Source organism: Aquimarina megaterium XH134 (assembly GCF_000520975.1).
Classification (GTDB): domain Bacteria; phylum Bacteroidota; class Bacteroidia; order Flavobacteriales; family Flavobacteriaceae; genus Aquimarina; species Aquimarina megaterium.
In genome coordinates, this window is the sequence record NZ_JACB01000037.1 from 57,672 (window position 1) to 115,342 (window position 57,671).

At 33.0% G+C, this 57,671-nt stretch carries 57 protein-coding genes (1 of these 57 only partly in view); 28 read left to right on the forward strand and 29 right to left on the reverse strand.

Annotated features, from left to right (window positions below):
* The 3 genes in view from Z053_RS0119730 to Z053_RS0119740 are tightly spaced (at most 47 nt apart) and all read right to left on the reverse strand, a layout consistent with a single transcriptional unit that may run on beyond the window.
* Positions 1–1,045: the 5' portion of a glycosyltransferase gene (locus Z053_RS0119730; protein WP_316930200.1), read on the reverse strand. Its footprint begins 209 nt before the window's first position; the window shows 1,045 of its 1,254 coding nt (coding positions 1–1,045); its start codon is at positions 1,043–1,045; its stop codon lies beyond the left edge, outside the window.
* Between the two features lie 47 nt (positions 1,046–1,092).
* Positions 1,093–1,869 (reverse strand): zinc ribbon domain-containing protein, encoded by a 777-nt coding sequence (locus tag Z053_RS0119735; protein ID WP_025666698.1) that lies wholly within the window; start codon positions 1,867–1,869, stop codon positions 1,093–1,095.
* Positions 1,870–1,872: 3 nt separating this feature from the next.
* On the reverse strand, positions 1,873–2,967 hold the full coding sequence (locus tag Z053_RS0119740; protein WP_025666699.1) for a Nif3-like dinuclear metal center hexameric protein: 1,095 nt from the start codon (positions 2,965–2,967) through the stop codon (positions 1,873–1,875).
* A gap of 105 nt (positions 2,968–3,072) precedes the next feature.
* Here Z053_RS0119740 and lpxK point away from each other — a divergent pair, with 105 nt between their 5' ends.
* Positions 3,073–4,083, forward strand: a complete 1,011-nt coding sequence (gene lpxK / locus Z053_RS0119745; protein WP_025666700.1) for a tetraacyldisaccharide 4'-kinase — start codon at positions 3,073–3,075, stop codon at positions 4,081–4,083.
* Positions 4,084–4,182: 99 nt separating this feature from the next.
* On the opposite strand, the gene Z053_RS28980 is transcribed toward lpxK, so the two are convergent.
* Genes Z053_RS28980 through lipA form a run of 3 tightly spaced genes read right to left on the reverse strand, consistent with a single transcriptional unit; the run spans position 4,183 to position 8,336 of the window.
* Positions 4,183–6,405: a tetratricopeptide repeat-containing hybrid sensor histidine kinase/response regulator gene (locus tag Z053_RS28980; protein ID WP_025666701.1), complete on the reverse strand. Its 2,223-nt coding sequence runs from the start codon at positions 6,403–6,405 to the stop codon at positions 4,183–4,185.
* A gap of 29 nt (positions 6,406–6,434) precedes the next feature.
* Positions 6,435–7,439, reverse strand: coding sequence for a type I glyceraldehyde-3-phosphate dehydrogenase (gene gap / locus Z053_RS0119755; RefSeq protein ID WP_025666702.1), 1,005 nt, complete (start codon positions 7,437–7,439; stop codon positions 6,435–6,437).
* Between the two features lie 24 nt (positions 7,440–7,463).
* The gene (lipA, locus tag Z053_RS0119760; RefSeq protein ID WP_025666703.1) at positions 7,464–8,336 is read right to left on the reverse strand and encodes a lipoyl synthase; all 873 of its coding nucleotides are present in this window, start codon (positions 8,334–8,336) and stop codon (positions 7,464–7,466) included.
* Positions 8,337–8,613: 277 nt separating this feature from the next.
* On the opposite strand from lipA, the gene Z053_RS0119765 reads away from it, so the two are divergent.
* On the forward strand, positions 8,614–8,844 hold the full coding sequence (locus Z053_RS0119765; protein WP_025666704.1) for a hypothetical protein: 231 nt from the start codon (positions 8,614–8,616) through the stop codon (positions 8,842–8,844).
* A 16-nt stretch (positions 8,845–8,860) separates the two neighbouring features.
* On the opposite strand, the gene Z053_RS0119770 is transcribed toward Z053_RS0119765, so the two are convergent.
* The 4 genes from Z053_RS0119770 to Z053_RS0119785 all read right to left on the reverse strand — a co-directional run bounded on the left by Z053_RS0119770 (position 8,861) and on the right by Z053_RS0119785 (position 12,170).
* A complete protein-coding gene (locus tag Z053_RS0119770) occupies positions 8,861–9,433 on the reverse strand; it encodes an RNA polymerase sigma factor (RefSeq protein ID WP_025666705.1) in 573 nt (190 codons plus the stop codon).
* A 38-nt stretch (positions 9,434–9,471) separates the two neighbouring features.
* Complete coding sequence (locus tag Z053_RS0119775; protein ID WP_025666706.1) at positions 9,472–9,678, reverse strand: hypothetical protein; 207 nt, start codon at positions 9,676–9,678, stop codon at positions 9,472–9,474.
* A 149-nt stretch (positions 9,679–9,827) separates the two neighbouring features.
* Positions 9,828–10,841, reverse strand: coding sequence for a UDP-N-acetylmuramate dehydrogenase (gene murB, locus Z053_RS0119780; RefSeq protein WP_025666707.1), 1,014 nt, complete (start codon positions 10,839–10,841; stop codon positions 9,828–9,830).
* Between the two features lie 135 nt (positions 10,842–10,976).
* Entirely contained in the window at positions 10,977–12,170 is a 1,194-nt protein-coding gene (locus Z053_RS0119785; RefSeq protein WP_025666708.1) for a pyridoxal phosphate-dependent aminotransferase, read from the reverse strand.
* Positions 12,171–12,324: 154 nt separating this feature from the next.
* Between Z053_RS0119785 and Z053_RS0119790 the strand changes: the two genes are divergently transcribed.
* Together Z053_RS0119790 and Z053_RS0119795 are read left to right on the forward strand one after the other, a co-directional pair.
* Positions 12,325–13,653 (forward strand): aspartyl protease family protein, encoded by a 1,329-nt coding sequence (locus tag Z053_RS0119790; RefSeq protein WP_025666709.1) that lies wholly within the window; start codon positions 12,325–12,327, stop codon positions 13,651–13,653.
* Between the two features lie 79 nt (positions 13,654–13,732).
* Complete coding sequence (locus tag Z053_RS0119795) at positions 13,733–15,082, forward strand: aspartyl protease family protein (RefSeq protein WP_025666710.1); 1,350 nt, start codon at positions 13,733–13,735, stop codon at positions 15,080–15,082.
* Between the two features lie 56 nt (positions 15,083–15,138).
* Here Z053_RS0119795 and Z053_RS0119800 read toward each other — a convergent pair whose 3' ends face one another.
* Entirely contained in the window at positions 15,139–15,543 is a 405-nt protein-coding gene (locus Z053_RS0119800; protein ID WP_025666711.1) for a DUF1573 domain-containing protein, read from the reverse strand.
* Positions 15,544–15,800: 257 nt separating this feature from the next.
* Between Z053_RS0119800 and Z053_RS0119805 the strand changes: the two genes are divergently transcribed.
* Complete coding sequence (locus tag Z053_RS0119805) at positions 15,801–18,434, forward strand: valine--tRNA ligase (RefSeq protein WP_025666712.1); 2,634 nt, start codon at positions 15,801–15,803, stop codon at positions 18,432–18,434.
* Positions 18,435–18,486: 52 nt separating this feature from the next.
* Here the strand turns inward: Z053_RS0119805 and Z053_RS0119810 are convergent, their stop codons facing one another.
* The 6 genes from Z053_RS0119810 to rsfS all read right to left on the reverse strand — a co-directional run bounded on the left by Z053_RS0119810 (position 18,487) and on the right by rsfS (position 23,269).
* The gene (locus tag Z053_RS0119810; RefSeq protein ID WP_025666713.1) at positions 18,487–18,753 is read right to left on the reverse strand and encodes an acyl-CoA-binding protein; all 267 of its coding nucleotides are present in this window, start codon (positions 18,751–18,753) and stop codon (positions 18,487–18,489) included.
* 2 nt (positions 18,754–18,755) lie between these two features.
* On the reverse strand, positions 18,756–19,403 hold the full coding sequence (locus Z053_RS0119815; RefSeq protein WP_025666714.1) for a phosphatidylserine decarboxylase family protein: 648 nt from the start codon (positions 19,401–19,403) through the stop codon (positions 18,756–18,758).
* Positions 19,393–20,253 (reverse strand): phosphatidate cytidylyltransferase, encoded by an 861-nt coding sequence (locus Z053_RS0119820; protein ID WP_316930201.1) that lies wholly within the window; start codon positions 20,251–20,253, stop codon positions 19,393–19,395. Before Z053_RS0119820 ends, Z053_RS0119815 begins: the two co-directional genes overlap by 11 nt.
* The gene (locus Z053_RS0119825) at positions 20,204–20,815 is read right to left on the reverse strand and encodes an LUD domain-containing protein (protein ID WP_025666716.1); all 612 of its coding nucleotides are present in this window, start codon (positions 20,813–20,815) and stop codon (positions 20,204–20,206) included. Before Z053_RS0119825 ends, Z053_RS0119820 begins: the two co-directional genes overlap by 50 nt.
* 116 nt (positions 20,816–20,931) lie before the next feature.
* Positions 20,932–22,884, reverse strand: coding sequence for an ATP-dependent zinc metalloprotease FtsH (gene ftsH, locus Z053_RS0119830; RefSeq protein WP_025666717.1), 1,953 nt, complete (start codon positions 22,882–22,884; stop codon positions 20,932–20,934).
* Between the two features lie 13 nt (positions 22,885–22,897).
* Positions 22,898–23,269 (reverse strand): ribosome silencing factor, encoded by a 372-nt coding sequence (gene rsfS / locus Z053_RS0119835; protein WP_024770761.1) that lies wholly within the window; start codon positions 23,267–23,269, stop codon positions 22,898–22,900.
* Positions 23,270–23,358: 89 nt separating this feature from the next.
* On the opposite strand from rsfS, the gene Z053_RS0119840 reads away from it, so the two are divergent.
* Complete coding sequence (locus Z053_RS0119840) at positions 23,359–24,090, forward strand: biotin--[acetyl-CoA-carboxylase] ligase (protein ID WP_025666718.1); 732 nt, start codon at positions 23,359–23,361, stop codon at positions 24,088–24,090.
* Here the strand turns inward: Z053_RS0119840 and Z053_RS0119845 are convergent, their stop codons facing one another.
* Positions 24,091–24,483 carry an orotate phosphoribosyltransferase gene (locus Z053_RS0119845; RefSeq protein WP_025666719.1) on the reverse strand — a complete coding sequence of 131 codons (393 nt, stop codon included), beginning with the start codon at positions 24,481–24,483 and terminating at the stop codon, positions 24,091–24,093.
* 15 nt (positions 24,484–24,498) lie between these two features.
* A complete protein-coding gene (pyrE, locus tag Z053_RS0119850) occupies positions 24,499–25,140 on the reverse strand; it encodes an orotate phosphoribosyltransferase (RefSeq protein ID WP_025666720.1) in 642 nt (213 codons plus the stop codon).
* A gap of 8 nt (positions 25,141–25,148) precedes the next feature.
* Here pyrE and Z053_RS0119855 point away from each other — a divergent pair, with 8 nt between their 5' ends.
* The 3 genes from Z053_RS0119855 (at position 25,149) to Z053_RS0119865 (ending at position 27,624) form a co-directional block, all read left to right on the forward strand.
* Positions 25,149–25,757 carry an NUDIX hydrolase gene (locus tag Z053_RS0119855; protein ID WP_025666721.1) on the forward strand — a complete coding sequence of 203 codons (609 nt, stop codon included), beginning with the start codon at positions 25,149–25,151 and terminating at the stop codon, positions 25,755–25,757.
* Between the two features lie 67 nt (positions 25,758–25,824).
* Positions 25,825–26,286, forward strand: coding sequence for a peptidoglycan-binding protein LysM (gene lysM / locus Z053_RS0119860; RefSeq protein WP_025666722.1), 462 nt, complete (start codon positions 25,825–25,827; stop codon positions 26,284–26,286).
* 105 nt (positions 26,287–26,391) lie between these two features.
* On the forward strand, positions 26,392–27,624 hold the full coding sequence (locus Z053_RS0119865; RefSeq protein WP_025666723.1) for a glycosyl hydrolase family 18 protein: 1,233 nt from the start codon (positions 26,392–26,394) through the stop codon (positions 27,622–27,624).
* A gap of 28 nt (positions 27,625–27,652) precedes the next feature.
* Here Z053_RS0119865 and Z053_RS0119870 read toward each other — a convergent pair whose 3' ends face one another.
* A complete protein-coding gene (locus Z053_RS0119870) occupies positions 27,653–29,398 on the reverse strand; it encodes a M14 family metallopeptidase (protein ID WP_025666724.1) in 1,746 nt (581 codons plus the stop codon).
* Between the two features lie 160 nt (positions 29,399–29,558).
* On the opposite strand from Z053_RS0119870, the gene Z053_RS0119875 reads away from it, so the two are divergent.
* Positions 29,559–31,400 carry a SulP family inorganic anion transporter gene (locus Z053_RS0119875; protein WP_025666725.1) on the forward strand — a complete coding sequence of 614 codons (1,842 nt, stop codon included), beginning with the start codon at positions 29,559–29,561 and terminating at the stop codon, positions 31,398–31,400.
* Between the two features lie 120 nt (positions 31,401–31,520).
* Here the strand turns inward: Z053_RS0119875 and Z053_RS0119880 are convergent, their stop codons facing one another.
* Entirely contained in the window at positions 31,521–32,654 is a 1,134-nt protein-coding gene (locus Z053_RS0119880; RefSeq protein ID WP_025666726.1) for a hypothetical protein, read from the reverse strand.
* A gap of 312 nt (positions 32,655–32,966) precedes the next feature.
* On the opposite strand from Z053_RS0119880, the gene Z053_RS0119885 reads away from it, so the two are divergent.
* The 4 genes from Z053_RS0119885 to Z053_RS0119900 are packed head-to-tail and all read left to right on the forward strand — an operon-like array spanning position 32,967 to position 35,822.
* The gene (locus tag Z053_RS0119885) at positions 32,967–33,704 is read left to right on the forward strand and encodes a prolipoprotein diacylglyceryl transferase family protein (RefSeq protein WP_025666727.1); all 738 of its coding nucleotides are present in this window, start codon (positions 32,967–32,969) and stop codon (positions 33,702–33,704) included.
* Entirely contained in the window at positions 33,701–34,156 is a 456-nt protein-coding gene (locus Z053_RS28985; protein ID WP_051476101.1) for a lysozyme inhibitor LprI family protein, read from the forward strand. Before Z053_RS0119885 ends, Z053_RS28985 begins: the two co-directional genes overlap by 4 nt.
* A 56-nt stretch (positions 34,157–34,212) precedes the next feature.
* The gene (locus tag Z053_RS0119895; protein ID WP_025666729.1) at positions 34,213–35,607 is read left to right on the forward strand and encodes a radical SAM protein; all 1,395 of its coding nucleotides are present in this window, start codon (positions 34,213–34,215) and stop codon (positions 35,605–35,607) included.
* Positions 35,604–35,822 carry a hypothetical protein gene (locus tag Z053_RS0119900; RefSeq protein WP_025666730.1) on the forward strand — a complete coding sequence of 73 codons (219 nt, stop codon included), beginning with the start codon at positions 35,604–35,606 and terminating at the stop codon, positions 35,820–35,822. Before Z053_RS0119895 ends, Z053_RS0119900 begins: the two co-directional genes overlap by 4 nt.
* 220 nt (positions 35,823–36,042) lie before the next feature.
* Here the strand turns inward: Z053_RS0119900 and Z053_RS0119905 are convergent, their stop codons facing one another.
* The gene (locus tag Z053_RS0119905; protein ID WP_025666731.1) at positions 36,043–36,336 is read right to left on the reverse strand and encodes a hypothetical protein; all 294 of its coding nucleotides are present in this window, start codon (positions 36,334–36,336) and stop codon (positions 36,043–36,045) included.
* Between the two features lie 199 nt (positions 36,337–36,535).
* Between Z053_RS0119905 and Z053_RS0119910 the strand changes: the two genes are divergently transcribed.
* Positions 36,536–36,853 (forward strand): roadblock/LC7 domain-containing protein, encoded by a 318-nt coding sequence (locus Z053_RS0119910; protein ID WP_025666732.1) that lies wholly within the window; start codon positions 36,536–36,538, stop codon positions 36,851–36,853.
* A 41-nt stretch (positions 36,854–36,894) separates the two neighbouring features.
* A complete protein-coding gene (locus Z053_RS0119915; RefSeq protein ID WP_025666733.1) occupies positions 36,895–37,269 on the forward strand; it encodes a hypothetical protein in 375 nt (124 codons plus the stop codon).
* 79 nt (positions 37,270–37,348) lie between these two features.
* Here the strand turns inward: Z053_RS0119915 and Z053_RS0119920 are convergent, their stop codons facing one another.
* The 4 genes from Z053_RS0119920 to Z053_RS0119935 form a co-directional block, all read right to left on the reverse strand.
* Positions 37,349–37,807, reverse strand: coding sequence for a GyrI-like domain-containing protein (locus Z053_RS0119920; protein WP_025666734.1), 459 nt, complete (start codon positions 37,805–37,807; stop codon positions 37,349–37,351).
* Between the two features lie 86 nt (positions 37,808–37,893).
* On the reverse strand, positions 37,894–38,283 hold the full coding sequence (locus Z053_RS0119925; RefSeq protein ID WP_025666735.1) for a VOC family protein: 390 nt from the start codon (positions 38,281–38,283) through the stop codon (positions 37,894–37,896).
* Positions 38,284–38,292: 9 nt separating this feature from the next.
* On the reverse strand, positions 38,293–38,748 hold the full coding sequence (coaD, locus tag Z053_RS0119930) for a pantetheine-phosphate adenylyltransferase (RefSeq protein WP_025666736.1): 456 nt from the start codon (positions 38,746–38,748) through the stop codon (positions 38,293–38,295).
* Between the two features lie 48 nt (positions 38,749–38,796).
* Positions 38,797–39,795: a D-alanine--D-alanine ligase gene (locus Z053_RS0119935; protein WP_025666737.1), complete on the reverse strand. Its 999-nt coding sequence runs from the start codon at positions 39,793–39,795 to the stop codon at positions 38,797–38,799.
* Positions 39,796–39,993: 198 nt separating this feature from the next.
* Here Z053_RS0119935 and Z053_RS0119940 point away from each other — a divergent pair, with 198 nt between their 5' ends.
* The 5 genes from Z053_RS0119940 (at position 39,994) to Z053_RS0119960 (ending at position 44,578) form a co-directional block, all read left to right on the forward strand.
* Positions 39,994–40,590, forward strand: a complete 597-nt coding sequence (locus Z053_RS0119940) for a PASTA domain-containing protein (protein ID WP_025666738.1) — start codon at positions 39,994–39,996, stop codon at positions 40,588–40,590.
* Positions 40,591–40,592: 2 nt separating this feature from the next.
* Positions 40,593–41,642 carry an RluA family pseudouridine synthase gene (locus tag Z053_RS0119945; RefSeq protein ID WP_152538350.1) on the forward strand — a complete coding sequence of 350 codons (1,050 nt, stop codon included), beginning with the start codon at positions 40,593–40,595 and terminating at the stop codon, positions 41,640–41,642.
* Between the two features lie 61 nt (positions 41,643–41,703).
* Complete coding sequence (locus tag Z053_RS0119950; protein WP_025666740.1) at positions 41,704–42,795, forward strand: helix-turn-helix domain-containing protein; 1,092 nt, start codon at positions 41,704–41,706, stop codon at positions 42,793–42,795.
* 88 nt (positions 42,796–42,883) lie between these two features.
* A complete protein-coding gene (locus Z053_RS0119955) occupies positions 42,884–44,227 on the forward strand; it encodes an amidohydrolase family protein (RefSeq protein ID WP_241459844.1) in 1,344 nt (447 codons plus the stop codon).
* A gap of 159 nt (positions 44,228–44,386) precedes the next feature.
* Positions 44,387–44,578 carry a cold-shock protein gene (locus Z053_RS0119960; RefSeq protein ID WP_024770737.1) on the forward strand — a complete coding sequence of 64 codons (192 nt, stop codon included), beginning with the start codon at positions 44,387–44,389 and terminating at the stop codon, positions 44,576–44,578.
* A gap of 73 nt (positions 44,579–44,651) precedes the next feature.
* Here Z053_RS0119960 and Z053_RS28990 read toward each other — a convergent pair whose 3' ends face one another.
* Entirely contained in the window at positions 44,652–46,028 is a 1,377-nt protein-coding gene (locus Z053_RS28990) for a glycoside hydrolase family 71/99-like protein (RefSeq protein ID WP_025666742.1), read from the reverse strand.
* A gap of 404 nt (positions 46,029–46,432) precedes the next feature.
* On the opposite strand from Z053_RS28990, the gene Z053_RS0119970 reads away from it, so the two are divergent.
* From Z053_RS0119970 to Z053_RS0119990, 5 genes are all read left to right on the forward strand, one after another.
* Positions 46,433–46,834: a VOC family protein gene (locus Z053_RS0119970; protein ID WP_025666743.1), complete on the forward strand. Its 402-nt coding sequence runs from the start codon at positions 46,433–46,435 to the stop codon at positions 46,832–46,834.
* Positions 46,835–46,927: 93 nt separating this feature from the next.
* Positions 46,928–47,689, forward strand: coding sequence for a peroxide stress protein YaaA (gene yaaA, locus Z053_RS0119975; RefSeq protein ID WP_025666744.1), 762 nt, complete (start codon positions 46,928–46,930; stop codon positions 47,687–47,689).
* 295 nt (positions 47,690–47,984) lie between these two features.
* On the forward strand, positions 47,985–48,485 hold the full coding sequence (locus tag Z053_RS0119980) for a TRAP transporter small permease subunit (protein WP_025666745.1): 501 nt from the start codon (positions 47,985–47,987) through the stop codon (positions 48,483–48,485).
* 2 nt (positions 48,486–48,487) lie between these two features.
* Positions 48,488–49,834, forward strand: a complete 1,347-nt coding sequence (locus Z053_RS0119985; RefSeq protein ID WP_025666746.1) for a TRAP transporter large permease — start codon at positions 48,488–48,490, stop codon at positions 49,832–49,834.
* Between the two features lie 85 nt (positions 49,835–49,919).
* Positions 49,920–51,050 (forward strand): TRAP transporter substrate-binding protein, encoded by a 1,131-nt coding sequence (locus Z053_RS0119990; protein ID WP_025666747.1) that lies wholly within the window; start codon positions 49,920–49,922, stop codon positions 51,048–51,050.
* Positions 51,051–51,114: 64 nt separating this feature from the next.
* Here Z053_RS0119990 and Z053_RS0119995 read toward each other — a convergent pair whose 3' ends face one another.
* Positions 51,115–51,939 (reverse strand): hypothetical protein, encoded by an 825-nt coding sequence (locus Z053_RS0119995; RefSeq protein ID WP_025666748.1) that lies wholly within the window; start codon positions 51,937–51,939, stop codon positions 51,115–51,117.
* Between the two features lie 191 nt (positions 51,940–52,130).
* On the reverse strand, positions 52,131–52,970 hold the full coding sequence (locus tag Z053_RS0120000; RefSeq protein WP_025666749.1) for a hypothetical protein: 840 nt from the start codon (positions 52,968–52,970) through the stop codon (positions 52,131–52,133).
* 281 nt (positions 52,971–53,251) lie between these two features.
* Here Z053_RS0120000 and Z053_RS0120005 point away from each other — a divergent pair, with 281 nt between their 5' ends.
* Both Z053_RS0120005 and Z053_RS0120010 read left to right on the forward strand, forming a co-directional pair.
* Complete coding sequence (locus Z053_RS0120005) at positions 53,252–56,704, forward strand: pyruvate carboxylase (RefSeq protein WP_025666750.1); 3,453 nt, start codon at positions 53,252–53,254, stop codon at positions 56,702–56,704.
* Between the two features lie 299 nt (positions 56,705–57,003).
* Positions 57,004–57,648 (forward strand): matrixin family metalloprotease, encoded by a 645-nt coding sequence (locus Z053_RS0120010; RefSeq protein ID WP_025666751.1) that lies wholly within the window; start codon positions 57,004–57,006, stop codon positions 57,646–57,648.
* The last annotated feature ends 23 nt before the right edge of the window (positions 57,649–57,671 follow it).

Below are 57,671 nucleotides of genomic sequence, written 5' to 3' on the forward strand. Positions count from 1 at the left end.
GCCAGAGGCTTTCGTTATTATATAATCTTATGGCTGCTTTGGCAAATTTTGAAGGGTCATCGATAACAAAACCGTTCCAATCGGCTTCTTCATCGAGCATTCCTTCTGCCCCTATAGAGGTGGTTACGCTTGGTGTGCCACAAAGCATGGCCTCTGCGAGTTTTCCTTTAATTCCTGCTCCAAATCGCAAAGGGGCAAGGCAAACGCGGGCTTGCGACATTATTTCTGTTGCACTTTTTGCCCATCCTTTAATATGAAACCCTTCTTCTGGATTGTGTAGTTGTGTTGCTTTAGGAGGAGGGTATGATCCATAGATATGCAGTTCTGTTTCTGGAAGCTCTTTTCTGATTAATGGCCAAATAACTTCTTTAAGGTATAACACACTATTCCAATTTGGTTCATGGCGAAAATTTCCTATAGTAACAAAGTGTTTTCTGTTTTTATACTCAGGCCATATTTTTTTTATCTCTGTAGTGATGGGGTCAAACAGAAAAGGTAAATAGAATAATAAGTCTTCATTTATTTTAAAGATCTCTTTAAGAAGTTTTATTTCAAAATCAGAAATAATTAGGGATAGATCGCATCGATATATGCTTGCAATCTCTCGTTTTGTAATGTCACTAGATAAAAGAGCGTCGTTGTTAAAAGTTGCATTGCTTTTAAATAATTCTTGCCGGGTTTTTCTAAGACTATGTAGGTCTTCTGTGTTTAATATTTTTAATGCATTAGGGCAATATTTTGTGACTCTCCATCCGAACTGTTCTTCAGTCATAAATCGATCAAACATCACTATGTCTGGTTGTTGTTTTTTGATAAAATCATCAAAACTAGAATTGTTAAGCTCTATTGTTGCTTTAGTGATGTTTGTGTTTTCGAGATTTACCATGCGCTCTGTTTCTGCTGCGGGGCTGGCAAAGGTGATTTTCCAGTTTTGAGCTTCGAATAGTGCTATAAGCTGCATCATTCTGCTTCCTGCTGCCGAAGAATTGGGTTCTGGCCAAACAAAGCCTATGATGAGGATATGATTCATTGTTTGTGCAATCAAAAAAGCCTCAGTTTTACTGAGGCTATATGTTGTTAAACTAGTATTTATTATAGTTTTGCAAAAAGTGCATTCATTTTTTCTTTTTCTTCTTTTGCAAGTTCTTGGTCAACTAAAATTCGACCACTGTGTTCATCTGTGATGATTTTCTTGCGAGAAGCAATTTCCATCTGTACTTGCGGCGGAATGGTAAAGAACGACCCTCCAGAAGCACCACGTTCAATTGGCACAACAGCAAGTCCGTTTTTTACATTACTACGTATTCTTTTGTAAGCATTGATTAAACGTTCTTCGATCTCTTTTTGGTAATCTTCAGACTTAGAGATTAAAGCTTGTTCTTCTTTTTCAGTTTCAGCTAAAATAGCATCAAGCTCTCCTTTTTTGTGAGAAAGATGAGAGTTACGTTCTCCAAGCTTTGTTTTGGTCTGATCGATGATCTCATTTTTTTGAACAATCTGAGCTTTGTGTTCCTTGATATGCTTTTCTGCTAATTGAATTTCTAATTCCTGGAATTCAATTTCTTTACTAAGTGAATTGTACTCGCGATTATTGCGAACATTTTTTTGTTGCTCTCCGTATTTTTTGATTAATGCTTTAGCTTCTTCAATTAGATTTTTCTTGTTACTAATACCTTCGGCGATAGTTTCAAGATCATTGTTTAGCTTTTCTAATCTTTTGTTTAATCCGGCTACTTCATCTTCAAGATCTTCAACCTCTAAAGGTAATTCTCCGCGTACGTTTCTGATCTCATCAACTCTAGAGTCTATTAATTGCAAGTCATATAGTGCTCTTAATTTTTGCTCAACAGTAACTTCTTTCTTTGCCATATTTTATATGTATTGAATAGGATTGGTGTTTTTATCCGATAAAATGATTGCAAAATTACTGATTTTTTTTCTAAGATAACTAACAATTAGGTTTTTTGTGTATTGTTCGCTCTCATAGTGGCCAATATCGGCTAATATTAGCCTTCCTTCGGCTTCATAAAATTGATGATATTTTAGATCTGAAGTGATAAAAATATCTGCACCTGCTCGATGTGCATTGGCAATAGCAAAACTACCGCTACCGCCAAGAACAGCTACTTTTTTGATAGGCTTGTTTAGTAATGCTGAGTGTCGTACACATCCGGTTTTAAAAATATTTTTGATGTGTTTTAAAAAATCGAGCTCTTCTACCGGGTTTGGAAGCTCCCCAATCATACCCATCCCAATATTTTGATTTTTATTTTCAAGAGTGGTAATTTCATAGGCTACTTCTTCATAAGAATGATTTTCAAAAAGAGTTTTAAGAATTTTACCTTCACAATGTTTGGGGTATGTAATTTGAATCTGAGTTTCTTTTTCGCGATGTGTTTTTCCGATTTCACCAATTGATGGGTTTGCAGTATCAGAAGCTCTAAATGTTCCTGTTCCTTCAGAAGAAAAACTACAATTATCGTAATTACCAATGCTTCCTGCTCCGGCTTCAAATAGCTTGTTGCGTAATGCTTCGGCTTCAGTAGTAGGAGCAAAGGTGACTAATTTCTTTATATTTCCGCTTTGCGGGATAAGAATTTTGCGATTTAGAAGTCCTAATTGCTCGCATATCATATTATTTACTCCGTGTATCGCATTGTCTAGTGCTGTATGAATAGCAAAAATGGCAATGTCATTTTTAATAGCTTTCATTACTACTCGCTCTACATAGTTACTGCCATTAAATTTTTTGAGTCCTTTAAATACGATAGGGTGAAAACTTATAATGAGATTACAGTCGTTTTCTATTGCTTCATCTACTATGTTTTCGAGAGTATCCAGGGTTACCAGCACCCCCGTTACTACAGTTTCACGACTACCAACCAATAAACCAACATTATCAAAATCCTCTGCGTATGTGATTGGAGCTAAAGTTTCAAGATGCTGTATAACCTCTTTTATTTGCATTATAATATGTTTTTGAATAAAAATTGAATGTAAAAAAACTTTTATCAATAATCAAAGTTTCGTTTTATACTTTTGTTGCACTGATATATTGAAAATTTTAAACGTGTGAATTTACTGCGAAAAATACTTTTACCTTTTGTTCCTTTTTATTATTTGATTACCTGGTTGAGAAATAAATTGTATGATCTGGGGATTAAAAAATCTAAGACATATACCTTTCCGATAATAGCAGTAGGGAATCTTAGTGTAGGAGGAACAGGTAAATCACCGATGGTAGAATATTTAATTACTTTGCTTAAAGATAAGGTGTCATTAGCAACACTTAGTCGGGGATATAAAAGAGAAACCAAAGGATTTAAGCTGGTTGCTACTTCTTCTACGGCAAAACAAGTAGGAGATGAGCCACTTCAGTTTAAAAGAAAATTTACAGATGTTGTTGTAGCGGTAGATGCAGATCGGCGTAGTGGAATTTCTAATTTAAGATCATTAACACCCGAACCGGAAGTAATTTTATTAGATGATGCTTATCAACATCGTAAGGTAAAAGCAGGATTCTATATTTTGCTTACTGCATATTATGATCTTTACTGTAATGATATTGTTTTGCCTACAGGAAATTTAAGGGAACCAAAAAAAGGGGCTGATCGAGCTGATATTGTTGTAGTTACAAAATGTCCTAATCCATTGTCTTTTGAAGAAAGAAAAAGAATTACAGATAAACTTGCGATAAAACCCAATCAAGATTTGTTTTTTACTACTATCGATTATGGAAATGATATCGTAAATATTTCTGGAACAAAACCAATCGGTTCCTTACAAACTATTCATTTTACTTTGGTGACAGGTATAGCTAATCCTACTCCTTTATTAGATTATTATACTTCTTTAGGGTTAACATTTGATCATATTAGTTTTCCTGATCATCATAATTTTACCGATACTGAATTAGATAAATTAAATGGTCTTGAATTTATTATTGCGACAGAAAAAGATTATGTGAGATTAGCTTCGGATATTTCTGAAGAGAAATTATGGTACCAGCCGATAGGAGTAAGGTTTGTAGAAGGAGCTTCTTCTTTTGATGATAAAATATTGAAGTTTATTGAAAAAAAATAAGATCCTATAGTAGGATCTTGTTTTTTAATTCTGGCTAACTCAAATAAGTTTATTTATAAACTCGGTTAACCTTTGTTTCTCAAAAGCCATGCCAAATCACTAAGCAGTGGCTTGTTTTTTTACCAATGCTTTGTGGAGTTTTGTGAAAAACTCTTCAGTTTTATATGGTTTTGGTATGATGTCATTAAATCCATTATCGTAGAACTCATCCAGATTATCATCTAGGGTAACGGCTGTTAATGCTATAATTGGAATTTCTTTATTGAATTTTCTAATTTGTTTGGTGGCTTCAATTCCACTGATTCCTGGCATATGGATATCCATAAGAATAAGATCAAAAGCGTTTTCTTTTGTTTTATTTACTGCAATATCACCATTATCGGCAACATCACATTTTATCTCATTCTTTTCTAAGATTTTTCTCGTAATTAGTTGATTGATTTTATTGTCTTCGACCACCAGTATATGTTTGTCGATCATTATGCTGTAATCAATTTTCTTAGCTTCTTCAGTATAGTTGGTGCTTTTGTCTTCAAAAACTTCGAATTTAAGATCAAATAAAAATTTTGATCCCTTGCCTAATTCACTTTCTAGTTTGATCTCACTATCCATTAAGGATAATAAATTCTTTACTATTGATAGTCCTAAGCCCGTACCACCAAATTTTCTATTAATTTGTACAGAACCTTGAGTAAAGTTTTCAAAAATACTAAGTTGCTTTTTTTCTGATATTCCTACTCCGTTATCTTCGATTTCAAAACTAAGCGAGACTTTATTATCGGTTCGATTAATTGGTTTTACTCGTATCCAAATATCTCCGTTTTGTGTAAACTTTATAGAGTTTCCGATAAGGTTAATTAAGACTTGAGAAACTTTAAGTGGGTCTCCTTTAAGTTTAGCTGGGATAGACTCATCAAATTCGTAATGTAAATTATTATTTCTGTCTTTAGCAGATTTGCCCAGCGCTATTAATACATCGTTTATTCGTTTTTTTAAATTGAATGATGTGTTTTCTAGTTCTACTTTGTTAGCTTCAAGTTTATTGAGATCCAGAATATTATTAATTAGTGACAAAAGATATTCTCCAGAGAATTTGAGAGAATTAAGGTGCTCTTTTTGATTAGGTGTAGGGCTTTCTTCGAGTAACAAATGCGTTAATCCTGTAACAGCATATAATGGTGTTCTTAACTCGTGTGTTATTGTAGAAAGGAATTGAACTTTGGCTTCACTAGCTCTTTCTGCATTCTCTTTTGCCAGTATAAGTTCTGTATTTTTATTTTGTAATAATTCATTTGCTCTGGCTCTTAGGTTATTATTTTTATAAAGAGAAAGCGTTAAAAGAGATAATATTGTTATTAAAGCAATACTTAGTATGGTAGTAAGTCGTCCTAATTTTAATGACCTTTGTTGTTGTATGTTTTCTTCTGTTAACTCTTCTATTAGAACATTGTTTTCATTTAGATTTAGTTTTGCACCTGCTTCCTGAGCTATAATTTCTTTATTGGTGTTAAAAAGAGCATCTTTTATTTTTTCGTGCGCTCTAAGATTCTTAAGAGAAGCAGGATAATCTTCTTTTCGTTCATATATCTGGCTATACAGTTCGAAACATTCTGACTGTATTTCTGCATATCCCATATCTTCACCAATTTGCATAGCCAAATCATTGGTTTTCATGGCTTCATCAGGTTGGTTCATTGATAACTGTGCTCTAGCTTTATTTGTATAGAGTTTTGCTTTGAAATAATACTGATCAAATGAATTGATGATAGGAAGCCCGCTGTTAAAGTGTTGTATAGCCAATTTGGGTTTTTCTTGAGCGAGAGCTAAAAGTCCAAGATTTAATTTTATAGGTCCTTCCTGATTTTTGTAATCATTTTTTTTGGCTATTGCTAACGCGTTTTGAAGGGATTTTAATGCTGTTTTAAATTTTCCAAGCTTTGTGGCAATTGATCCATATATACTATATGAGGAAACAAGCATAAATTCGTCATTGGTTTCATTCTGAAAAGCAATAGCATCTAGGATTTGCTCTTCAGCTTTTTTTAGATCCCCCAATTCGCGGTATAGCTTAGCAAGCACCATATTGGTCTTTGCTATATAGGTTTTATTTTGTTGTTGTAAAGCAAGTTCTTTTGCGTTGATAATATTAGAAAGTGCAGTTTCTAATCTAGTTTGATCAATAGATTGTGAAGCATTCATCAAATAGCTCTCAATAGAGTCTTTCATTTGATTGTTTTCTGAAAGCTCAGTCGTTTGTGCAGAACCAAAAAAACAACAAATAAGTAAAAATTGCGCTATAAAATATTTGATTTGGGTTGGCATTTTCCTCTGAAATATCTCAACTAAGATAGTTATTTCTTACAAATGTTAATAATTAAATCAATTATTCTATTACTATATCCTATTTCATTGTCATACCAACCTATGATTTTTACCATTTTTCCTATCACAGAAGTCATTAAAGAATCAAACGTACAAGAGTACGGATTGCCAAGTATATCAACAGATACGATTGGATCTTCTGTGTATGACAAGATGCCTTTTAAGCTGGTTTGAGAGGCTTTTTTAAATTCGTTATTAATTTCTTCAATAGAAGTTTGTCTTTTAACATTAAAGGTAATATCTGTGAGTGATCCATTTGGGACAGGGACTCTTATACCACATCCTCCTATTACATCACTTAGTTCGGGAAAAATTTTTGTTAGTGCTTTTGCTGCGCCAGTTGTTGTAGGTACTATAGATTGACTTGCGGCTCGTGCCCGTCTTAAATCCCTATGTGGTTGGTCATGTAAACTTTGATCAGTAGTATAACTATGTACTGTGGTGATATAAGCTTGTTCAATTCCGCATAAATCATTAATTACCTTGATCATTGGTGCTGCATTGTTTGTGGTGCAAGAAGCATTAGATAAGATAGTCTCTGACCCATCAAGTATATGATCATTTACACCTATGACGATAGTTTTTATACTATCTTCTATAGAAGGAGCAGATAAGATAACTCTTTTTGCTCCGGCCTTGAGGTGTTTTTCTGCATCAGGTCTGGTTTTAAATTTTCCCGTTGATTCGATAACAATGTCTACATCATATTTTTTCCAGTTGCAATGTTCGGGATCTTTTTCATTAAGTAATGGTATTGATACATCTTGTACTATAATATGATCTTTGGTATGTGATACCTCATAAGATAAAATACCATGTATACTATCATATTTAAGAAGGTGACTTAAAGTTTTTGAGTCGGCGAGATCGTTTATTGCTACAACTTGTATACTAGGATGATTAATTAATAATCTAAACAAGTTACGGCCTATTCTTCCAAAACCGTTGATGGCAATTCTAATAGGTGTATTCATTAAATCCTTACTACTGTTTTTGGATTAAGTTAAATGCTTTTGAGCTTTATATGAAGATCTTACCAAGGCACTACTTTCTACATGCCTAAATCCCATTTCTAAACCTATTTCTTCATATTTTTTAAACTGATCCGGAGTTATAAATTGTTTTACAGGAAGATGTTTTTTACTTGGTTGCAGATATTGTCCTATTGTAACGATATCTAAACCTACTGTTCTAAGGTCGCTTAGTGTTTGTATCACTTCTTCTTCTTTTTCACCAAGTCCTAACATGATTCCACTTTTTGTACGTTCAATACCATTTTCTTTAAGGTATTTTAATACTTGTAAGCTTTGCTCATATTTGGCCTGGATGCGAACCTCCCGAGTTAGTCTTTTTACAGTTTCCATATTATGAGAAACAACCTCTGGTTTTACTGTAATGATTCTATCTATATTTTTTGTTTTTCCTTGAAAATCCGGAATTAGTGTTTCTAGTGTAGTTTCTGGACTCATTCTGCGAATAGCTTGAATAGTTTCTGCCCAGATAATTGACCCACCATCTAACAAATCATCTCTATCTACAGATGTAATAACAGCATGTTTTATCTTCATCAATTTTATAGATCGAGCTACCTTTTCGGGTTCTTCCCAATCTACAGTTTCTGGTCTTCCGGTTTTAACGCCACAAAAACCACAGGAACGGGTGCATATATTACCTAATATCATAAAGGTAGCAGTTCCTTCACTCCAGCATTCCCCCATATTAGGACAGCTTCCTGAGGTGCAAATAGTATGTAAGTTATATTTATCTACTAATCCCCGAAGCTCTGTATATTTCTTTCCCGTGGGAAGTTTAACACGTAACCATTTTGGTTTTCCTTTAGGAGGTGCTACACTAGCAACATTGTTATTCATACAAGCAACATTTTTAGCAAAAATACAAAGAAAGCTTAGATTAGGATGAAGTTTTGAATAAAGTTAATACATCGTTTTAAGAGGCATCTTGATTTTGAAAAAGAAGTACATTGTTAAACTGCTTGATATTAAAGGAGAACAAGAGCTATAGTTTCTGTAGATTTCTCCTTACAGTAAAACCATATCTATACAAAGTCTTAACATCAGGTTAAAATTAAGTTAACGTAAAATTTTTTTTGAATTTGACAGTTATCTCATGTGATAAAGAGAAAAAATCATGCCTGAAGAATTGATAAGTCTTAAAAAAACAAAAAACAATCGAAAGCGTGTAGAAAAATGGTTGCTTAATAACCAGAAGTATATTAATATCACTGCTATAGAAAAAGAGATTTCTGCGCCAAAAGGATTGATACAAAAGTTTGTGAAATACGATAAAAAGATCAACGACAAATGGATTGATCCATTATATAGTGTTATCAAAAGGTTTACTTCTTTTACCTTGCGATAGTTTTTTTGTTTATAAATTAGTGTTTTGCATTGGTAATTATTTCAGAAAGTAGTTTTCTGGCCCTCAATAACTTTACTTTAACATTGTTTATAGGTTCATTGAGATGATCAGCAATTTCTTTATAACTCAATTCCTGAAAATATCTTAGATTAATTACTTTTTGGTAATTAGGTTTTAATTGTTTAATGTAGAGTAGTAATTGAGCTAAATTTTGCTCGGTAATTAGCTTATCTTCTGGGGTTGGGTTATGGTCGATAATTTTATATACGGCATCATCTACTTGTGTTGTGGTTTTGGACTGTATTGAAGCATTTTTTTTTCGCAATAGATCTATATGTATGTTTTTTGAGATCTGAATCAGCCATGTTTTAAAGTTGTATTCTTCTTTAAACGTGTTAATTTTATCAAATGCTCGAGAAAAACTTTGTATAGTAATGTCCTCAGCTTCGTACTCATCCTGAGTTTTTTTTAACTGAAAATTGTAAACATCATTCCAAAAAGTATCAAGAAGATAATTAAAAGATATTTGTTTCCCTTCTTTAGCTTTTTTAATATGATCTTCTAAAAGGATAGAGTCTTCTTTTTTCAATACATTATTTTTGAGTGAAATAGATAATCGATAAGAAACTATTTAGTGTGTTTTTCTTCGTTACAACTTGAGTATTGATCCGGAGTCTTACCACAAAGAGAACATGATTCACCATCTTTATTTAAAAACGGGCTTTGACTTGCACATGTACCAGCAAATTTACCATCTTTTTTCGCCCATAGTTTAATTGCGATACCACCAAATGCTAATAGTAATAAAACAATTGTAAGTAATAAAAGCTTCATAATAATATAAAAAATCAAAATTGATTACAAAGATACAAAGAATGTGTGGCTAAGAAGCTATTAAACAAAAAATTAAGAATAATGTGTCAATTCTTGATTAATATTAGCTTTTTTTGATTAGATATCTTTATTAATATCTCAATATTGTATTATATAATATTGACTTCAGTTTCCAGAAGAATATCAAATTTTTCTTTTATGCTGGTTAAAATTCTTTTAGATACATTCAAAATTTCATTTCCAGAGGCATTATCGTAGTTTACTAAAACCAAAGCTTGTTTTTTATGCACTCCTGCATCACCCCAACGTTTTCCTTTAAAACCAGATTGTTCGATCAGCCAGCCTGCCGGAATTTTAATATGTTCTTCATCTATTTTATAAAAAGGGATGTTAGGATATGTCTTTTGAAGCCTGGTAAAATGTTTAATATCAACAACAGGATTCTTAAAAAAACTACCACTGTTTCCTATTTGTGAGGGATCCGGAAGTTTGCTTTTTCGTATAGCAATCACTGCTTCAGAAACGTCTTTAATTGTGGGTTGGGTAATTCCCCCATTTATCAAGGCATTTTCTATAGCACCATAACTTGTATTAAGAGTATGTTCTTTTTTTGTTAATCTAAAAGTGACTTTGGTGATTATATATTCACCTTTTACATCGTTTTTAAAAATAGAATTACGATATCCAAATTTGCAATCTTTATTTGAAAAGATATGTTTCTTTCTGGTATTGATATTGATTGCTTCACAACTTGTCATTGTATCTTTAAGTTCTACACCATAAGCACCAATATTTTGAATAGGAGCACTACCAACATACCCGGGAATTAGAGATAAATTTTCTAAGCCTCCATAATTATTTTTGATACAGTATTGTACAAAATCATGCCAGTTTTCTCCTGCATTTACAGATACAGATACATACTTGTCTGATTCTTCTATAACTGTAATTCCTTTTATGGCAATATGCAACACTAACATATCTAGATTTTTTGTCAATAGCATATTGCTCCCGCCGCTCAAAATAAAAAGTGGATTTTTATTGTTTTTTAAGAGCATTGTATCAAGTTCGGCTTCTGATGTAATAGCTGCAAATTCTGCTGCAACGACATCAATCCCGAAAGTATTGTATTTTTTTAAGGATTTATTATATTCAATTTTCACACATTTAAATTTTAGTAATTATTTGATGATAAATTAATTATAAAATTGAGAACATGTGCAAATCACTACGTTCTCTCATTAAAAATCTTAAACATTTCCTTTTGGGAAAATAGGTTTAATTTTTTAATGTTCGCTTCATTGATTATTGTATTTTTCAAGAGCTATTTTTAATATTTCAATTGCCTTTTTAAGATCTCTTCGATTTAGAACATATGCTATTCTTACTTGATTTTTCCCCTTGTTAGGTCCCGAATAAAATCCAGAAGCTGGTGCCACCATAATAGTTTGTTTATCTAAATCAAATTCATCTAGAAGCCATTGTGCAAAATGATCAGCATCTTCGATTGGTAATTCGGCAATACAGTAAAAAGCACCTTTGGGAACTCCTACTTTTACTCCAGGGATTTCTCTAAGTCCTGCAACCAAGGTATCTCTCCTTAGTTTGTATTTTTCAACCGTTTCTGTATAATAGGATTCTGGCGCTTCTAAAGCTGCTTCACTAGCAATTTGCGCAAGAGTAGGAGGACTTAGTCGTGCTTGTGCAAATTTCATAGCTGTTTCCATTACACTTTTGTTTTTACTTATCATACATCCAATACGGGCTCCACACATACTGTATCGTTTAGAGACAGAATCTACAATAATGGCATATTCATCAAGACCTTTTTCTTGTAAAATAGAGTAATGCTCTGAGTCGTCATATACAAATTCTCGATACACTTCATCAGAAATCAAAAATAAGTCATACTTGATAGCAAGTTCTGCTAATTGTTTTATTTCTTCTTTGCTGTAAAGGTAACCTGTTGGATTACCGGGGTTACAGATCAGTATGGCTTTGGTTTTTTTCGTAATCAATTTTTCGAACTCTGCAATTGATGGTAATGCGAATCCGTTTTCTATCTTAGATATAACAGGAACTACCTTAACAGTAGATTGTGTCGAAAAACTATAATAATTTGCATAAAAAGGCTCGGGAACTATAATCTCATCACCAGGATCTGTAATACTACCCATAGTAAAAATTAATGCTTCACTACCTCCGGTAGTGACCAAAATTTCATCAGAAGATACCGTAATATTGTGTTTTGCATAATAGTCGGCTAATTTATTTCTAAAACTTTCAAATCCGGCAGAGTGGCTATACGCTAAAATGTCTAATTTGTGGTTTCGTATGGCATCCATGGCTTCAATCGGTGTTTTTATATCTGGTTGACCGATATTTAAATGGTAAATATGCTTACCTTCTTTTGCAGCTTTTTCTGCAAAAGGCACCAATTTTCGAATTGGTGATTCGGGCATAGCTTTGCCTTTATGCGATATTATTGGCATCTGATCTGATTTAAAAAAATAAAATAGCGGTAAATTTCTTAAATATTTTAGGAATAGGGGTGTAATTGAGATGTTTTTTTAACTATTTTTTTATATTTAATGCGATCAAGCTTCTATGACTTAATTTTGTTGTTTTATGAAAGGTAGGTTTTTAATGATATTTTTACTTTTCAATTTTGTTCTTCATGCTCAAAATGATTTCAGATTACCTTTTAAACAGAACAGCACTAAGATTAAGTTTCAATTAATCAATAACCTAATTGTTATTCCTGTTGTTGTAAACGATACCAAGCTTTCTTTTATTCTAGATACTGGTATTGGTTCTACAATTGTTTTTAGTGTTGATGATACTATTTCTCTAAAACATAAAAATATTTCAAAGATTCAGCTTAGAGGATTAGGTAATGATGACCCGGTAGAAGCGATGCGAACGGTTAATAATGTAATCACGATTGGTGATGCGCTAAGTATTAATCATACCATTTATAAGGTTTTGGATGAATCAATTAATTTTTCGCCCAGAATGGGAACTATTATACATGGGGTTATCGGTTATGATTTTTTTAAAGATTTTGTTTTTGATGTTAATTATACCAAAGAATACATAAAAATATATAAACCAGAATTTTATGTGTATAAAAAATGTAGAAAATGCTATCAGGCTAAACTTGATTTAAGAGATGGAAATAAAAAACCATTTGTAGTTGCAAAATACATGTCTGAAAATCGATTGATTGATGTTGATCTTTTGCTGGACTCAGGTTCTGGGTCTTCTTTATGGTTGTTTAAAGATGTTAAAAAAGGTATTCGAATAACCAGAAAGTCGTTTAGAGACTTTTTGGGTAAAGGATTTAATGGAGATGTATATGGTCAAAAAACTAAAATCAAAGAGTTTTATATTGGTAATTTTAAAATGAAAGAAGTAAAAGCTTCTTTTCCAGATTCTATTTACACCCAGAGAATGTCTCTCGATGACAGAGAAGGATCGTTAGGCGGTGATGTTTTACATAGATTTAACCTTATTATAGATTATCCTGGTCAGAAAATATCGTTTAAAAAGAATAGCTTTTATAGTAAACCATTTTATTACAATATGAGCGGAATCACTATTCAGCATAGAGGTTATACTACCATAAATGATTATGATATTAATGGTATAAAAAAAGAATCTTATACAGAAAAAAATGAAGCTTATTTAGGATTAAATAATATTGTAAGTGAACAAAAATTGGTGATTTCAAATAATCTTGTACTTAAGCCCAGATATGAGATTTCAAATATAAGACTTGGTTCACCGGCTGATCTTGCTGGTTTAAAAAAAGGAGATATTCTTTTACAGGTGAATGGAATAAATGCCTATAAATATAAACTTTCGGATCTTAATAATTTATTTTCTTCTGAAGAAGGTAAAAAGATTAAGATAAAAATAAAACGATTAGGAGTAGAAATAAAGTGCAAATTCTATTTAAGAAAGGTTATCTAACAGAAGAATAACGTATTCGAATTTGTAAATCCCTATTTAGTTTGTAGGTTTTTCAAGTATATTTTTTATATTTAGAGTAATGAAGATTTTATCACTAGATTTTTGTCATTTTTTTAAAAGTAAGATTTTAGTATTATTTCTAATCTTTAGTACAGCTCTTTTTGCCCAAGAAAGCTTCCAGTTACCTATTGGGAAAAAAAGTGATAAGATTAAATTTGAATTATCAAACAACCTCATTGTTGTTCCTGTTGTTGTAAATGGTGTCGAACTTTCCTTTATTTTAGATACTGGCGTAGGGTCAACAATTATATTTAGCGTAGATAATAAAAGCTCCTTAGAACTTAAGAATGCATCAAAAATTTACCTTAGAGGGTTAGGCGATAATGAACCCGTAGAGGCAATAAAATCTATTAATAACGAAGTAAGGATAGGTGATGCTGTTAGTACTAATCACAAGATTTACCTGGTTTTGGATGAGTCAATTAATTTTTCTCCCAGAATGGGATTTCCTGTACATGGGATTATAGGTCATGATTTTATTAAAAACTTTGTTTTGGATATTAATTATTCAAAGCAGTATATAAAAATGTATAATCCAGGGTCGTATACTTACAAAAAGTGTAAAAAGTGCTACCAAACCAAAATTGATTTTAGAGAAAAAAAGAAAAGACCTTTTATTACGGCTCAATATGAATCTGCTAAGGGGTTGATCGATATCAATCTTTTGTTAGATTCGGGTTCTGGTTCTTCTTTATGGTTATTTGAGAATAAAGAAAAAGGGATATATGCTGGTGAGAATTCCTTTAGAGATTTTTTGGGTAAAGGTTTTAGTGGAGATATTTATGGTGAAAAAACTAAAATTAAAGAACTCCATATTGGTGATTTTAAAATGAAGGAAGTAACAGCCTCATTTCCAGATTCTATCTACATACAAGGGATATCTTTAAATAACAGGCAAGGGTCATTAGGAGGAAATATTCTAAGGAGGTTTAATCTTATTTTAGATTATACCCGTCAGAAAATATCTTTTAAAAAGAATAGTTTTTTTAATAAACCTTTTCATTATAATATGAGTGGGCTTACTATTCAGCATACAGGTTTTACAGCAGTAAAAAATTATAAAGAAGAAGATAGAGTGTATTTGGGGTTAAATAAATTGGTAAACCAAAAAACAATTGAGTTGACAAATAACTTTATTCTTCAGCCTAAGTACGAAATTTTGGATGTTAGACCTAATTCGCCAGCTGATCTCGCTGGTTTAAAAAAAGGAGATGTTATTTTGCAAGTGAATGGTAAAAACGCATATAGGTATAAACTTTCTGATCTCAATGATATGTTTTATTTTGAAGAAGGAAGGAGAATTAAGATGAAAATAGAACGATTAGGGATAGAAATAAGTTATAATTTCTCACTTAAAAAAGTAATCTAAAAATAAAAAAGGATACTCTAGAGTATCCTTTTTTAATACGATTAATTATACAAGTTCTAGTTTTTCTTTTCTAAAACACTTTTATCAAGGACAGTTCCTTTAATTTTTATAGCCATTGTAGGAGTATCTCCTGCATTAGATGTTACTGTAATAGTTTTGCGAATTGGTCCCACTCTTTTGGTATCGTATTTAACTTCGATAACACCAGATGCTCCAGGAGCAATTGGTTGCTCTGGTTTTTTAGGAATGGTACATCCACAGCTTGAATATACTCTGGAGATAACTAAAGGAGCATTTCCTGTATTTGTAAATTCAAATTGACGAACACCGTCACTACCTTTGGCGATTTCGCCATAGTCAACAACTTCGGATTTAAATTTTATTTGCGCTTTATTAGTATCCTGTGCATATAAGGTTGTGCCAAGAAAACCAATAAATAAAATTATCATTATTTTTTTCATGATGTAGGTTTTTGTTAAACGTAAAAGTACTTACTTTTTATTCAACTGCAAAATGATACCCAAAAGTAAGAGGTCAGAAGCTAGAGGTGTGAGGTTAGAAAATTTCATATAGTGTATGATATAAACTATTATATTTTTATAGCCACAATATTTAATTTCATTACTCAGGTTTTTTTTAAATTTTCATATTTCTAACTTCGTACTTCATACTTTAATAAGTACTTTTGCACTTCTTAATTCAAAAATCAGACCAAAGTATGTCTTTAGCAGGAAAATACGATGCAAAATCGATAGAAGAAAAGTGGTATGCCTACTGGATGGAAAATAACTATTTTCACTCAGAGGTTGATGAAAGAGAAGCGTATACTATTGTTATTCCACCGCCAAATGTTACTGGTGTTTTGCATATGGGACATATGCTTAACAATACAATTCAGGATGTGTTAATCCGTAGAGCTCGTCTAAAAGGGTATAATGCGTGTTGGGTACCGGGAACAGACCATGCTTCGATAGCAACAGAGGCTAAAGTTGTTGCTAAGCTAAAAGATGAAGGGGTTGATAAAAACGATCTTACCAGAGAAGAGTTTTTAGAACATGCCTGGGAATGGACTCATAAGCATGGAGGAATTATCCTGGAACAGTTAAAAAAACTAGGAGCTTCTTGTGATTGGGAACGTACTGCTTTTACAATGGATGACAACTTGTCGGCATCTGTAATTAAGGTTTTTGTAGATCTGTATAATAAAGGATTGATTTATCGTGGGTATAGAATGGTAAATTGGGATCCCCAAGCTAAGACCACCTTGTCTGATGAAGAAGTAATCTATGAAGAAAAACAAGGTAATTTATACTACCTCAATTATGCAATAGAAGGTACAGAAGATATACTAACCATTGCAACTACCCGTCCAGAGACAATTATGGGAGATACTGCAATCTGTATTAACCCAAATGATGATCGATTTACGCATCTTAAAGGTAAAAAAGCCATTGTGCCTATTGCTAATCGTGTTATACCAATAATCGAAGATGAATATGTAGATATGGAGTTTGGTACCGGGTGCCTTAAAGTAACACCTGCTCATGATCCTAACGATAAGACATTGGGAGATAAACATAATCTAGAAGTTATAGATATTTTTAATGATGATGCTACCTTAAACTCTTATGGGTTACAGTATGAAGGAAAAGATCGTTTTGTAGTTCGTAAAGAGATTGTAAAGGAGTTAGAACATATTGGAGCACTTGCAAAAACAGAAACACACCTTAATAAAGTAGGGACTAGTGAGCGTACCAAAGCTGTGATCGAACCAAAATTAAGTGATCAGTGGTTCTTAAAAATGAAAGACCTGGCTAAACCAGCCTTAGATTCTGTTTTGAATAAAGAGGTAAACCTAGTTCCCGAAAAATTTATAAATACCTATCGTTACTGGATGGAAAATGTTAGAGATTGGAACATTTCACGCCAGTTATGGTGGGGACATCAAATTCCGGCATATTTCTATGGAGATGGTAAGGAAGATTTTGTGGTAGCAGAAAGTAAAGAAGAGGCTTTGATTTTGGCCAAAGAAAAAACAGGGAATACAGAGTTAACTAATGCAGATCTTACTCAGGATCCTGATGCTTTGGATACCTGGTTTTCTTCCTGGTTGTGGCCTATGAGTGTTTTTAACGGTATTTTGGAGCCAGATAATAAGGAGATTAATTACTATTATCCTACTAATGACTTGGTTACTGCCCCAGAAATCTTATTCTTTTGGGTGGCACGTATGATTATTGCTGGATATGAATATCGAGGAGAAAAACCTTTTACCAATGTATACCTTACTGGTATTGTAAGAGATAAAAAACGCCGTAAGATGTCTAAATCTTTAGGTAATTCTCCAAATCCATTAGATTTAATTGACCAATATGGAGCAGATGGTATTAGAGTAGGAATGTTGTTAAGTTCTCCTGCAGGAAATGATTTAATGTTTGATGAAGACTTGTGTAAGCAAGGTAGTGCCTTTGTTAATAAAATATTTAATGCCTCTAAACTTATTCTTGGTTGGGAGGTTGATAATACTATAGATCAACCAGAAGCTTCGGCTATGGCAATAGCATGGTACGCCTCAAAATTTCAAAAAGCATTGTTAGAGTTAGAAGATAGCTATGCAAAATATCGTATTAGTGATGCCTTAATGACAACCTATAAATTAGTATGGGATGATTTCTGTAGCTGGTTGTTAGAGATGGTTAAACCTGCTTATGGTAGTCCTATTGATGGTAAAACTTATCAGGAGATAATCAAAATCTTAGAAGACAATTTAAAGATTTTACACCCTTTTGTTCCTTTTATTTCTGAAGAAATATGGCAACAGATCACAGATAGAACACCAGAAGAAGCATTAATTATTGCCAATTGGCCAGCATCACAAGTTGTTAATGAAAGTTTGATTGCAGAATTTGAGATTGCAGCAGATGTGGTTTCTGGAATTAGAACAATACGAAAGGAGAAAAATATAGCGTTTAAAGAAACCATCGAATTATCTGTATTGAATAGCGAAAACAATAGTTCTACTTTTGATCCGGTAATTAGTAAGCTCGGAAACCTGTCGACATTAAATTATGTAGATCAAAAGGTTGAAGGAGCACTTTCTTTTAGAGTGAAATCTAATGAATATTTTATTCCGATTTCTGGAGCAATAAATGTAGAGGAAGAAATTAAAAAGTTGACCGATGAGTTATCGTATACAGAAGGTTTCTTGAAATCTGTTCAGAAAAAATTACAAAATGAGCGTTTTGTAAACAATGCACCAGAGCAGGTTATTGCTAATGAAAAAAAGAAACAAGCTGATGCTGAAGCTAAAATTGCTACTATAAAATCAAGTCTAAAGAGCTTACATAATTAGATAGATAGTTTGATTCATAAAAAAGGCCTTGATCAAATCAAGGCCTTTTTTATTAGTCGATAATATATTTATTTACCAATTCTATGTATTTTTCTTTAGCTTCTTTTGGGGTAAGGTTTTTTGCTTGAAAAAATGCATTTAATTTAAATGCATTTCTAAGCTCACTGTCTCCTGATGGGGTAAAAAAACCTTCTGTATGCGTTGCTCTTTTGTAATATGCATAGAAATGAAGCATGATATCGGGAGGCAATTGTATTTTAGTATTGCAGGCGCGCTCATATGCGTTATCGAAGGCGATATTTAATTCTTCTTCGGTCATGATTAAAGATTAGCAATAACACTTTCTCCTCCTTTTACTTTTTGATTTAAAGTAACATTTACATCGGTTCCTATAGGTAAATATACATCTACTCTTGATCCAAACTTAATAAAACCGCTATCAGAACCTTGAACTACCTTTTCTCCTTCCTTAGCATAATTTACAATTCTTTTTGCAAGTGCTCCTGCTATTTGTCGATAAAGTACTTCTATACTATTATTTTTTACGACAACGGTAGTTCTTTCATTTTCTTCAGAAGCTTTAGGGTGCCAGGCTACAAGGTATTTACCAGGATGGTATTTGCTAAAAATAACTTCGCCATTTATTGGATGACGTGTTACATGAACATTTACCGGAGACATAAAAATTGAAACCTGTAAACGATTGTCTTTAAAATGCTCTTTTTCGAATACTTCTTCGATAACTACTACTTTTCCATCAACAGGTGCAACTACAGTACTATCATTTACTGTTGTATGCCTTTTAGGATTTCTGAAAAATTGCAAAATTAAGATCAGAAATACTAATGTAACCGAAAATATAGCGATTTGCCATTCATCGATCTGAATAGCTACGTATGAGGCCAAATTAATGCCTAGAAATAATACAAGTGCTACCGATATTATTTTATATCCTTCTTTATGAAACATGCTTTAATATTTGTAAAAATGCATATAAAAATGGGCTGGCAAATATAACACTATCTAATCTGTCATATATGCCGCCGTGACCTGGCATTATAGTGCCACTGTCTTTAACTCCAGCCTGTCTTTTGAACTTAGATTGGATTAAGTCTCCCAGAGTTCCAAAAATACTCATAATTATGCTTATAATCAACCAAATGCCTATGGATAAAGTATTGGTGAATATGGCGATTAAATATCCCGCTAATAATGAGAAAATAAACCCTCCGATAAACCCTTCTATAGTCTTTTTTGGAGATATTCGTTCTAATAATTTATGTTTTCCAAAATTTTTACCCACCAAATAAGCAAAAGTGTCATTGACCCAAGTGATTAAAAATGCTCCCGCAATAATGAAAGGTTGATACTCTCCTGTATAATAAGGTACAAGAGTTAAAAACACGATAGAAGTGATTAGATAAAAAATACTGGTATGATATTTTCGTTTCTCGAACATTGGGATAATACGAATCGTAACTAAATCTTTTACTAAAAACAATTCTGTGATAATGGTAAGAGTCAAAACAGGGAGAATAAGATAAAAATATAGCTTATCCTGAAATATGTTTAACACCGCCAAGAGGGTAATAAATATTACATACAATCTTTTATTTCTAAGATAAATTAATTTTTGAAATTCATATATAGCAATTACTCCAAAAACCAAAAAGATCCCAATAAAGGTATATCTATTGATACATATACATAGTAGTAAAATAGAGACATATAAAAGCCCCGATAAAGATCTTGTAAGCAGTTCCTTCATATTATAAATCTTCCAGCAGCAGCAAATATAAATTTTTTGAACTATTTCCATAGCTTAAGAAATCCTTTTCTTTTTGCGGTTCAAAATCTTTGATTGTAGTAATGTTAGAAGGAATAGAATTTTTGTTTTTATTTTTTATACCTTTTAATCCCTCGCCAATACTTTTAACTAGTTGACTGGTAGCAGCTAAGATTACAAAATTATCAGGAAGCTCGGTAAGTTTTTTCTCTCTAAGTTGGTTCGAGGATACTAATATAGATCCGTTATCTGCAATTAAATATTCACAAGTAGCAAAAAAGAAAGAAGCAGAAAAGCTTTTAACATAATTTAGATTGAAACCAGAGAATTTATGTTCTAAAGCAATATCAAAACAACATACGTCTTTCTCATACCAATCATTTTCCAAAAGAATCTTGTCAAAAGAATCAGAGACTTCATTTTCATCATCACAATAAAGAAACTTACCACCGTTTCTTTTAAAATTTATCATAAAGCTTTCATCAATCGGTAGATCGATTTCTGGCATATATTTACTGCGATCATCTAAGTGACGTTCTTTACTCTTTTGGTCTGATTTAGATTTTGAGGAAAATATTCTTCTAAATAGACTCATTTTTTAGATTGGGATTGGGAAATTACGGTTTTACATTACCTCCAAAGATAAAAAAAATCTTAACCTAATATTCCGTTAGGTTAAGATTTTTCAATTTACAAGTAAAAATAATATGTTTAAGAAGGTTCTTTAATGATTTCTTCTTCTTTTTTGCCGAATGGTCTTTCGCCAAAAATTTTCTCTAAGTTATCTTTAAAAATCACTTCTTTTTCTAATAAGACCTCTGCTAATTCTGTTAGCTTGTCCTTATTTTTTTCTAATAATTTAATTGCACGTTGATACTGCTCTTCAATTATATTCGAAATTTCTTTATCAATAAGTTCACTGGTTTGTTCACTATATGGTTTTGTAAAATTATATTCACTTTGTCCCGAAGAATCGTAGTAGGTAAGATTTCCTACTTTATCATTTAATCCATATACAGTAACCATAGCTCTTGCCTGTTTAGTCACTTTTTCTAAGTCACTTAGGGCACCTGTAGAGATTTCATTAAATATAACTTTTTCTGCAGCACGACCTCCTAATGCGGCACACATTTCATCAAGCATTTGATTTGGTCGTACAATTAGCCTTTCTTCTGGTAAATACCATGCAGCACCTAGAGATTGTCCTCTGGGTACAATAGTAACTTTTACCAGTGGAGCAGCATGTTCTAACATCCAACTTACAGTTGCGTGACCTGCTTCATGAAAAGCGATAGCTCGTTTTTCTTCTGGAGTAATAATTTTATTCTTTTTCTCTAATCCTCCTACAATTCTATCTACTGCATCAAGAAAATCTTGTTTCCCAACTGCTTTATTACCTTTTCTTGCGGCAATCAAGGCAGCTTCGTTACATACGTTTGCAATATCAGCACCAGAGAATCCTGGAGTTTGTTTTGCCATGAATTCGGTGTCGAGTTCATTTTCAACTTTCTTTAATGGCTTTAAATGAACATCAAATATTTCTTTACGCTCACGAATATCCGGAAGATCTACATATATCTGACGATCAAAACGACCGGCACGTAATAATGCTTTATCAAGTACATCTGCACGGTTGGTAGCAGCTATAACAATTACATTGGTATTTGTACCAAAACCATCCATTTCTGTAAGTAGCTGGTTTAATGTGTTTTCTCTTTCATCATTAGATCCCGAAAAATTACTTTTACCTCTGGCTCTACCTACGGCATCAATTTCATCGATAAAAATAATAGCAGGAGATTTCTCTTTTGCTTGTTTAAACAAATCCCGAACACGAGAAGCTCCAACACCAACAAACATTTCTACAAAATCTGATCCTGACAGAGAAAAGAATGGCACTTTTGCCTCGCCAGCTACAGCTTTTGCTAATAATGTTTTACCAGTTCCCGGAGGTCCTACTAGTAAAGCTCCTTTAGGGATTTTACCTCCCAAAGAGGTATATTTTTCTGGGTTTTTAAGAAAATCTACAATTTCTTGTACTTCTTCTTTGGCACCTTCTAATCCAGCTACATTTTCAAAAGAAACTTTAACTTCGGTATTTTGATCAAAAAGCTTAGCTTTAGATTTACCAATATTAAATATTTGCCCTCCGGCACCACCACCAGAACCACCACTCATTCTTCGCATGATGAATATCCATACTCCGATTATAAGGGCAAACGGTAAGAGGGTGATAAAAATTTCTCCCCATACATTACTTTCAGTATCATAATTTACCTGGGTTGATAATCCATTCTCTTCTTTTATAGTGGCAATTTTGTTTTCAAAATTCTGTAAGTCACCAAATTCAAATTGATAATCAGGGTCATTGGGACTTGCTGGCAATAGGGATTTGCTCTTGTTTTTTTGATGCTTATCTAATGATTTAGCTTCACCGGTAAGAAAGACCTTAGCATTTCGGCGATTTACAATCACTACTTTTTCTACTTCTCCGTTACTTAAAAACTCCTGGAATTCAGAAGGAGAAGTAGTGGGAGCAGATCCTAGTCCACTTCCACCCATAAAATTCAATATTAAAAAACCAACAATAATAATTGCATAAATCCAATATGCACTAAACTTTGGTTTTTTATTCGGTTCTGTTTTTTTATTTTCTTTCGCCATTTACGGTGTTCTTTTAATAATTCGTTTCGATAACTGTAGTTTTTGCATCTCCCCAAAGTCCTTCTATATCATAGAATTCTCTGATGTGTTTTTGAAAAACATGCACAACAACATTAACATAATCAATTAATACCCATTCTGCATTTTCACTACCTTCGATATGCCAAGGTTTATCTTTGAGTTCTTTACTTACCGTTTTTTGGATAGAGCTTACAATTGCATTTACTTGCGTATTAGAAGTTCCGTTACAGATTACAAAGTAGTTACATACTGTATTTTCGATATCTCTGAGATCTAAAATATTAATATCCTTACCTTTTACTTCTTCAATACCTTTTAATATTTGAGTAATTAATTGATCGTTACCGATTTCTTTTTTAGTCATGCATTTTTTTAATTTGTGTAAAGTTATTACTTTTTATGATTTTAATGTCTGTATTAGTCGGACATTTGTAAAACTTTTACACCTTATACATGCATATAATCAAAGTTGATGCCATTGACTCTACAAATACTTTTCTAAGAGACTTGAATCGTGAAAAGCATTTTACAACTCCAGTTTGCGTAATAGCAAGAAAGCAACTATTGGGTAAGGGACAGATGGGTACAATTTGGCAAAGTAACCCAGGTGAAAACCTTACATGTAGTGTGTTTATGCCTATTGAGAGATTACCGTTAACAGATCAGTTTTATGTTTCTATAGCTACATCATTGGCTGTTTGTGATACTTTAAATCGTCTTATGGTACCTAAATTATCTATAAAATGGCCTAACGACATTCTGTCAGATAGGCAGAAATTGTGTGGTATTTTGATAGAAAACGTGGTAAAGAATGGCAGTATGATCGGAGCTATTATTGGGATTGGAATTAATATTAATCAAATAGAATTCGATAACTTACCTCAAGCAGGATCTTTAAAACAAGTTTTAGGCCAGAATTTAAATATCGAAGAAGTTTTACAATCTTTATTAGTTCAGTTAGAAAAACGATTTTCTGAGTTATGTGTTTCTAATTTTGTAAACCTCAAAAAAGAATACGAAGCAGTACTTTTTAGAAAAAACAAACCCTCTACATTTTTAGATGTAGAAGGCGAATCTTTTGTTGGAATTATCAAAACTATTACCAACGAAGGTAAGCTTCAAGTCTTAATTGAGGATGAAATCATTTCGGATTTTGATCTCAAAGAGATTAAACTATTATACTAATTACAGTTTACCTATATTTTCTATTAGAGTATTGATAAAATTCTGGATGGGGTTTTTAATCATCATCGACATCATAGCATTAAACTGCCCATCAAAAGTAAGTTTTGCTGTGCTTTTTCCATCTCCAGAATCAACAATATCTGCAGTTAATGTAAAAGGAAGCTTATCACTAGCAGCTCCAAGAACAACCTGACCTGGGCTCGTACTTTCTTTTTGATCTAATACTAATTCTGGCATTCCTTTTAATTGGAAAAGAAATCTGGAATCACTTATTTTTTCAAATTTTTGCTTACTTTCTGGCATTAGCTGTTCAAAGTTTTCAACTTTAGTCAAAAAATTAAATACATCTTCTGCCGTCTTATTTACAGTAACAGTAGGGCTTTCTAAGTTCATAATGTTATTAAATTGTTATATGTTCCACTCGGCAGGATTTGTTTTCCAGCTTTGTAGTGTTTGTTGTTGTTCTTTTGTAATGTATTCAGTATCAACTGCCTGTTCCAAAAGATTTTCATAGTTACTTAATGTATGCAAAGACAATGCCGCTTCTTTAAAATTCTGCACTGCAATATCAAAACCATAATTAAATATAGCTACCATTCCTTTTACGTTAGCATCGGCCTCTTTTAGTGCTTTTACAGCGTTAAGACTACTTTTTCCTGTGCTAATTAAATCTTCGACAACCACAACATTTTTATGGGTAGGAACGATACCTTCAATTTGGTTTTTTCTGCCGTGTTTCTTCGCCTCAGGGCGTACATAAATAAAAGGAAGGTCTAATTGTTCTGCAACCAGAATACCAATACCAATAGCGCCTGTAGCAACTCCCGCAATTACATCGGGTTTACCATATTCTTTTTCTATAAACTCAGCAAGATGCTTACTCAGGAAATTCCGAATTTCTGGATAAGAAAGTGTAATTCGATTATCACAATAGATAGGAGATTTCCATCCAGATGCCCAAGTAAATGGTTCTTGTGGTTTTAATTTAATTGCATTAATTTGCAGTAGTAGTTCAGCAGTTTTTTTTGCTGTATCTTTATCAAAAATCATAGTTGCAAATGTATAAAGTTTTTGTGAATAATACCCCTATTATTCTGTCTACAAAAAAGTCGATCGAGGATTATGAAATGATCCCGATAAAAGAAGCTAGCTTTCCAACAATTATAAGAGATATTCTAAGTAAGGAGGCAATACATGAAGAAGCAAAATATCATCTCTATCATAAAAAAGAAGACAAATTAATAGAACATTTATATTCGAAATTACCAGTAGTGGTTGCTGGAGGAGGAAAGGTGTATAATGAAAATAAAGAAATTTTGTTTATTCGCCGTAATGGAAAATGGGATCTGCCAAAGGGTAAAGTTGAAAAAAAGGAAGATATGGAAACCGCTGCAATGAGAGAGGTAGAGGAAGAAACAGGGGTTTCGGGATTAGAGATTACCAAATTCTTGTATCGAAGCTATCATATCTTTAAAAGAAATGGAGAGTTTAGACTAAAGGTTACGTACTGGTTTGAGATGAAAACCAAGTATAGTGGAGAGTTAGTACCACAAAAAAATGAAGGGATTACCAAGGTAAGATGGAAAAATACTAAAAAAGCTAAAAAAGCTTTGCAGGATTCTTATTCGAATATTAAGCTATTGTTTTCACATGATTATTTGTCATAATGTTGTTTTTTAATTTTATTAAAAATATTTTTACTATATAATCAATTACTAACTAAAACAAAACATTATGGGTTTATTTTCATTTATTAAAGGAGCAGGAAAAAAGCTGTTTGGTATTAAAGATGAGGCAGTTAAAGAAGAAGCGGTAACGCCAAAAAGTAAGACCGATTTATTAAAAGCCGAAATTGATCGGCTAGGTATACCTGTTTCTGGTCTTGATGTATCTGTTTCTGAAATGATAACCGTATCAGGGCAAACAGAAACTAATGCAGATAGAGAAAAGATTATTCTAGCAATGGGTAATATTGATTGTGTCGGTTGTGTAGAGGATAATATTACTGTGACTAATCCAGAGCCTGAGGCTAAATTTCATGTGGTTAAGAGTGGAGATACACTTTCAAAAATATCTAAGGAAGTTTATGGAGACCCTATGAAATACAATGTTATTTTTGAAGCAAACAGACCAATGCTCGAACATCCCGATAAAATTTATCCAGGGCAAACATTACGAATTCCTGTAATGAGTTAATATAACAACTAGATATAATATAGAATGAAAAAGGGAGGTATGTTATCTCCCTTTTTTATATGATAAGGAGTAATTAGTTCTAAAATTTAATACTCGATAATAAAAATGAAAATTCATATATTCTCAGTTCTTTTTCTAATTCTTTTTTTTGCTGTTGCCTGTAATACTAAAGAAGGTAAAGAAAAAATCATATCTAGTGATCCGGATTCTACGAACACATATATAGGTCCCAATCATTCACATTATACACAATTTTCTGACTATAATTTTACAACAGAACAACAATGGGATAGTCTTAATAATGTCACTCATCATTTTAAGCCTGCGTCTGGGTATAATATTCATAAAGATTATAAAACTTTTGGGTGGCACATATTTTCTAGAGGATCTGCCTATAAGAGTTATAATTTTTCACTGTTATGGGGTGTTTCCTATTTTTCGTATATGGTTAATGCCGAGACAGGAAGCTATGATGATATTCATCAATGGAAAACAACTGCTTTGGTAGATAGTGCAAAAGTGAATAATTGTAAGGTATTTCTCACTGTATCTAATTTTGGTGAAAAAAGAAATGCGCAGTTTCTAAAGAATCCAAAAGCCCAGAAAACTCTTGCAGATAGTTTAAGTGTATTATTGGATCATAGAAAAGCAAATGGTATAAACATAGATTTTGAAGGAGTCTCATCAAAAGACAAAAAAGAATTTAATCAATTTATTGTTACATTATCAGATCGATTGCACAAGGTAAATCCTGATTATATGGTTTCGGTGGCATTATATGCAGTTGATTATCATAAAATATTCGATATAAAAACAATTGATTCTTCCATCGATTTTTATACACTTATGGGGTATGATTATTATGGAGGGTTTAGCGAACATGCAGGGCCAGTTTCTCCATTAAAAAGCAGTAAAATTTGGGGGGTACACAGTGTTGAATCTTCTGTAGATTATTATATGAATGAGGGTGTTAAGCCAGACAAGCTAATAGTAGGATTGCCTTATTATGGAGATAAGTGGAAAACCCAAAATACTCTTATACCAAGCAAAGCCGAAAAATTTATTTCTCACGATATGTATAGCACAACGCGAGAATTGCTTGATACAAAAAAATATAAAATAAGTTTTGATACCATTAGTTCTACACAGTATGGTATATATGAAGAAAAAGGAGTAACAAAACAATTGTGGTTTGATGATAGTCTTTCGTTATCCTACAAATATGATTGGATTAAACATAAAAAACTAGCTGGAGTAGGAATATGGGCTTTAGGCTATGATCAGGGTTATACCGAATTATGGGAACTTATGGCTGACAAGTTTGGACAAAAACAATAGATAGAGTCCCTATTTGCTTTGTCTTAGTTTATTTCAAAATTCGATATATAGGATATCTCATGTGTGCTTCTTCATAATTATTAGATTGTTTATGTATCCAATCTAGTTGCGCATACCAGTTATTAGCAAAAGCTGTATCTTTTTTTTTGTCCAGAAACTGCACTCTTAGCTCGTTATTGTTTCTTAATAATTCTGCGGCTTTATCCTCCCATACATAAGGAGAAAACCCTTCTTTCTGTTGTAGAATAGTATCAAAAAAATTCCAATTAAAGAAAGAATCCGGAGCTTCTGGCTCTAAAGTTTCCATAAGATATCTAAAAGCTTTTTGATCTGTTTTAACAATGAGATCTCCTTTTTTTAAAGTGACTTTCTCAATATTTTTGTTAATCGAAACCCGATAATGTAGATAGTGCCCTTCATAAGGCGATGTTCTGGTCTTATAATCTTTAATATGATATACTTCGGCAGTAATTGTAGAATCTTTTTCTAGCGGCTTAAACTCTACTTGATTGAGCGTTAATAACTCAATTACTCTCCACCTACCCTGAGGAATAATATACGCTTGTGGGATACTTATCTCGGTGGTTGGAGTAAAGTAGTTTTTATAGGTTACTTCTTTTGTATAAGGTTTGTTCTGGTGATATTTTAATCGTTTTGCTCCTGTGATCTCGCTATCCACATATTCTCCTTCGTATCCTTTAAAATCAAAACTAGTAATCTTGGTAGTATCTACTTTCCAGTGTGTTGGATATGTTTTTTGTTTAGCTTGTTTGGCAAAGGTTTTTTCTCGTAATGAACGAATTTTAGCACCATCTTTTTCTGTGATTTCAATCATAGATTTCATAAGTTCATAAGTACCTTCAACTCTTGGTTTGTAGGGTTTTAACATATGTGTCTCTACCATCATTCCCAAAGTATTCCAAAGGGTTGTATATCCCGTAGAATACCGAGGAGAGTCCATAAACTGAGTCCAGCCTTTTTCGGGAGTAGTTCCCCATACATTCACATAGGGCGTAATATCCCATTTTTTAACTTCGAGTGATGCTTCTAGTTGTGGGTGCATTTCTTTATGTAAATAATTTCCTAATTCACCACCTAATTTATTGTGTTGAGTAAACAAATGAGTGAGCGTATATTGGTAATCTGCACCGTTACTTACATGATTATCAATAAAAACATCAGGTTTTGTTAAATGAAATACTTTAGCAAAAGTCTGTGCATTTTTGGTATCATTTTTTATAAAATCCCGATTCAAATCATAGTTGCGCGCATTGCCTCTAAAACCATATGTTTTGGGACCATTTTGGTTGGTTCTCGTTCCTGAATTTCGATTTAAGGCTCCTCCAATATTATATATAGGGATAGTTGCCAAAACTGTAGTTGAAGGAGCATTAATTTTGCCCTGAGCAATATCTCTAAACAACAACATTGTAGCATCAATACCGTCACTCTCACCAGGATGAATCCCATTATTAATTAAAAGTACACGTTTTGTTTCTCTAATTTTTTCAAAATCAAAAACAGCATCAGGATTTAGTGTCACAATATGCAAGGGATTACCACTATCGGTCATTCCGATTTCCTGTATATGAATTGAAGAATAAGTTTCTGCCAAATTTTTATAATATGTAATAACTTCTGGGTATGTAGGAGTTTCGGTTCCATTACTTTTTTCGAAAATAGTAGTGAAGTCAAAATCTTGAGAATTTTGCTTTTCAGAGGTATTACAAGAAATAATGCTTAGAAAGCTAACAATGAGAGTAATTTTTCGCATCCGTATTGTATATAAGAAGGCTAAATATACTAAAGATTTCAAGTTTTAAAATTCTATGTAAGGATTTAATATAATTTTATGAGATATATGATTATGAAGCTTGTTTTACTTGTAGAGCTATAAAATAACTGTATTTTTGCAGCCTCAAAATATCACAACTATGACTGAGTTTGTAAGAAAAAGAGTAGCGAATGCTAAAAATGATATTTTATCCGGGTTAACGGTAGCATTGGCCCTGGTTCCCGAAGCGGTTGCCTTTGCCTTTGTGGCTGGGGTAGATCCGTTAGTAGGGTTGTATGCCGCATTTATGATCGGATTGATCACTTCTGTTTTTGGAGGTCGACCAGGTATGATCTCTGGTGCTACAGGAGCATTAGCAGTTGTTATGGTTACCTTGGTTGCAGAAGGAAATGAAATGGGTGCCCCCGGAGAAGAGTTAGGATTATATTACCTTTTTGCAACTGTTATCCTTATGGGGATTATACAAATGTTTGCCGGAGCGTTTAAGCTGGGTAAATTCGTGCGTTTGATTCCGCATCCTGTAATGATGGGGTTTGTAAATGGTTTGGCAATTGTGATTTTCCTTTCGCAATTAGGGATGTTTAAAGAAGTTGAGAAAGATGTATTTAATAATAACAAATACGTTACAGAATCTCTTGAGGAAAAATTTGAAATTAGAGAAGATAACATTGTATATGATATAACGACAAATAAAGCTTTGTTTAGTTTTGAAAACAATAGATTGTCTGATATCGATTCTAAGGAAGGAAAATATATAGTGTATGAGGGACAGGTTTTTGATCTGAATACCAAAGAGGTAATCTTTAATTATAAAGATAATGTGATTTATAGTATTGCAAAAAAAGGAAAAGCAAAATCCTGGCTACCTACAAATCAATTATTGTTAATGCTAGGACTGGTATTGCTTACGATATTAATCATGTGGGGATTACCCAAATTAACAAATAAACTTCCAGAAGCATTATTGGCTATTATTGTAGTTTCTGCTATAGTGATTATAGGAAAGTTGGACGTGGCTACCGTAGGTAGTTTTATTAGAGATGGAGGAGGAGAAGGCCTTAAAGGAGGTTTGCCACAGTTTCAGATCGATATTTTTAAGAAAATCCCGTTTACCTGGGAGACATTTCGTTTTATAGCGCCCTATTCGATCATTCTTGCTGCAATTGGATTGATAGAGTCATTAATGACTTTAAATCTGATTGATGAATTAACCGAAACCAGGGGTAATTCGAACAGAGAATGTATGGCCCAGGGAGGCGCCAATATCATTACAGGACTTTTTGGCGGAATGGGAGGTTGTGCTATGATAGGTCAATCAATTATTAATATTAAAGGTGGTGGGCGAACTCGGCTTTCTGGTATTGTGGCTGCTGTAACATTATTGTTGTTTATCCTATTCGCTTCGGGATTAATTGAGCAAGTTCCTATTGCTGCACTGGTTGGGGTAATGTTTATGGTTGTCATAGGGACCTTTGCGTGGTCTAGTTTTAGAATTCTTAATAAAATTCCTTTGGCAGATGCTATTGTATTGATAGCGGTGTCTTCATTAACTGTATTCTTTGATTTGGCAATAGCAGTAATCGCAGGTGTTATTATGTCTGCCTTGGTATTTGCATGGGAAAATGCAAGACGTATTCGTGCAAGAAAACATATCCTCGAAGATGGTACCAAAGTTTATGAAATATGGGGACCCCTTTTCTTCGGAAGTATCCAGGCATTCAATAATAAATTTGATGTTGCAAATGATCCTGAAAATGTAGAGATCGATTTTATAGAATCACGTGTTAGTGATCATTCGGCATTAGAAGCTATTTTTAATCTTGTAGGAAAATATGAAGATGCAGGAAAGAAAGTAAAAATTAAACACCTTAGTGAAGAGTGTCAAGCTCTTATGATAAAGGCTTCTCCTCGATTGGCTAGTGTTATAGAACACGATATCGATGATCCAAGGTATCATGTTATGGCAGAAGCAATGGAGTAAAATATTGTAGAAAAAAGATAAATTAATAAATGAAAACAGGGGTATGATTTAAAAATCATACCCCTGTTTTTTTACTCATATACAAGTTAGTGTCTTTGTAGACACAACAGTCTATGTTTTTTAATTACTTGGAGTAATTTCTGCTTTGCTATCTAACCAGATGTTTGCTCCTGTAAGCTTATCAATTTCAAAACTATATGAAGTAGTAGCAGTATCGAATTGTTGAGAATAATTGTTTGGAGTGTTAAACTTAGTAGTACCATAGTTAAAACTTAATCCACACATTTCATAGCCAGTACTTAGTTGGTATTCTATTTTTAATTTAGTTTCACTTATTGAAGAGATGTTTATATGACCTACTTCTTCACTATTAGTAATATCACATCCATTAGGGTTAATAATTAGTTCTATATCAACTCCTGCTTCACCTCTACTATCAAGGAAAGTATAGGCAAAGAAAGTGTTAAAAATGTCGTTTTCACATTTTCCACACTCTTCATGGTACCCATATGCTTGAACACACTCAGGCTTACATTCTTGTTTGCAATATCCAAAAGATCTTACCCAATCACCATAGTAAACACAGCTCCACCATCCATAGTAACTATATTGTTGATCTAAAGTTTTGTCATAAGCAAAAGATGTATAATAACAATGACTGTCTTTGTTATATACTTTAGAATACGCTACAATTTCAAAACAATCAAGATCTATTGATGATAATGGAATAACATAAGTAGCTTTTTTCATCCCTCCGTAGTAATAAGGGAAAGCTTTGTAATTAAATTTACGAAGGTTAGGAAATCCATTAGAGTAAAAAGGTATATTTTCTTTTGCTCCAATATAGATGTATACCTTTTTCATAAGGTTACGATCGTTGGCTTCAAAATTTAAGTATAAATTTTCACCATCATTAGATACGGTAACGCTACCAACCTCTAGTTTTCTAGATCCAACTAATAGTGGCATAGTTGTAGTTTCACCACAAGCTTCAATATCAACATCTGATGGTGTAAGTAACGTGTAGTTACAATGTCTGTAGCTTTTTGAATTAATGTCTGTTGTAAGGATAGGTTCTTCTTCTTCTAATTGTAATTCATCTTCTATTCCTTCAGAACCATCATTTTTAATAAAATCTGGCTCAATAGCAGTTTTTTCAGATTCAACAATAACTTCATTTTCATCTTTGCTACAAGAAGAGAAAATTAAAAATAAAGCAATGAACCAATACCCCAATGCGTAATTTGTTTTCATATAAAGTGTTTTTAATTAATTAGTGCGGCAAAACTAACAAAAAAGTGCATTTCTGGTACTAAAAAAATTAAATAAATAAATAGAATTTTTGTTGTATATTACTGGAAATTAAATAAATAGGTTTATTCTTACAAGTAGTCTTATAGATTTTGATGAAGTGCAAAATTAATCGTTAGAAGTATGCGTTTTAGGGGAGATTTCTCCTAAATATTTTTGTTATATGCGAAAAATTTATTGTTTAGAATAGATTTTAATTATTCAAATTCTATAAATAAACTTATATTTCGGTTATAAAATCGAATTAAATACTGCATGGATATCCCTTTTGAACCTATTGTCTTTGGCTATAAAGTGAATATCCATTTGATTTTAGAATACACAGCTTTCTTTATTGGATTTCGATATTATGTATATCTTAAAAAACGCACTCTGGATCCTATTTCATCATCAAACAGATTATCTATAATCATTGGAGCGGTATTTGGGGCATTTTTTGGATCTCGTTTTTTTGGTTTTTTAGAACATCCGACTTTTTCTTTCGATCTAGAATATGTGGTTCGACTATTAAGTATAAAAACTATAATGGGAGGTCTTTTTGGTGGTTTGCTAGGAGTAGAGTTGGCTAAAAAGATAATTGGCGAGAAACATTCTTCGGGTGATTTATTTACGTTTCCCATTATATTAGGAATTATCATAGGAAGAATAGGCTGTTTTTTAGCTGGAGTTAAAGAGTTTACCTATGGTAAGCAAACCACTTCATTTCTAGGAATGGATTTGGGAGATGGTCTTTATAGATACCCGATAGCATTATTTGAGGTTGTTTTTCTATTGGTTTTATGGGGAGTTCTGAAACGCTTTCAAACAAAATCCAAAACGGAAAGTGGATTGCTGTTTAAGTATTTCATGATTTCTTATTTTCTATTTAGATTTTGTATTGAATTCCTGAAACCTAATACTTTTTTTCTACTCGGCCTTAGTAGTATTCAGTATTTATGTATCTTATGCATGATTTATTATCAAAAAACTTTACGACAAATAGTTTTCAAATGAGCAAAATCAGGATAATCATAATTATATGGTTTTTAACCTGCCTAAATGTTATAAATCTATCTGCTCAGGATATATCTGATGCTTTGCGATTAAAAGAACTATCATATATGAAATATGCTAAAAGAGCAGATTGTAATAGTACTATGGGAACCACTCTTGAGGACAGAATTTGTTTGAATCTAAAGTTTCAACAGACTGATTCTATTATGAATGTGAAACTCAAAAAAATGTTGCATACTATTACTAATGACACGATAAAAACCACCATCAAAACTTATCAAAATGCTTGGGTACATCATAGAAGAATGAAAAGTGAAATTGTTTCAGAAGGATACAGAGGTCACATGCTTGGGATTATATACCTTGGGTGTATGGTAGAAACAACAATGCAGCGTATTAAAGAAATAGAGGAGTTATCGGATAAAATGATTGATCATGATACAGATAATTAAAATAATTCTTCAATATCCATTTGTTTCGGTATATGAATTTCAAAAAAAACAGATAAATGCCCACTAGAAATTATACGTATTACGATTTTACATTAAGTTTATGTCCTACTTGTTTAAAAAGGATTGAAGCCAAAATTGTTTTTGAAGAAGATAAGGTATTTATGCTCAAGCGATGCCCAGAGCATGGTAGATCTAAAGTTTTGATTGCAGATGATATAGCCTATTATAAGAACATTAGAAATTATAATAAACCTTCTGAGTTTCCTTATAAATTTAATACCACTACAGATTACGGGTGTCCTTATGATTGTGGATTATGCCCTGATCATGAGCAGCATTCGTGTTTGTCGATTATCGAAGTAACAGACCGGTGTAATTTAACTTGTCCTACCTGTTATGCTTCTTCATCTCCGCATTACGGAAGGCATCGATCATTAGATGAAATAAAGAAGATGCTGGATACAATAGTTAAAAATGAAAAAGAACCAGATGTGGTACAAATAAGTGGGGGAGAGCCTACAATACACCCTCAGTTTTTTGAAATTCTGGACTATGCCAAACAATTACCGATCCGACATCTAATGGTAAATACAAATGGAATACGTATTGCAAAGGATATTAAATTTACCCAACAGTTAGCAAGCTATATGCCAGATTTTGAAATCTACCTACAGTTTGATGCATTGGATGCCGAAGTACTGCAAAAATTGAGAGGAGAGGATCTTACCAAAATTAGAAAACAAGCGATTGAGAACTTAAATAGTGTAAATTTATCGACTACCCTGGTCGTGACTTTAGAAAAAGGATTAAATGATACTTTAATTGGCGATATACTAACATTTGCAACACAGCAAAAATGTGTGAGAGGTGTTACATTTCAACCTACTCAAATAGCAGGACGATTAGAAGATTTTGATACACAAACCGATAGAATCACATTGACCGAGGTGCGAAGAAAAATTTTAGAACAATTTCCGGTTTTTGAATCCGATGATCTTATCCCGGTGCCTTGTAATCCAGATGCTTTGGTTATGGGATACGCTTTAAAAAATGAAGATGGAATCCTACCTCTTACCCGATATATTAATCCGGCAGATCTGTTGGATAATGGTAAAAATACGATTGTATATGAGCAGGACGAAGCGCTACATGGTAAAGTCCTGGAGTTATTTAGTACCGGAAATTCTGTAGAAACAGCTTCAGAAAACCTAAAATCTATAATGTGCTGTTTACCAGAGATCGATGCTCCGGATTTAGGGTATGATAATCTGTTTAGAATTATAATTATGCAATTTATTGATGCCTATAATTTTGATGTACGAGCGATTAAAAAGTCTTGTGTACATATTGTAAATAAGGATTATAAAATCATTCCTTTTGAAACGATGAACTTATTCTATAGGGATGATAAGCAGGAGTATTTAGAACAATTAAGAAAAGAAACGATATGATTGTAAATACCATTTTTTTGGAAGTAGGTAACCTCGATGGATTAGTGTATTTAATTCTTTTAATCCTCTTAGGTCCTCCGATATTTCTCTCGATTATAGGCCTAATCTTATTCAAAACTAAAAATCGAAAAGCAGGGAAAATTTTCTTTATCCTTGCCGGGATATACCTTGTTGTTGGATTAGGAATCTGCGGAGCTCTTATGGTTGGGTTTTAAGATCAAACCATTACAAGTAATTGTATTGTAAAACAATCTATAGTAAATCAAGCCTTATGTTTGGTTATAAAAACGATTTCTTAAAGTATATTAAATCACTTCGTTTATAGAAACACTATATCATATATGGTAAAGAATTAAGAGATTTGTTTTTACATTAGTTTACTAATTTTTATTAATGTTTCTATCTTATCATTACAATGATAAAATAGAAATCATACTAAAAACGACTTCTTCTTTTTCCAAAATAGCCTCCTTTTATTTTTTCGGTATATGTTTTTGTAGATTGAGCTGCGTCTGTAGAATTGTTAGCACCCGATTTTTTTTTCTTTTTAGAGGAAATTTCTGCCTCCTTTTTAGTTAATCGTTCTATTACTTCAGAAATATCCTCGGTAGAAACATCTTCGGTCTTTTGAGAAACTTGTTTTTTTCCAACTCTGTAGGAATTAAACTTTTCTTTTCGAGTTTTTAAAATTGCCTTTAATTCAGGATTTGGTAGATTAATTAGCGTCATAGTTTAGACCTCATTTTATATTGTTAGATTTTCTTTTAAATCAATTTAATAATTTGTAGGAATTTTTTTACAAAAAATATTTAGTACAAGATACAAATAATCGTTTAAAAGTGAAAAAAAACGATGAAAGAATTTTTTTAAAAGATTAATGTTTCTATATTTACCAAACAAAGAACAAAAAACATCCTAATTTTAGCCCATGATTGATCTGAAAAAGATTAAAGAAGATACCGAAGTTGATAGCATTGTTATTGCCGATAAAAGTGGTAATGTAATAGATGCACTGGGTACAAAACATGATACTAATATTGCCTTGATGACAGAAACAGCCTTTTCGATGTGTGATGATATGGTCAAAGATTTACTTAAAGGAGACCTTGATCAATTGATGGCTAAATCTTCAAAAGGTTTTCTTATTGCAAATAGGATTAAATCTGATTCAATCATATTAGTGGTATCAAAAAAAATGTCAAAACTTGGATTACTACTTAAGTATATGAGCTCTTTAGAAAAATAATTTTATAGAAAATATTATTAATAATTAAATTAAATTAAACTATGTCAAATTTTTTAGAACAATTCATCGAAGATATTAAATCTAATGTGCCGGGCTATATTGCAGTTACCGTTACAGAAGTAGGTACAGGGGTATGTTATGCTTCTAATTCTGATAAAAAAGATTTTGATCCAGAAATCGCTTCTGCTTATAATTTGGAGGTTGTAAAAGCTAAGAAAAATGCTATCGAGGCGTTAGGTTTGAAATCTAAAGTTCAGGATATTATAATTACTCTTGATGGTCAAATTCATATGATCGATGTATCTGAAAACGGTGAATATTTTATTTATTTGGCGGTTGACTCTACAAAAGCAAATCTCGGAATGACACGTGCACTCTTGAAAAAATATAAGAAAGATGTTGTTTCGCAACTATAATCAAAGGACTTTTTATGTAAAAATATTACTTTAAAAGACTTCACAATGTTAACATTGTGAAGTCTTTTTTTATGATAATTTATTCAATTGCTACAAAAATATCTACTTCGGCATCTGTAGGGTTTACAGCATCTTCACCATATATTTCAAAATCGGTAGTGTATGTTCTATCCAGGTCTATTTCCCATATATCGACCCATTTATCATAGATGACACCTTTGGTAATATCTCCTTTGACCGTAAATCGAGAGTAGATACTTTTTTCGATTTGTACACTGGTCATTCCTGGTGGGATAGTGTCTAAATTTGCAACTTTACACCCTATGATTGTAGTATATCCTTCGGTATGGTCACTTTCATAATCTGTGTATACGGCATAGATAGAATCTTCAAGTTTATTCGGGATCTTATGCATTGTACCTTCAGACATAAAGGTATTCCATAAATTAGGAATGTCTTCTGCAAATTGTTCATTTTTTTTAGTTGTACGTACCGAAATCCCAACGATCCAGAAAGGTTCGATTTTTGTTTTTATCATAATTATTTGATGTTAGAAATTAATAGTACAGCAAAACTAAATGCAGATAGTGACAAAGGTATGTCAGGAAGGATTTATAATTTGCATTATTTTAACTCAAGCAAGTCCCATTTGGTACCATATAAGTCTTCAAAAACAACAACGGTTCCGTAGGGTTCTTCTCGTGGTTGTTCCAGAAATAAAACTCCTTTAGATTTCATGGCATGGTAATCTCTCCAAAAATCATCGGTATGAAGAAATAGAAAAACCCGACCACCTGTTTGATTTCCAATTGCTTTTTCCTGTTCGGGAGTAACTGCCCGAGCTAAAAGAATAGTAGTCTCGGTTTGATTGTTAGGAGCAATAAGAACCCATCGTTTTTTGTCATCAAGTCTGGTATCTTCTATAAGTTTAAAATTGAGCTTTTCTGTGTAAAACCGAATCGCTTCGTCATAATCCTTTACAATCAAAGCAATAGCTCCTATTTTTCTTTCCATAGTAGCGTGTTATTTTACACGAACTGTATCTGGGACTAGTTCTGAAACATCTCCACCATTACGAATTACATCACGAACAATAGAAGAGGAGATATAACTTTTACCAGAAGAGGTTAATAAAAATACTGTTTCGATATCCGACATTTTTCTGTTGGTGTGCGCGATGGCTTTCTCAAACTCAAAATCACCTGGATTACGAAGGCCTCTTAATATGAATTCGGCATTTTGTTGTTTACAAAAATCAATGGTTAGCCCTTTGTAAGTCATTACTTTAATTTTTGGCTCATCCTTAAAAGCTTCTTCAATAAATTGTTTTCGCTCTTCAAGAGAAAACATGTATTTTTTCTCAGAATTTACGCCTATGGCAAGGATAACTTCATCAAATAGGGTAAGGCCTCTTTCGATAATGTCATAATGTCCTAATGTAATGGGGTCAAATGATCCGGGAAAAACAGCTCTTCTCATTGGTGATTATTAATTATTGCATTTACAAAGATACTCCAAATTATAAATTTATAGATGGCACTTCTGTTTTTGTAAACGTATACTGGATTCTATGGCATTAGAAAATAATTCTTTTAAGCTAATTCCAGCTTTTTCTGCTTGTTGCGGTAAGATACTGGCTTCACTTAATCCGGGATTAGTGTTCATTTCTACAAAATAAGGTTCTCCGTGATGAAAAATATATTCGCTTCTTGAAAACCCTTTCATTTTTAAAACCTGATATACTTTTAAGGCCAGATCTTTAACTTTTTGAGTATCCTCATCAGATAAACGGGCAGGAGTGATTTCTTCAGACTTACCCATGTATTTGGCTTCGTAGTCAAAAAACTCATTTTCAGATACAATTTCAGTTATTGGTAATACTGTATCTTTTCCATTATGTTGAATAACTCCTACAGAAACTTCGGTTCCGCTTAAAAAAGATTCTATAATAATCTCATCATCTTCTTTGTAAGCTACTTCTATTGCGGGTAGAAGATCTTCTATAGTTTTAACTTTAGAAACACCATAACTACTACCAGCTTTATTCGCTTTTACAAAGCAGGGTAATCCTACAGTATCTATAATTGCTTTACCATCTATAGCATCTCCTTTGTTTAAAAAATAGTTGGTTGCGGTAGGTATTCCATAAGGTTTTAAAGCACTAATACAATCTCGTTTGTTAAAAGTAAGCGCTGCAGGGTAAAAATCACAAGCCGTTTGTGGAATCTCAATTAATTCAAAATATGCCTGTAGCAAACCATCTTCACCAGGAGTACCATGAACAGTGTTAAAAGCAGCATCAAAAGTAATTTTAGAGCCTTCTAGGGTTAGTGAAAAATCGTTTTTGTCAATACGATACTTCTGATCATTATCATCTATATAATACCAACCATCTTTGGTTATATGAACACGAAACGGAACATATAAATCTCTATCCAGATACTTATATACCACATTTCCACTTTGAATCGAGATTTCAAACTCGCTAGAATACCCGCCCATTAAAACGGCAATATTTTTCTTCATAAAGTGACTTTTGAAAACAAAAATATCATTTATCTTATAAGAAAAGCTTAAAACTTTCCGTTTTTATATATTTGTCCAAATTATCAAATAAGCCATTACAATAAAGTTAATGCTAATAATTAGAGTGATTATTGGTAAATTTTGTTTCCATAATCAGGAAGATTGTGTTTGACTATAACAATAACAGGTATATAACAGATGAGTGCATTTATAAATTTCTTCAGAGGTCTATTCAAATTTATTTACAGTAAAATATTTTTGATACAATTGGTTATAGCGGTAGCAATGCTTGCTATCTTATCTTATGTTGCGCTAGAGTGGCTAGAAAGTACAACAAATCATCATCAACGTATTGTAGTACCCAGCTTAAGTAAAAAGACATTAGATGAGGTAGGGAAGATACTAGAAGAAAAAGAATTGAGATACGAAGTTCAGGATTCTGCAAACTTTAATCCTGATTATCCAAGATATTCTGTATTAGAACAAAACCCTGTTGCAGGTAGCGAGGTAAAAGAAAATCGTAAAATATATGTTACCTTAAATCCGTCGGGTTACCGTAAGATCGAAGTTCCTAATGTAGTACAAAGAACCAGAAGACAGGCAGAACCAAAACTGGTTGCTCTTGGCTTTAAAATAGGTTCTGTTACCTATCAACCTAATATTGCGAGAGATATGGTATTAGAATTAAGACATAATGGTAAACGGTTAAAACCAGGAACGAAATTAATGAAAACCTCTGTTATAGATTTGGTTCTAGGGAATGGAGAAGGAGGAACTATAAATCTATCTAATTAATTTTGAAAGAAAACGAAGATACAAGAGATTTTGATGCTAACGAGGATGACCTCTATGAGCATCATCGGTTTGTGGCTGGAGCAGGGCAGGTACCGTTAAGGGTGGATAAGTTTTTAATGAATTTTGTAGAGAACGCAACCCGTAACAAAATACAACAGGCTGCAAAAAATGGAAGTGTTTTTGTAAATGATATTCCGGTAAAATCAAATCATAAGGTAAAACCAAATGATATTGTACGGGTATTATTCTCTCATCCTCCTTATGAAAATTTACTAACTCCAGAGAACATTTCTTTAGATATTGTATACGAAGACGATGTGTTATTGGTTGTTAACAAACCAGCAGGGATGGTGGTACATCCCGGTCATGGTAACTATTCGGGAACCTTAATTAATGCACTGATTTATCATTTTGATAACCTTCCGAATAATAGCAGTAATCGACCAGGATTAGTACATCGAATTGATAAGGATACCAGCGGACTGTTAGTAATAGCCAAAACAGAAGAAGCTATGACACATCTGGCGAAACAGTTTTTTGATAAAACCAGTCAACGCGAATATGTAGCGATTGTTTGGGGCAATGTAACAGAGGATGAAGGTACAATAGAAGGTAATATAGGACGACATCCTAAAAATAGATTACAAAATACTGTTTTTGAAGATGATGAAGCCGATAAAGGAAAACCAGCAATCACACATTATAAAGTTATAGAACGATTAGGATATGTTACATTAGTTTCTTGCAGATTAGAAACAGGAAGAACGCATCAGATTCGGGTACATATGAAATATATAGGTCATACTTTATTTAATGATGAACGTTATGGCGGAGAGAAAATATTAAAAGGAACTACGTTTACCAAATACAAGCAATTTGTAGAAAACTGTTTTAAGATTTTACCCCGACAAGCTTTACATGCCAGAACTCTTGGTTTTGAACACCCGGTAACTAATGAGCATATGCATTTTGAAACCCCGATTCCTGAAGATATGCAACAATGTATAGAACGCTGGAAAAAATATGCTAAAAATCAATTATCAGGGGAGTAAAGGTGTAATCCCTGTATTTGATATATTCAAATAAAAATTTAGCTTTTAAAATATCCAGATAATGGAAATTTCTTTTTTAGAAATCTTTATTCTTATAGGAGTTATTCATGGTTTTGTCCTGGGAGTAATAATCCTGTTTTCGAGGTTTTTTAAAAATGAAGACAACGCATATTTAGCATATACTCTAATTATATTATCTATTATAGGATTAAATAATTGGTTTTGGGATTTAGGAAAAAACCCAGTGCTGATTTCAATATTGGATCTGTTTTTATGGCAATTCTTGTATCCAGTTACTTTATTGGTGTTTTTTATAAGAAAAATAAAGCACCCTTTGGCAAAAAGCAATACAGTTTTTTTTCTCTACATTCCTTTTTTCATCTTAAGCCTACTTAATGGTATTATATCTCTAGATACGATTTTTGGTCTTTATGAAATCATGATACCTAATAAAAAAGAAATCATCTTTTTCTTTTATAAAACAGTAAGTATAGTATCCGTTGTTTTTCCAATCATTTTTATGGCAATATCATTTAGATATTTGTTCTATTCAAACACAGCGTTTAGTATAAAATGGATAAAGAGGATCTGGATTTTTATTTCTCTTTTAGAAATTTATGGAGTTATTTTAGAAGTGTATAGATTTATGTATGATTATAAGATGCCATTGACATATTTGTGGGTAGGGGTTTCTGTTTTTATGTATTGGCTTATCTATAAAGGACTTTATCAGTTTAAACTATCTAATGACCAGTATGAAATTAGAAATCAACTACAACGGTCTAAAATCAACAAAAAAGCACATAAAAATGAAGTTAATTCCTATATGCAACAATTGTTGGTATTGATAGAGCGCGAAAATATTCATCATAACCCAGACATTAGCCGGGATAGTATTGCTCAAAAGCTTGGGATAAGTAGTGGGTATCTTTCAGAACAAATCAAAAAATCAAGTAATAAAAATTTTTCAGAATTTATAAATAGTTACCGGGTAAAAGATATACAACAAATGATTCTGGATCCTGAGTTCGATAAATATAGTATTCTCGCCATTGGTCTTGAAGCAGGATTTAATTCTAAAACTACTTTTTATACGGCTTTTAAAAAGGAGACAGGACTATCCCCCAACGAGTTTAAAAAACAAAATCAATAGGTTCGAATTTCTCATATTCTGACAATATGGAACGATAAAAATATACCATCTAGATAGGTTTGTAGCATATAAATTAAAACAAATAAGTATGTGTAAATCAAATAATCATAGGATATTTTTTCTAATGTGTTGCCTTTTCTTTGCTGTTGTAGGCAAAGCTCAAACCGAAACGATCTCTTTTGAAAATGTAAATGTAATCCCAATGCATAAAGAGATTGTTTTGTTTAATCAAAGAGTAATTATTGCAGATGGGAAAATAGCTGCAATCGAACCAGCTTCTCAAAAACCTTCAGAAAACATCAATATAACCATTAATGCTAAAGGTAAATATTTGATTCCTGGTTTAGCAGAAATGCACTTTCACCTTGAAAACAATGCGAAAAATGAGTTCAAACTTTTAATAGCTAATGGAGTAACAACAGCGCGAAATATGACAGAGTATGAAAGGCAGGACCAAATTGCTATTCGTAAAAAAGCGAATAATGATGAAATATTAGCACCCTATTATGTTACTACCGGGCCTTATCTAAAAGCTAATCATTTGCAAACCATTGAAGATGTAATTAGTATGGTAAAAAAACATCATGACAAAGGATATGATTTTTTAAAAGTTGCAGATAATTTTCCTAAAGAGATATACCTAAAATTGCTAGAAGAGACTCATAAATATAATATTCCTGTTATTGGTCACGGTCAAAGAAAACTTCCATTAGAATATTCTCTTAGAATGAAATCTATAGCTCATATAGAAGAGTTTATGAATATATTCGACACCTCACAAAGAGCAGATACAGATTATCTAAGACAAGCAGCCATGCAGATCAAAACAAGCGGAGTATATGTGTCTCCAACTTTGGGAGTTTTTGAAATGATTAGTCGATATGCAGATGATAAAAAATTCGAAATACTTAAAAAAAGCGATGAGTTAAAATATCTTCCCGAGGCATATGCAGCATATTGTACTTCAGATAGTATTCATTATCGTACCAATACCTGGTTTACTGCACCAGAATCGCTTATTCGTCTTGATAAAGAATTACAGTGGCAGAAGAAATTTACAAAAATATTAAATGATGAAAAAGTGTTTTTACTAGCCGGAAGTGATACTTACGGTCTTTTTTTACCAGGGTTTTCATTACATCGAGAATTAGAATTAATCTGTAGTGCCGGACTTTCACCTTACGAAACCCTAAAGACAGCCACAGTGAACCCCGCCCGATATTTGAATCGAATAGCTGTAAGTGGTACAATTACTGAAGGTAAAAAAGCAGATTTGGTGCTACTTAATAAAAACCCTTTAGAAGATATTCGAAATACAAGAACTATTGAAGGTGTGATGATTAAAGGGAAATGGTTGGCAAGAAACAAATTAAATACCATATTGAGAGAAGTAGAAAATGAGTATAATTCTAAAAAGAAAAAAGAAAAATAGTCTCTTGTATTTTAATTAAAAAATGATGTATAATGTAGTTATTTGGTTCATTATCATCATATTTAGAGAACATTAAATAAAGGTTACTAAAAACTTTATTTTGAAATTAATAAGGATTACTGATCAAATAATAGTACCTTCGCGTTTTAATAAATTATAATGAACAAAGGAACAGTAAAATTTTTTAATGACTCCAAAGGATTTGGATTCATAACAGAAGAAGGATCAAACAAAGATCATTTTGTACACATTTCAGGTTTAATCGACGAAGTGCGTGAAGGTGATGAAGTAGAATTTGATCTACAAGAAGGTAAAAAAGGATTGAACGCGGTAAACGTGAAAGTATTATAATATACATTTGACTTTTTTAAAACACAAGCCTGTCGATTAGACAGGCTTTTTCCATTTTAAAACATACCGATCGTTAATAAAATCGTTTAATAGCTTTTAAGATCTTATGGGCACGTTTTAGCCGTAGTTTTTTTATGTACTTATAAGATCGATTCAAAATCTTCTGTACGAACGCATTTTGTTTATATTTTTTTCTGATATGATACAGATCCAGGGCTACCTGCAGATCATTAGGAGAAAAAGAAACTCCGGTGTATTGTTGTAAGAGTTGTAAGTAGGTAAAACCAAACTCTTGTGTGGGTTCTATCATAGTGCCTTCGCCAAAATCATTCCAGGTAATGATTTGAATAAAATCTGAAAGTTCGTGATGCGTATAATTAAGAGTTTCTGCAAAAGTATGACCAGAATTAAGATCAATAGCCCAATCATTACTGCCATCAGACCATCCTCCTTCTGTATAAAAACTCCTAAAACCGGGATAAGAAGATCCCACTGTTATTGCATTAGATGCTTGATAAGTGTCATAATAATTTTGATGAGCAAGTAAATGGTCTTTATCTACCCATAAAAACTCTCCAGAAGCATTCACTCCAACACGATCACTTGCTGCCCATAGTGTTAAAAAGTTTGGGCGATTTTCTGTAGGGAGTACATCAAATACCTGATTCCATTGGGTTTCTGTGGTTATATGATGGGGACCAAATACGAATAACATATTTTTACCATTATATTGCATGTATTTGGGGCTAGAGAAATAGGTGTCGTTAATGTATGTAAAATCTTCTTGCGCAGCTTCTATGATATCTGTAGTAAGAGATTGTTCTGCAGCTTGAGCAGCAACACGATCCTCATACATAATCGAAAATTCAAGACCTAAATCTTCCAGGGTATTAATAAAGGTCTCTGTTGATTTTTTTATCAATCCATAATCGTGTACATCTCTACTACCGTACCAATCAAAAATTACTCCATCAACTCCCGAGAGTTTCATCATTAAAAAGTGATATTCATGTAAATCGGGATCACTAGAAGAATATGGGCCGATAAGAGGATAATAATACGAGGCGATTTGCGAATTACCATTTTCATCTTTTATTTCGGGGTCTTGATTACTCATTGTCCAGTGTTGACCCCAATATCCATCAAAATCTTTATTTTGAAACCATGGCAAATAATGTACATATACTTTTTTTGGATTTTCTTTAACGACATCCATACCAGAAATATCAACAATATATCCTTCCTTCTCAAGTTCTAAAAATTCTATTTCTTCCTCCAGAACTTTTAGTAATTCGGCATCAGTATATGTAGTGTCCTGAACAACTTCTGCTTCAGATTGTTCTTCAATCTGTTGTCGCTCAATTAAAGTAATATCTTCTTTTTCACAAGAATAAAAGAAAATAATAAAAAGAAAAATGAAAAAAATAAAGGTACTCGAAGATCTTAACATATCACAAATATTAAATTAAACGTTAAACAAAATGTCTAAAGAGTTTTTATGTTTAGAAGAAAATTTGTGGATAATTAGACAATGTGTTCTAATGTTTAATACATCAGAGTTCATGCTTTTGTGACGAAAGTGAGGGTTTCCCCTCTTTGTAATACGTTATTTGCATTAAAATTAGTTAAATTCTTTTTTTCTAAAAAGGAATATGGTGTTTTTTTGTTTTTTTGTTAACTGAAAATCAGTTATTTATATTTGTTTCAAATAAAAATTAATAACAGCTATTGATACTTCACCTCAGTGATGACAACCTATAGATAGAGATCATCAATAATTCAATAGATAAGAAATACTATGATTGATTTATGGTTTCATGATACCATCGTATTTTAACCATAAAACCTCTTAGAATGAAAATTAAAAGAACCGGAATTATTTTATATGTTAAAAAATATGAGGAATCTATTGTATTTTATGAAACTATTTTAGAGTTGCCTATTTTATTTCAAAATAATGAATTAACGTGTTTTGATTTGTATGGCACCTATTTAATGGTTGAAAAAGAAGACAGAGAAGATTACCTGAAAATGACTGAAATGAATGCAAAGACATTTAGCTGCATACGGATGAATGTAGATAATGTGCAAAGAGTAGCAAACCATTTAAAGAGAAAAGGAGTAGTCGTTGATTATCAGGAACACCATTGGGGAAAAGTAGCAAAATTTTACGATCCCGATAGCAATCTGATTGCATTTAAAGATGAAGAAACGTTCATTAAACAGATAGAAGAATATATTCTGAAATCAAAATAACTTTTGCAAATACCTAAATAGAGAATAAATACAGGTATAGATTTTAATTGTCCATAGACAATTGTATTTTTGAAGAACAAAAAAGTCACCTACATGAAAATTGTAATATCTCCCGCTAAATCATTAGATTTTGAAACTACATTACCAACTAAGCAGCATACGACTCCGACTTTTCTTACAGAAATAGAAAAGTTAAATGGTGTATTAAAGAAAAAAACACCCAAAAAATTGTCTGAGCTAATGAGTATAAGTGATAAGTTGGCACAACTTAATTGGCAACGTAATCAGGAGTTTCACCTTCCGTTTACAAAAGAAAATGCAAGACCTGCGGTATATTCGTTTAACGGAGATGTATATATCGGATTAGATGCGTATACTATTCCCGAAAAAAAATTAGATACATTACAAGATCAATTAAGAATACTTTCTGGATTGTACGGAGTTCTAAAACCTTTAGACCTAATGCAACCCTACCGTCTTGAGATGGGGACTAAGTTAAAAGTAGGGCGAAAAAATAATTTATACGAGTTTTGGAAAAAAACAATTACCCAGTATTTTAATGATGAATTACAGGATGATGAATTATTTATTAACCTGGCAAGTAATGAATATTTTAGTGTAATCGATAAAAAAGCATTAAAAGTACCTGTGATTACTCCACAATTTAAAGATTGGAAAGGAGACAAACTTAAAATGATAAGCTTCTTTGCCAAAAAAGCCAGAGGAATGATGGTTCGTTATATTATAGATACTGGTGCAGAAACTATTGAAGATTTAAAAGGGTTTAATTACGAAGGGTATGGGTTTAGTGAAGAATATACAACTAAGCCTAATGAATTGGTTTTTGTACGATAACTTTAAGGTAATTTTAATACATATGTTAGTATCGAAAATCTTCGATACGTTATTTAACAATGAACTCATCCTGAGTAGTGGTTTTAAGCCGAAAAGTTTGGCTTTTGTGCCATAATGAAGTTATTTTTTTCAGCATAGCCTTAGCTACGTTGAAAAAAATAACAAAATTAGAGTGCAAAATGTGGATTTTGTAGGCAAAAGCATTATTCAGGATGAGTTCAATTACTAACTTCCGTTTTCAAATGCATCTAATTTTAGTATCTTCAACCCAGATATTAGTAACACAAATCATTAGATGCAAAAAATTATCAATTTTCTCGACAGAGTTGGTGAGAAAATAGGAGTACTGGTTAGTTGGGTAGCAGCGTTACTGGCGATAGTCATTGGTCTTGATGTAATTATTCGCTATATCTTCAAGTTTACATATGTCTGGATGATCGAAATAGAGATTTATCTCTTCGGGATGATATTTCTTTTAGCGTCTGGATATACCTTTAAATACGAGAAACATGTACGGGTAGATGTTTTTTATACCAAACTTTCTAGAAAAGGAAAAGCCTGGGTAGATCTTTTAGGAGGAGCTCTTTTGCTTATTCCCTGGTGCTACGTAGTTATTGTTTCTTCTTGGTATTATGGGTTGTCTTCTTTTATGATAGGAGAAGGTTCTCCTCAACCAGGAGGCTTACCTGCCCTATACATACTTAAATTTTGTATTACTCTGGGGTTTGTTTTTCTGTTACTTCAAGGAATATCCCATATGTTGAAATCAATTCAAATTATTTTTAATAAGAATTAGAAATGGAATACCTGGCAATACTACTATTTGTAATTATCTTCATTCTGATTCTAAGAGGATATCCGGTTGCTTTTACATTAGGAGGGATTTCGGTAGCCTTTGCTTTTGGGGTATCTATTTTTGCTCCAGAAGTGTTCCAGATGTCTACATTTTATTTGCTTCCTGCAAGAATAATGGGCGTAGTTAATAACTATGTATTAATGGCAGTTCCTCTGTTTATTTTTATGGGAATTATGCTAGAAAAATCGGGCCTGGCAGAGAGTTTGTTAGAAACTATGGCAATGATGTTTGGACGTGTACGTGGTGGTTTGGCAATTTCTGTAGTGATTGTTGGCGCTTTACTTGCCGCATCTACCGGGATTGTGGGAGCAACAGTTGTAACAATGGGATTAATAAGCCTGCCTACAATGCTTAAGCGAGGATACAAAACAGAACTTGCAACCGGAGTGATAGCATCGTCGGGAACATTAGGACAAATCATTCCACCATCGATTGTATTGGTGTTATTAGCAGACACAATCAATAGTTCGTCACGAGGATCGGCCTCTGTAGATGTAGGAGCATTATTTTCTGCAGCACTACTACCAGGTTTGATATTGGTAGGATTATATATTGTCTATATTTTAATAAAGTCTTTTATTCATAAAGAAGATGCACCCAGTATTCCTGCAGAAGAGATTGCAGCATTTAAAGGGGCTAATTTTACTTCAAAAATTCTAAAAGTACTCTTCTTGCCAATACTCTTAATAGTATTAGTATTGGGGTCTATTTTTACAGGAATAGCTTCTCCAACAGAAGCTTCTGCTATCGGAGCTATTGGTGCAACCCTATTAACTGTAATTCAAAAAAAGTTTTCGTTTAAAATTCTAAAAGAAGTAGCTCAGGAAACTACAAAACTAACATCGATGGTGTTTTTTATTCTTTTAGGAGCAACGACATTTACCTTAGTGTTCAGAACGTTAGGAGGGGATGCATATCTGCAAGAATTGATTATGTCATCTAATTTAACACCTCTTATGTTTTTGCTATTAGTGATGGTAGTGATTTTTATTGCAGGCTTTTTTATTGATTTTATTGAAATCGTTTTTATTATAGTGCCAGTAGTAACTCCTATTTTTAATGCTTTTGGTATGGATATGTTGTGGGTCGGGATTTTAATAGCACTAAATCTGCAAACGTCGTTTTTAACACCACCATTTGGCTTTGCTTTATTTTATCTTAAAGGTGTGGCACCGGATCATGTAAAAACCAGTCAGATTTATAAAGGAATTATACCATTTATCATCATTCAATTAATTATTGTTGGTGTAGTTGTATTTTTTCCTGAAATTATTTTTATATCAAAATAGAATACTAACATAGATCCTTTAGAAACGATAAAAGAATATCCTTTTTCTATTTCTAAAGATGTTTAATAATATAGTACTAAGTCTTATGAAATTTGTTATCATTCAAAAACATAAAATGTTAAGGTATTTGACCTTAGTAGCCACTGTAGTGTTATTTCTTTCTTGTTTGGGAGATCCACCGGCAAGTATGCGTACTACTTCGTATGATGTGACTAAGCCAGACAAAGTGTTTTATTGGAAAATGACGACTACCTGGCCACCAAATTTTCCTGTAGTAGGCGAAGTTGCAGAGAAATACTCAGAATGGGTAGACGAATTGTCTAATGGGCAGATAAAAATAAAAGTATATGGTGGAGGAGAATTAGTACCTCCGCTAGAAGCTTTTGATGTAGTATCCCAAGGAACTATTGAAATGGGGTGTGGAGCAGCGTATTATTGGGCAGGAAAGACCCCCGCAGCACAGTTTTTTGCAGCCGTACCATTTGGGATGAATAGCCAACAGATTACCTCCTGGCTAGAAACAGGAGGAGGGTATGAATTATGGAAAAAGACATACGCCAAATTTAACCTTGTACCATTTATGGGAGGAAATACGGGAGTACAGATGGGAGGATGGTTTAACCGGGAAATCAATTCTGTAGAAGATTTTAAAGGATTAAAAATGCGCTTACCAGGAATTGGAGGAAAAGTACTAGAAAAAGCTGGTGGAGCAGCAGTTTTGGTTGCAGGTAGCGAGGTGTATACAAGCTTAGAAAGGGGAGTTATCGATGCTACCGAATGGATTGGCCCGTATCACGATTATAAAATGGGATTTCATAAAATTGCAAAATATTATTATACGCCAGGATGGCATGAGACTGGTTCGCAACTTGAGTTTTTTATTAATAAGAACCTATACGATGGTTTGCCACCACATCTACAAGCCGTTTTAGAAGCGGCTTCTAAACGGGCACAAGTATGGGTTTTGGCAGAGTTTGATAGACAAAACGGTATTTATCTCGATAAGTTAGTACATGAAGAAGGTGTTGAGATTCGTGAATTTTCTAAAGAAACTTTGGATGCTTTGCGAGGATTTACCGATGAAGCCATCCAGGAAATGATAGGAGATGATCCGCTTTCTAAAGAAGTATATGAGAGCTATTCTAGTTTTCAAAAAAAGATCTCCAAATGGTCCGAAGTAACAGAAAAAGCGTATTATAATAAAATACAGAAGTAATCAAAAAACCGTTTCAGAGAAATTTCTCTGAAACGGTTTTCCTTATCAATTATGATGGTAATTATTAAAGCGTGAAGTTTTCTTCTACATCCAAGTCTATAGTCGTAACATTTCCTTCAGAATCAGTTTGTGTTGCTACATTGTCGCAGGTTCCATCACCGTAATTTAAGGTAATGGTTGATGCATTTTCACTCGTTACAAGAATACCACTTACAACATATTTACAGTCATTTTCTACTCTCATAGGAGTGGTAGTTTTAGAAGTATATAATTCTCCACTACTAAACTCAGCTTTAGTGTCCATATTAATAAGAGTATATGATTCGGCAGATTCTTCATTAATTAGGATTTCAACCGAAGTCGTATTCTTACTTACCACAGAAAGCCCATCATCCCAGATAAACTTATAATCAGAATCGGTAACAAATTTTTTGTCTAGTATATTGTATGTGGCAATAGAGCTTCCACTTACCGTTATACCATTAAAAGAAAAGTTCTCTAAGGTGTATGTTATATCAAATGCTAATTCCCCAGAAGCTTCTTTCATTTTATAGCTTAATAAAATTGTACCCGAAATAGCTTTTCCATCAGGAGACGTACAATTTTCACCAAAAGTGATAGTAGCAGTTCCTCCGGTTTCTGTTAACTCAGAGGTAAGGGTGACACAATCATTAGAACTATTCTTTAGACTACGACTAGCATTAGACGGATCATTCATGGTGCCTTGTACTGCAGCGTTAATTTCTCGATTCGCAGACCTCACATCTTTATATTTGGCCGAGGTGGTAACCAGATTTGTTTCATTTGCGTTGTCATCGTCACTGCTACAACTAAACAAAAAAGCAGTAGCTACCAAAATACTTGCGAAAGCAATAATTCTGTTTTTCATAAGAAAATAATTAAAAAATAAAAGGTTTATATATAAATTTACTGAGGGGTATTGGGCGGCAAACTTAACCAATACAAGTAATGAGAGGTACTAATCCTATGTTAAAGTTTTTTTTAGATCCTTTTCGTGATATAACAAAAAAACGTTTTAGAAAATTTCTAAAACGTTTTAATTCTTTTTGTGGGGTCTTACTATAATTCTATAGTAGTTTCATTGCCATCTGCATCAGTCTGGATAGCAATATTGTCACATTCTCCATCACCATAATTCAACGTAATAACCGCACTATTTTCTGTAGTTACCATCACACCACTCACAGTATATTGGCATGAACTTTCGTCGCGTAAAGGAGTTGTAATCTCTACAGCAAATCGATCACCGTTACTAAACTGAGTGATGCTACTACCTGTAGTTAAGCTATAAAAAATTAGATTAGGTGGTGTATCCGGATTACTGTTTCCTGGGAAAGACTCTGTCTCAAAATTTGTTTTACTAGTTGCAGAAAGCCCATCTTTCCATGCAAATGTAAAATCAGAATTTGTAGTAAATTTGGTGTTTCCAGTATCACTGTTAAAAGAAAATATAGTAGTTGCAGTCCCGCTCACAGTAATATCTTTATAGACGATCTTATCCAGGGTATAACTAATTTCTATTTTACTCTCTGCATCGAGTTGAAGACTAAAACTCATCTGAATACTACCAGAAATTACTTCACCATTAGGTAATTCACAATTATCCCCAAAATCGATAGTAACAGTTTTCTTTTCATCTGTTACTTCAGAAGTAATTGTTGCACACTCAGGTGTTTTTATATTAGAAAAAGATTTATTACCAATATTAGTTTCGGTGTTGAAAACATTTTCTACCACAGAGTTGATTTCATCATTAGCAGCTGTGATGTCTTTGTATTGTTTAGAAGTCGTAACCGCAGTAGTTGGTATTTGTGTCTCGTCGTCGTCATTACTACAGCTAAGTAAGAAGCTACAGGTTATGAATAACAGGCCTGCATAGGCAAAAACTCTTTTTTTCATTGTTAAAGGCTTTAATTAATAAATTGAAAAATTGTTTTGGGACGTATGATCAGTAAACGATTATAACTTACAGAATCTTATAAAGAGTGTAGTTAATTTGTGTTAAGGTTATGTTATAAGATGTTATATAAGATGCTGAATTGGAGACAGAAGATTGTTAAGCATATCACAGATTGGTTTTATTTATATCAATTTTAACATTACTGTTGCACAGCATTTTTGTTATGAATATCTTCGTAGCGAATGTTCGCTAAAAATGGTTTTAACTCATAATTTATATCATGCAAATCAAAAAAGTTTTAGTAGCTAATCGAGGGGAAATTGCAATCCGTATTTTTAGAGCTTGTACAGAAATTGGATTAGAAACAGTAGGAGTGTATACCTACGAAGATCGATATTCTTTACACAGGTATAAGGCAGATGAGGCATATCAGATTGGTGAAAATAATGAACCATTAAAGCCCTATTTAAATGTAGAGGCTATTATAAAGGTTGCCAAAAGCAATAATGTAGATGCAATTCATCCTGGGTATGGATTTCTTTCTGAGAATGCAGAATTTGCACAACAATGTTTAGAAAATGATATTATATTCATCGGACCCAAAGTATCGGTTTTACGTTCTCTGGGGGATAAGATTACCGCTAAAAAAGTGGCGATCGAGAATGATATTCCTATCATAGAAAGTAACAAAGAGGATCTTACAGATGTAAAAATAGCATTAAAAGAAGCTAAACGTATTGGGTATCCGGTAATGCTTAAAGCTGCTTCTGGAGGTGGTGGCCGAGGGATGCGAGTGATTCGAAATGATGAAGAGCTCGAAAAAGCATACCCAGAATCACGAAGAGAAGCCTTAAATGCTTTTGGAGATGATACCGTATTTCTAGAGAAGTTTGTAGAGAACCCAAAACATATCGAAATACAAATCGTGGCAGATCATCATGGTAATATGGTACATCTTTTTGAACGTGATTGTTCGGTACAACGACGCTATCAAAAAGTAATCGAATATGCTCCTTCTTTTGGAGTATCCGAATCTATAAAACAGGATTTGTATAGGTATGCTCTTGCAATATGTAAAGCAGTAGATTATAATAATATCGGTACTGTAGAATTTTTGGTTGATGAAGATCAAAGTATTTATTTTATTGAAGTAAATCCTCGTGTACAGGTAGAACACACGGTGACAGAAATTGTAACAGGAATAGACCTGATCAAAGCTCAGGTATTTATTGCAGGAGGATATAAATTATCTGATAAGCAGATTAAAATTGAAAGTCAGGAGAGCATAAAAACAACAGGATTTGCACTACAATGTAGGATTACAACAGAAGATCCCGAGAATGATTTTAAACCCGATTATGGGACTATTACAACTTATCGTAGTGCTTCTGGATTTGGGATTCGGTTAGATGCTGGTAGTGTGTATCAGGGAGTAACTATTTCACCATTCTTTGACTCGATGTTGGTTAAAATTTCGGCAAATAGTAGAACTCTTGATGGCGCATGTAGAAAAATGTTAAGAGCGCTGTCTGAGTTTAGAATACGTGGTGTAAAAACCAATATGCCGTTTTTAGCAAATATCCTAAGACACGAAACCTTCAGAAAAGGAGAGGTAACCGTTAATTTTATTCAGAATACTAAATCATTATTCACGATTAAAGAACCTCGTAATCGAGCAACCAAATTAGCTAATTTCTTAGGAGATATTATCGTAAATGGTAATCCCGATGTTAAAAAGATTGACCATACCAAAACTTTTGTAGTACCTACGGTTCCAAAATTTGATGAAACCTCGGGATATATAAAAGGAACCAAAGATTTACTTACCGAATTAGGACCAGAGAAGTTTGCAGCATGGCTCAAGAATGAAAAGAAAATTCATTTTACAGATACTACAATGCGTGATGCGCATCAAAGTTTATTGGCAACCAGAATGCGTACCTATGATATGATTAAAGTGGCAGAAGGATTTGCTAAAAATCATCCCGAAATCTTTAGTATGGAAGTTTGGGGAGGAGCTACTTTTGATGTCTGCCTTCGTTTCCTTAAAGAAAATCCGTGGGAAAGACTTCGTTCGCTACGAGAAGCAATGCCCAATCTATTGCTTCAAATGTTGATTCGTGGCTCTAATGGAGTGGGATATACAGCATACCCCGATAATTTGATAGGGAAATTTGTAGAACAATCCTGGGAGAATGGAGTAGATGTATTTCGAATTTTTGATTCCTTAAACTGGATGAAATCCATAGCACCCTGTATCGAACATGTGCGTACCAGAACACAGGGCCTTGCCGAAGGTTCCTTATGTTATACAGGAGATATTTTAGACCCAAATCGAACGAAGTATACTCTCGATTATTATATTCGACTGGCCAAAGATATCGAAAATGCAGGAGCACATATTCTGGGAATCAAAGATATGGCAGGATTGCTAAAACCATATGCCGCTTATGAATTGGTTTCGGCATTAAAATCCGAAATTAATATCCCTATACATCTGCATACTCATGATACTTCTTCGGTACAATCGGCAACTTATCTTAAAGCAATTGAAGCAGGTGTAGATGTTGTAGATGTTGCTTTAGGAGGATTATCAGGGCTAACAGCACAACCTAATTTTAATGCAATAACAGAAATGATGAGATTTCATGAGCGTGAGAATGTTATGGATATCTCTAAATTAAATGAGTATTCTAATTACTGGGAGGCTGTACGAGAATATTATTATGTTTTCGAGTCTGGACTAAAAGCAGGAACAGGAGAAGTATATCAACACGAAATCCCAGGAGGACAATACTCTAACTTAAAACCACAAGCACAGGGATTAGGATTAGCAGATCGCTTTCATGAAATTACTAAAATGTACGGAGAGGTAAATGAGCTTTTTGGAGATATTGTGAAGGTAACACCAAGCTCTAAAGTAGTGGGGGATATGGCGCAATATCTGGTGAGTAATAACCTAACGATAGAAGATGTAAAAGAACGGGGAGATACTATTTCATATCCACAATCGGTGGTTAGTTTGTTTAAAGGAGAATTAGGGCAGCCCGTTGGCGAATTCCCAAAAGACCTTCAGAAATCAATTCTAAAAGATCAAAAACCGTTTACAAACAGACCCAATGCACATCTGGAACCTGTTGATTTTGAAACCGAATTTACAGAGTTTGTCAAAATATTCAAAAAAGGTATGGGAAGAGAACTGGATATTACAGATTTCCTTTCTTATAAATTATACCCAAAAGTTTTTACAGGAGCCTACAATCATCACTTAAAATATGGTAATGTGATGACCATCCCAACCAAAAACTTTTTTTATGGAATGACACCCGGAGAAGAAATTATTATAAAACTTGATAGGGGAAAAATACTGTTAGTAGAATTAATATCGGTAGGAAAACCTAATGATGATGGTAAAGTAACTGTATTTTTTAAAGTAAATGGTCAAACCAGAAATGTAGAGATACAAGATCATTCGATTAAGGTAGATAAGGTAATACATGCCAAAATTGATAAGGTCGATGCTAAACAGATAGGTGCCCCTTTACAAGGATCATTATCTTCTGTATTGGTCAAAATTGGTCAGGACGTAAAGAAAAATGATCCACTATTTATCATCGAAGCCATGAAAATGGAAACCACCATCACAGCCAATGAAGATGCCGTGATTAAGAAAATTGTTCTTAAATCTGGTACTATGGTAAATGCAGATGATTTGGTGATTGTATTGAAGTAATTAAGAGGGGATTAGAGGTTTTATGATCAGGTAAATAGGTTTAGTGTTCATTGTTATTTAGTTATATAAAAAAAAGAAATAGTTTTTCATCCAAATTTTTATGGTATAGGAGTAGTTGATTTTGTTAAGAAATTGATAATCAATTTCTTATTTCATGGTTTTTTGCAAACCACAATTGTGATCGTTGTCCCAATGTCCCATGCATCACATTTTTTTAGCATTTATGTTTTTACTTTTAACACAATTAGTCCGGAGTGCACATCCGATTATTTAATTGTATAATTTTTAATCGTAATCCAATGAAATCAATATTTAGATTTAGCATAAAAATGTTATCGGTTGTTATATTAATGGCGATAACCATTACGGGATGTCAAAAAGATGATATAGAAGCCGTTGAAGAAGAATTAATTGAAATAGAACAACAGGAAAACTCTAGTGTCTGCAGACATAGCGCTAAAGCAGATCGCTTTACAAGATTTGCTTCTCTGGCGAGAGCAGGAAATGTGAGGTATTATATAGCTCCAAGTGTTTCTGCTGATTGGGCTTCTGCAACAAGGAGAGCTGCAAGAGCTTGGTCTGGTACTACTAATGCTATTACAATGACACGTGTTTTTAATAGAGCAACTGCCGATTTAGTGATTAGAGAAGCACCAGATCCAGGTTGGGATACTTCAGCAGCGATTGCACAGTTTCCAGAGGCTGACGGACGAGTTGGTAATGACATTCATTTAAATGAAACCTATGTTAACCCCGGGAATGCAGCATTAACCAGAGCTTCAAGGTATTATATTATGCTTCATGAAATTGGTCACACATTTGGTTTTCAACATCATGATGCGGTGAGTTTTATGCCTGCCCGTTTTACTGACCCGGTTGTTGCTGCTTGGGGAGGAATAACTGGAGCCGACAGAAGAACAATAAGAACTCAATTTCCGAATTAATTAGTTTTATAGAACTTATCATA

Coding starts and splice junctions, on each gene's coding strand:
- gap (WP_025666702.1), bottom strand. CDS start 7,439: ATGAATACACCTATTAGAATTGCCATCAACGGTTTTGGAAGAATAGGC.
- Z053_RS0119790 (WP_025666709.1), top strand. CDS start 12,325: ATGATATTTTTACTTTTCAATTTTGTTCTTCATGCTCAAAATGATTTC.
- coaD (WP_025666736.1), bottom strand. CDS start 38,748: ATGAGAAGAGCTGTTTTTCCCGGATCATTTGACCCCATTACATTAGGA.
- Z053_RS0119805 (WP_025666712.1), top strand. CDS start 15,801: ATGTCTTTAGCAGGAAAATACGATGCAAAATCGATAGAAGAAAAGTGG.
- Z053_RS0119900 (WP_025666730.1), top strand. CDS start 35,604: ATGATTGTAAATACCATTTTTTTGGAAGTAGGTAACCTCGATGGATTA.
- Z053_RS0119800 (WP_025666711.1), bottom strand. CDS start 15,543: ATGAAAAAAATAATGATAATTTTATTTATTGGTTTTCTTGGCACAACC.
- Z053_RS0119875 (WP_025666725.1), top strand. CDS start 29,559: ATGACTGAGTTTGTAAGAAAAAGAGTAGCGAATGCTAAAAATGATATT.
- Z053_RS0119980 (WP_025666745.1), top strand. CDS start 47,985: ATGCAAAAAATTATCAATTTTCTCGACAGAGTTGGTGAGAAAATAGGA.
- pyrE (WP_025666720.1), bottom strand. CDS start 25,140: ATGATTTTTGATAAAGATACAGCAAAAAAAACTGCTGAACTACTACTG.
- Z053_RS0120010 (WP_025666751.1), top strand. CDS start 57,004: ATGAAATCAATATTTAGATTTAGCATAAAAATGTTATCGGTTGTTATA.
- ftsH (WP_025666717.1), bottom strand. CDS start 22,884: ATGGCGAAAGAAAATAAAAAAACAGAACCGAATAAAAAACCAAAGTTT.
- Z053_RS0119870 (WP_025666724.1), bottom strand. CDS start 29,398: ATGCGAAAAATTACTCTCATTGTTAGCTTTCTAAGCATTATTTCTTGT.
- Z053_RS0119740 (WP_025666699.1), bottom strand. CDS start 2,967: ATGCAAATAAAAGAGGTTATACAGCATCTTGAAACTTTAGCTCCAATC.
- Z053_RS28985 (WP_051476101.1), top strand. CDS start 33,701: ATGAGCAAAATCAGGATAATCATAATTATATGGTTTTTAACCTGCCTA.
- Z053_RS0119785 (WP_025666708.1), bottom strand. CDS start 12,170: ATGCCAATAATATCGCATAAAGGCAAAGCTATGCCCGAATCACCAATT.
- Z053_RS0120005 (WP_025666750.1), top strand. CDS start 53,252: ATGCAAATCAAAAAAGTTTTAGTAGCTAATCGAGGGGAAATTGCAATC.
- Z053_RS0119990 (WP_025666747.1), top strand. CDS start 49,920: ATGAAATTTGTTATCATTCAAAAACATAAAATGTTAAGGTATTTGACC.
- Z053_RS28990 (WP_025666742.1), bottom strand. CDS start 46,028: ATGTTAAGATCTTCGAGTACCTTTATTTTTTTCATTTTTCTTTTTATT.
- yaaA (WP_025666744.1), top strand. CDS start 46,928: ATGAAAATTGTAATATCTCCCGCTAAATCATTAGATTTTGAAACTACA.
- Z053_RS0119880 (WP_025666726.1), bottom strand. CDS start 32,654: ATGAAAACAAATTACGCATTGGGGTATTGGTTCATTGCTTTATTTTTA.
- Z053_RS0119810 (WP_025666713.1), bottom strand. CDS start 18,753: ATGACCGAAGAAGAATTAAATATCGCCTTCGATAACGCATATGAGCGC.
- lipA (WP_025666703.1), bottom strand. CDS start 8,336: ATGAATAACAATGTTGCTAGTGTAGCACCTCCTAAAGGAAAACCAAAA.
- Z053_RS0119815 (WP_025666714.1), bottom strand. CDS start 19,403: ATGTTTCATAAAGAAGGATATAAAATAATATCGGTAGCACTTGTATTA.
- Z053_RS0119985 (WP_025666746.1), top strand. CDS start 48,488: ATGGAATACCTGGCAATACTACTATTTGTAATTATCTTCATTCTGATT.
- Z053_RS0119820 (WP_316930201.1), bottom strand. CDS start 20,253: ATGGAAATAGTTCAAAAAATTTATATTTGCTGCTGCTGGAAGATTTAT.
- Z053_RS0119840 (WP_025666718.1), top strand. CDS start 23,359: ATGCATATAATCAAAGTTGATGCCATTGACTCTACAAATACTTTTCTA.
- Z053_RS0119855 (WP_025666721.1), top strand. CDS start 25,149: ATGTATAAAGTTTTTGTGAATAATACCCCTATTATTCTGTCTACAAAA.
- Z053_RS0119960 (WP_024770737.1), top strand. CDS start 44,387: ATGAACAAAGGAACAGTAAAATTTTTTAATGACTCCAAAGGATTTGGA.
- Z053_RS0119885 (WP_025666727.1), top strand. CDS start 32,967: ATGGATATCCCTTTTGAACCTATTGTCTTTGGCTATAAAGTGAATATC.
- Z053_RS0120000 (WP_025666749.1), bottom strand. CDS start 52,970: ATGAAAAAAAGAGTTTTTGCCTATGCAGGCCTGTTATTCATAACCTGT.
- Z053_RS0119910 (WP_025666732.1), top strand. CDS start 36,536: ATGATTGATCTGAAAAAGATTAAAGAAGATACCGAAGTTGATAGCATT.
- Z053_RS0119775 (WP_025666706.1), bottom strand. CDS start 9,678: ATGAAGCTTTTATTACTTACAATTGTTTTATTACTATTAGCATTTGGT.
- Z053_RS0119955 (WP_241459844.1), top strand. CDS start 42,884: ATGTGTAAATCAAATAATCATAGGATATTTTTTCTAATGTGTTGCCTT.
- Z053_RS0119915 (WP_025666733.1), top strand. CDS start 36,895: ATGTCAAATTTTTTAGAACAATTCATCGAAGATATTAAATCTAATGTG.
- lysM (WP_025666722.1), top strand. CDS start 25,825: ATGGGTTTATTTTCATTTATTAAAGGAGCAGGAAAAAAGCTGTTTGGT.
- rsfS (WP_024770761.1), bottom strand. CDS start 23,269: ATGACTAAAAAAGAAATCGGTAACGATCAATTAATTACTCAAATATTA.
- Z053_RS0119845 (WP_025666719.1), bottom strand. CDS start 24,483: ATGAACTTAGAAAGCCCTACTGTTACTGTAAATAAGACGGCAGAAGAT.
- Z053_RS0119865 (WP_025666723.1), top strand. CDS start 26,392: ATGAAAATTCATATATTCTCAGTTCTTTTTCTAATTCTTTTTTTTGCT.
- Z053_RS0119825 (WP_025666716.1), bottom strand. CDS start 20,815: ATGAGTCTATTTAGAAGAATATTTTCCTCAAAATCTAAATCAGACCAA.
- Z053_RS0119940 (WP_025666738.1), top strand. CDS start 39,994: ATGAGTGCATTTATAAATTTCTTCAGAGGTCTATTCAAATTTATTTAC.
- Z053_RS0119935 (WP_025666737.1), bottom strand. CDS start 39,795: ATGAAGAAAAATATTGCCGTTTTAATGGGCGGGTATTCTAGCGAGTTT.
- Z053_RS0119995 (WP_025666748.1), bottom strand. CDS start 51,939: ATGAAAAACAGAATTATTGCTTTCGCAAGTATTTTGGTAGCTACTGCT.
- Z053_RS0119735 (WP_025666698.1), bottom strand. CDS start 1,869: ATGGCAAAGAAAGAAGTTACTGTTGAGCAAAAATTAAGAGCACTATAT.
- Z053_RS0119925 (WP_025666735.1), bottom strand. CDS start 38,283: ATGGAAAGAAAAATAGGAGCTATTGCTTTGATTGTAAAGGATTATGAC.
- Z053_RS28980 (WP_025666701.1), bottom strand. CDS start 6,405: ATGCCAACCCAAATCAAATATTTTATAGCGCAATTTTTACTTATTTGT.
- Z053_RS0119765 (WP_025666704.1), top strand. CDS start 8,614: ATGCCTGAAGAATTGATAAGTCTTAAAAAAACAAAAAACAATCGAAAG.
- Z053_RS0119795 (WP_025666710.1), top strand. CDS start 13,733: ATGAAGATTTTATCACTAGATTTTTGTCATTTTTTTAAAAGTAAGATT.
- Z053_RS0119950 (WP_025666740.1), top strand. CDS start 41,704: ATGGAAATTTCTTTTTTAGAAATCTTTATTCTTATAGGAGTTATTCAT.
- Z053_RS0119970 (WP_025666743.1), top strand. CDS start 46,433: ATGAAAATTAAAAGAACCGGAATTATTTTATATGTTAAAAAATATGAG.
- Z053_RS0119905 (WP_025666731.1), bottom strand. CDS start 36,336: ATGACGCTAATTAATCTACCAAATCCTGAATTAAAGGCAATTTTAAAA.
- Z053_RS0119920 (WP_025666734.1), bottom strand. CDS start 37,807: ATGATAAAAACAAAAATCGAACCTTTCTGGATCGTTGGGATTTCGGTA.
- Z053_RS0119895 (WP_025666729.1), top strand. CDS start 34,213: ATGCCCACTAGAAATTATACGTATTACGATTTTACATTAAGTTTATGT.